Source organism: Mycobacterium sp. (assembly GCF_008709575.1).
Classification (GTDB): domain Bacteria; phylum Actinomycetota; class Actinomycetes; order Mycobacteriales; family Mycobacteriaceae; genus Mycobacterium.
Window position 1 is genome coordinate 1 of the sequence record NZ_VYIK01000025.1, and the last position, 47879, is coordinate 47879.

The 47879-nt window shown below is 69.3% G+C and carries 55 protein-coding genes and 2 pseudogenes; 18 read left to right on the plus strand and 39 right to left on the minus strand.

Annotated elements, in window-relative coordinates; genetic code table 11:
- Nucleotides 1-9: 9 nt before the first annotated feature.
- The 9 genes from F6Q13_RS07600 to eccCa all read right to left on the minus strand — a co-directional run bounded on the left by F6Q13_RS07600 (nt 10) and on the right by eccCa (nt 9941).
- The gene (locus tag F6Q13_RS07600; RefSeq protein ID WP_293054688.1) at nt 10-291 is read right to left on the minus strand and encodes an ESX-1 secretion-associated protein; all 282 of its coding nucleotides are present in this window, start codon (nt 289-291) and stop codon (nt 10-12) included.
- Between the two features lie 42 nt (nt 292-333).
- Entirely contained in the window at nt 334-1671 is a 1338-nt protein-coding gene (glmM, locus tag F6Q13_RS07605) for a phosphoglucosamine mutase (RefSeq protein WP_293054689.1), read from the minus strand.
- 104 nt (nt 1672-1775) lie between these two features.
- Nucleotides 1776-2252, minus strand: a complete 477-nt coding sequence (rpsI, locus tag F6Q13_RS07610) for a 30S ribosomal protein S9 (RefSeq protein WP_293054691.1) — start codon at nt 2250-2252, stop codon at nt 1776-1778.
- Nucleotides 2249-2692, minus strand: a complete 444-nt coding sequence (gene rplM / locus F6Q13_RS07615) for a 50S ribosomal protein L13 (RefSeq protein ID WP_293054692.1) — start codon at nt 2690-2692, stop codon at nt 2249-2251. The genes rpsI and rplM overlap by 4 nt, the downstream gene beginning before the upstream one ends.
- 194 nt (nt 2693-2886) lie before the next feature.
- Complete coding sequence (locus tag F6Q13_RS07620) at nt 2887-3996, minus strand: sulfotransferase (RefSeq protein ID WP_293054693.1); 1110 nt, start codon at nt 3994-3996, stop codon at nt 2887-2889.
- Nucleotides 3997-4183: 187 nt separating this feature from the next.
- Nucleotides 4184-4480 (minus strand): WXG100 family type VII secretion target, encoded by a 297-nt coding sequence (locus F6Q13_RS07625; RefSeq protein WP_293054694.1) that lies wholly within the window; start codon nt 4478-4480, stop codon nt 4184-4186.
- Nucleotides 4481-4496: 16 nt separating this feature from the next.
- Nucleotides 4497-4808: a WXG100 family type VII secretion target gene (locus F6Q13_RS07630; RefSeq protein ID WP_293054696.1), complete on the minus strand. Its 312-nt coding sequence runs from the start codon at nt 4806-4808 to the stop codon at nt 4497-4499.
- Nucleotides 4809-4851: 43 nt separating this feature from the next.
- Nucleotides 4852-6072, minus strand: a complete 1221-nt coding sequence (locus F6Q13_RS07635; protein ID WP_293054698.1) for a type VII secretion-associated protein — start codon at nt 6070-6072, stop codon at nt 4852-4854.
- The gene (gene eccCa, locus F6Q13_RS07640; RefSeq protein WP_293054700.1) at nt 6069-9941 is read right to left on the minus strand and encodes a type VII secretion protein EccCa; all 3873 of its coding nucleotides are present in this window, start codon (nt 9939-9941) and stop codon (nt 6069-6071) included. Before eccCa ends, F6Q13_RS07635 begins: the two co-directional genes overlap by 4 nt.
- A 128-nt stretch (nt 9942-10069) precedes the next feature.
- Here eccCa and eccD point away from each other — a divergent pair, with 128 nt between their 5' ends.
- Both eccD and mycP read left to right on the plus strand, forming a co-directional pair.
- Entirely contained in the window at nt 10070-11440 is a 1371-nt protein-coding gene (gene eccD / locus F6Q13_RS07645; RefSeq protein ID WP_293054702.1) for a type VII secretion integral membrane protein EccD, read from the plus strand.
- Nucleotides 11441-11469: 29 nt separating this feature from the next.
- Nucleotides 11470-12801, plus strand: a complete 1332-nt coding sequence (gene mycP, locus F6Q13_RS07650) for a type VII secretion-associated serine protease mycosin (protein ID WP_293054858.1) — start codon at nt 11470-11472, stop codon at nt 12799-12801.
- Here the strand turns inward: mycP and eccB are convergent.
- Nucleotides 12745-14184: a type VII secretion protein EccB gene (gene eccB / locus F6Q13_RS07655; protein ID WP_293054704.1), complete on the minus strand. Its 1440-nt coding sequence runs from the start codon at nt 14182-14184 to the stop codon at nt 12745-12747. The genes mycP and eccB overlap by 57 nt on opposite strands.
- A 166-nt stretch (nt 14185-14350) precedes the next feature.
- Between eccB and F6Q13_RS07660 the strand changes: the two are divergent.
- Nucleotides 14351-14971, plus strand: a pseudogene (locus F6Q13_RS07660) (cutinase family protein); the annotation flags it as partial.
- Nucleotides 14972-15118: 147 nt separating this feature from the next.
- A complete protein-coding gene (locus F6Q13_RS07665) occupies nt 15119-15721 on the plus strand; it encodes a cutinase family protein (RefSeq protein ID WP_293054859.1) in 603 nt (200 codons plus the stop codon).
- Nucleotides 15722-15735: 14 nt separating this feature from the next.
- On the opposite strand, the gene truA is transcribed toward F6Q13_RS07665, so the two are convergent.
- The 8 genes from truA to infA form a co-directional block, all read right to left on the minus strand.
- Nucleotides 15736-16593 (minus strand): tRNA pseudouridine(38-40) synthase TruA, encoded by an 858-nt coding sequence (truA, locus tag F6Q13_RS07670; RefSeq protein WP_293054860.1) that lies wholly within the window; start codon nt 16591-16593, stop codon nt 15736-15738.
- 10 nt (nt 16594-16603) lie between these two features.
- Nucleotides 16604-17146, minus strand: coding sequence for a 50S ribosomal protein L17 (rplQ, locus tag F6Q13_RS07675; protein WP_293054708.1), 543 nt, complete (start codon nt 17144-17146; stop codon nt 16604-16606).
- Nucleotides 17147-17177: 31 nt separating this feature from the next.
- Nucleotides 17178-18221 (minus strand): DNA-directed RNA polymerase subunit alpha, encoded by a 1044-nt coding sequence (locus tag F6Q13_RS07680; protein WP_293054710.1) that lies wholly within the window; start codon nt 18219-18221, stop codon nt 17178-17180.
- 82 nt (nt 18222-18303) lie between these two features.
- Entirely contained in the window at nt 18304-18909 is a 606-nt protein-coding gene (gene rpsD / locus F6Q13_RS07685; RefSeq protein WP_293054712.1) for a 30S ribosomal protein S4, read from the minus strand.
- A 46-nt stretch (nt 18910-18955) separates the two neighbouring features.
- A complete protein-coding gene (gene rpsK, locus F6Q13_RS07690) occupies nt 18956-19369 on the minus strand; it encodes a 30S ribosomal protein S11 (protein ID WP_293054714.1) in 414 nt (137 codons plus the stop codon).
- A 3-nt stretch (nt 19370-19372) separates the two neighbouring features.
- Nucleotides 19373-19747, minus strand: a complete 375-nt coding sequence (gene rpsM, locus F6Q13_RS07695; protein WP_293054716.1) for a 30S ribosomal protein S13 — start codon at nt 19745-19747, stop codon at nt 19373-19375.
- A gap of 157 nt (nt 19748-19904) precedes the next feature.
- Entirely contained in the window at nt 19905-20018 is a 114-nt protein-coding gene (gene rpmJ / locus F6Q13_RS07700) for a 50S ribosomal protein L36 (protein ID WP_003879483.1), read from the minus strand.
- A gap of 47 nt (nt 20019-20065) precedes the next feature.
- The gene (gene infA, locus F6Q13_RS07705; protein WP_005140011.1) at nt 20066-20287 is read right to left on the minus strand and encodes a translation initiation factor IF-1; all 222 of its coding nucleotides are present in this window, start codon (nt 20285-20287) and stop codon (nt 20066-20068) included.
- Nucleotides 20288-20729: 442 nt separating this feature from the next.
- Between infA and rfbB the strand changes: the two genes are divergently transcribed.
- From rfbB to mmsB, 5 genes are all read left to right on the plus strand, one after another.
- The gene (gene rfbB, locus F6Q13_RS07710; protein WP_293054814.1) at nt 20730-21725 is read left to right on the plus strand and encodes a dTDP-glucose 4,6-dehydratase; all 996 of its coding nucleotides are present in this window, start codon (nt 20730-20732) and stop codon (nt 21723-21725) included.
- Between the two features lies 1 nt (nt 21726).
- On the plus strand, nt 21727-22338 hold the full coding sequence (gene rfbC, locus F6Q13_RS07715) for a dTDP-4-dehydrorhamnose 3,5-epimerase (RefSeq protein ID WP_293054815.1): 612 nt from the start codon (nt 21727-21729) through the stop codon (nt 22336-22338).
- 115 nt (nt 22339-22453) lie between these two features.
- Nucleotides 22454-23974 (plus strand): CoA-acylating methylmalonate-semialdehyde dehydrogenase, encoded by a 1521-nt coding sequence (locus tag F6Q13_RS07720; RefSeq protein WP_293054816.1) that lies wholly within the window; start codon nt 22454-22456, stop codon nt 23972-23974.
- A gap of 5 nt (nt 23975-23979) precedes the next feature.
- On the plus strand, nt 23980-25176 hold the full coding sequence (locus F6Q13_RS07725; protein WP_293054817.1) for an acyl-CoA dehydrogenase family protein: 1197 nt from the start codon (nt 23980-23982) through the stop codon (nt 25174-25176).
- Nucleotides 25177-25188: 12 nt separating this feature from the next.
- The gene (mmsB, locus tag F6Q13_RS07730) at nt 25189-26064 is read left to right on the plus strand and encodes a 3-hydroxyisobutyrate dehydrogenase (protein ID WP_293054818.1); all 876 of its coding nucleotides are present in this window, start codon (nt 25189-25191) and stop codon (nt 26062-26064) included.
- Here mmsB and F6Q13_RS07735 read toward each other — a convergent pair.
- Entirely contained in the window at nt 26061-26609 is a 549-nt protein-coding gene (locus F6Q13_RS07735) for a haloacid dehalogenase (protein ID WP_293054819.1), read from the minus strand. The genes mmsB and F6Q13_RS07735 overlap by 4 nt on opposite strands.
- An 83-nt stretch (nt 26610-26692) precedes the next feature.
- On the opposite strand from F6Q13_RS07735, the gene F6Q13_RS07740 reads away from it, so the two are divergent.
- Nucleotides 26693-27346 (plus strand): response regulator transcription factor, encoded by a 654-nt coding sequence (locus tag F6Q13_RS07740; RefSeq protein WP_293054820.1) that lies wholly within the window; start codon nt 26693-26695, stop codon nt 27344-27346.
- Nucleotides 27343-28551, plus strand: a complete 1209-nt coding sequence (locus F6Q13_RS07745; RefSeq protein ID WP_293054821.1) for a GAF domain-containing sensor histidine kinase — start codon at nt 27343-27345, stop codon at nt 28549-28551. The genes F6Q13_RS07740 and F6Q13_RS07745 overlap by 4 nt, the downstream gene beginning before the upstream one ends.
- A 16-nt stretch (nt 28552-28567) precedes the next feature.
- Here F6Q13_RS07745 and F6Q13_RS07750 read toward each other — a convergent pair whose 3' ends face one another.
- The 4 genes from F6Q13_RS07750 to secY are packed head-to-tail and all read right to left on the minus strand — an operon-like array spanning nt 28568 to nt 31794.
- Entirely contained in the window at nt 28568-29074 is a 507-nt protein-coding gene (locus tag F6Q13_RS07750) for a MarR family transcriptional regulator (protein ID WP_293054822.1), read from the minus strand.
- A 50-nt stretch (nt 29075-29124) separates the two neighbouring features.
- Nucleotides 29125-29925: a type I methionyl aminopeptidase gene (gene map / locus F6Q13_RS07755; RefSeq protein ID WP_293054823.1), complete on the minus strand. Its 801-nt coding sequence runs from the start codon at nt 29923-29925 to the stop codon at nt 29125-29127.
- A gap of 1 nt (nt 29926) precedes the next feature.
- Nucleotides 29927-30472 carry an adenylate kinase gene (locus F6Q13_RS07760; RefSeq protein ID WP_293054824.1) on the minus strand — a complete coding sequence of 182 codons (546 nt, stop codon included), beginning with the start codon at nt 30470-30472 and terminating at the stop codon, nt 29927-29929.
- Nucleotides 30469-31794 carry a preprotein translocase subunit SecY gene (gene secY, locus F6Q13_RS07765; RefSeq protein ID WP_293054862.1) on the minus strand — a complete coding sequence of 442 codons (1326 nt, stop codon included), beginning with the start codon at nt 31792-31794 and terminating at the stop codon, nt 30469-30471. Before secY ends, F6Q13_RS07760 begins: the two co-directional genes overlap by 4 nt.
- 332 nt (nt 31795-32126) lie before the next feature.
- On the opposite strand from secY, the pseudogene F6Q13_RS07770 reads away from it, so the two are divergent.
- Nucleotides 32127-32198, plus strand: a pseudogene (locus tag F6Q13_RS07770) (class I SAM-dependent methyltransferase); the annotation flags it as partial.
- The gene (locus F6Q13_RS07775; RefSeq protein WP_293054825.1) at nt 32178-32324 is read left to right on the plus strand and encodes a hypothetical protein; all 147 of its coding nucleotides are present in this window, start codon (nt 32178-32180) and stop codon (nt 32322-32324) included. The pseudogene F6Q13_RS07770 and the gene F6Q13_RS07775, both read left to right, overlap by 21 nt.
- Here the strand turns inward: F6Q13_RS07775 and F6Q13_RS07780 are convergent.
- A complete protein-coding gene (locus F6Q13_RS07780) occupies nt 32318-33673 on the minus strand; it encodes an FGGY-family carbohydrate kinase (protein WP_293054826.1) in 1356 nt (451 codons plus the stop codon). The two genes, F6Q13_RS07775 and F6Q13_RS07780, sit on opposite strands and share 7 nt — an antisense overlap.
- Nucleotides 33674-33703: 30 nt before the next feature.
- Between F6Q13_RS07780 and F6Q13_RS07785 the strand changes: the two genes are divergently transcribed.
- A complete protein-coding gene (locus tag F6Q13_RS07785) occupies nt 33704-34675 on the plus strand; it encodes an NAD(P)-dependent oxidoreductase (protein WP_293054827.1) in 972 nt (323 codons plus the stop codon).
- Complete coding sequence (locus F6Q13_RS07790) at nt 34672-35328, plus strand: L-fuculose-phosphate aldolase (RefSeq protein ID WP_293054828.1); 657 nt, start codon at nt 34672-34674, stop codon at nt 35326-35328. The genes F6Q13_RS07785 and F6Q13_RS07790 overlap by 4 nt, the downstream gene beginning before the upstream one ends.
- A gap of 54 nt (nt 35329-35382) precedes the next feature.
- Here F6Q13_RS07790 and F6Q13_RS07795 read toward each other — a convergent pair whose 3' ends face one another.
- Both F6Q13_RS07795 and F6Q13_RS07800 read right to left on the minus strand, forming a co-directional pair.
- Nucleotides 35383-36615: a zinc-binding dehydrogenase gene (locus F6Q13_RS07795; protein WP_293054829.1), complete on the minus strand. Its 1233-nt coding sequence runs from the start codon at nt 36613-36615 to the stop codon at nt 35383-35385.
- On the minus strand, nt 36612-37376 hold the full coding sequence (locus F6Q13_RS07800) for an SDR family NAD(P)-dependent oxidoreductase (RefSeq protein ID WP_367141262.1): 765 nt from the start codon (nt 37374-37376) through the stop codon (nt 36612-36614). Before F6Q13_RS07800 ends, F6Q13_RS07795 begins: the two co-directional genes overlap by 4 nt.
- A 104-nt stretch (nt 37377-37480) precedes the next feature.
- On the opposite strand from F6Q13_RS07800, the gene F6Q13_RS07805 reads away from it, so the two are divergent.
- A complete protein-coding gene (locus F6Q13_RS07805) occupies nt 37481-38416 on the plus strand; it encodes a class I SAM-dependent methyltransferase (protein ID WP_293054831.1) in 936 nt (311 codons plus the stop codon).
- A 10-nt stretch (nt 38417-38426) separates the two neighbouring features.
- Nucleotides 38427-39329: a class I SAM-dependent methyltransferase gene (locus F6Q13_RS07810; RefSeq protein ID WP_293054832.1), complete on the plus strand. Its 903-nt coding sequence runs from the start codon at nt 38427-38429 to the stop codon at nt 39327-39329.
- A 17-nt stretch (nt 39330-39346) separates the two neighbouring features.
- Here F6Q13_RS07810 and sppA read toward each other — a convergent pair whose 3' ends face one another.
- The 13 genes from sppA to F6Q13_RS07875 all read right to left on the minus strand — a co-directional run bounded on the left by sppA (nt 39347) and on the right by F6Q13_RS07875 (nt 46947).
- Nucleotides 39347-41140, minus strand: a complete 1794-nt coding sequence (sppA, locus tag F6Q13_RS07815) for a signal peptide peptidase SppA (RefSeq protein WP_293054833.1) — start codon at nt 41138-41140, stop codon at nt 39347-39349.
- A 283-nt stretch (nt 41141-41423) separates the two neighbouring features.
- Nucleotides 41424-41864 carry a 50S ribosomal protein L15 gene (gene rplO, locus F6Q13_RS07820; RefSeq protein ID WP_293054834.1) on the minus strand — a complete coding sequence of 147 codons (441 nt, stop codon included), beginning with the start codon at nt 41862-41864 and terminating at the stop codon, nt 41424-41426.
- On the minus strand, nt 41861-42052 hold the full coding sequence (gene rpmD / locus F6Q13_RS07825) for a 50S ribosomal protein L30 (RefSeq protein WP_293054863.1): 192 nt from the start codon (nt 42050-42052) through the stop codon (nt 41861-41863). The genes rplO and rpmD overlap by 4 nt, the downstream gene beginning before the upstream one ends.
- Before the next feature lie 2 nt (nt 42053-42054).
- The gene (gene rpsE, locus F6Q13_RS07830; protein WP_293054835.1) at nt 42055-42729 is read right to left on the minus strand and encodes a 30S ribosomal protein S5; all 675 of its coding nucleotides are present in this window, start codon (nt 42727-42729) and stop codon (nt 42055-42057) included.
- A 37-nt stretch (nt 42730-42766) separates the two neighbouring features.
- Nucleotides 42767-43174 carry a 50S ribosomal protein L18 gene (gene rplR / locus F6Q13_RS07835; RefSeq protein WP_293054836.1) on the minus strand — a complete coding sequence of 136 codons (408 nt, stop codon included), beginning with the start codon at nt 43172-43174 and terminating at the stop codon, nt 42767-42769.
- A gap of 2 nt (nt 43175-43176) precedes the next feature.
- On the minus strand, nt 43177-43716 hold the full coding sequence (rplF, locus tag F6Q13_RS07840) for a 50S ribosomal protein L6 (RefSeq protein WP_293054838.1): 540 nt from the start codon (nt 43714-43716) through the stop codon (nt 43177-43179).
- A gap of 11 nt (nt 43717-43727) precedes the next feature.
- Complete coding sequence (gene rpsH, locus F6Q13_RS07845; RefSeq protein ID WP_293054839.1) at nt 43728-44126, minus strand: 30S ribosomal protein S8; 399 nt, start codon at nt 44124-44126, stop codon at nt 43728-43730.
- Between the two features lie 21 nt (nt 44127-44147).
- Nucleotides 44148-44333 carry a type Z 30S ribosomal protein S14 gene (locus F6Q13_RS07850; RefSeq protein ID WP_293054841.1) on the minus strand — a complete coding sequence of 62 codons (186 nt, stop codon included), beginning with the start codon at nt 44331-44333 and terminating at the stop codon, nt 44148-44150.
- Between the two features lie 2 nt (nt 44334-44335).
- Nucleotides 44336-44899, minus strand: coding sequence for a 50S ribosomal protein L5 (gene rplE, locus F6Q13_RS07855; protein WP_293054843.1), 564 nt, complete (start codon nt 44897-44899; stop codon nt 44336-44338).
- Nucleotides 44899-45216: a 50S ribosomal protein L24 gene (rplX, locus tag F6Q13_RS07860; RefSeq protein ID WP_293054845.1), complete on the minus strand. Its 318-nt coding sequence runs from the start codon at nt 45214-45216 to the stop codon at nt 44899-44901. Before rplX ends, rplE begins: the two co-directional genes overlap by 1 nt.
- On the minus strand, nt 45217-45585 hold the full coding sequence (gene rplN, locus F6Q13_RS07865; RefSeq protein ID WP_023370951.1) for a 50S ribosomal protein L14: 369 nt from the start codon (nt 45583-45585) through the stop codon (nt 45217-45219).
- Between the two features lie 155 nt (nt 45586-45740).
- Nucleotides 45741-46541 (minus strand): phosphatase PAP2 family protein, encoded by an 801-nt coding sequence (locus tag F6Q13_RS07870; protein WP_293054853.1) that lies wholly within the window; start codon nt 46539-46541, stop codon nt 45741-45743.
- A 31-nt stretch (nt 46542-46572) separates the two neighbouring features.
- The gene (locus F6Q13_RS07875) at nt 46573-46947 is read right to left on the minus strand and encodes a helix-turn-helix transcriptional regulator (protein WP_293054854.1); all 375 of its coding nucleotides are present in this window, start codon (nt 46945-46947) and stop codon (nt 46573-46575) included.
- 84 nt (nt 46948-47031) lie between these two features.
- Between F6Q13_RS07875 and arsM the strand changes: the two genes are divergently transcribed.
- A complete protein-coding gene (gene arsM, locus F6Q13_RS07880) occupies nt 47032-47817 on the plus strand; it encodes an arsenite methyltransferase (RefSeq protein ID WP_293054856.1) in 786 nt (261 codons plus the stop codon).
- Nucleotides 47818-47879 lie beyond the last annotated feature (62 nt).

Here is a 47879-nt window from a genome sequence, read left to right on the forward strand (position 1 = left end):
CGCCGCGGCTTACCTCTGGGCCCCCCCCCGCTGGGGGGTCGCTATAGCCGCGGCCGCGCGCCCCCACTCGGTCATTTCGCCGGCCAGCCGGCCCAACCCGGCGCGCAACGCGGCCCCGCGCGCCAGGTGTGCCCGCCCGGCGGCGGTCCCGCCGAATGCCAGCCCGCCCAGCCGGATGCGCGCCACCTCGCTCAGGGCCTGCGCGGCGGCGTCGAATCGGTTCGCGACCGTGCGCACCGCCGCGATGTCGACCGCCGCACCGGTGAACCGGGTGGTGTCTGCCTGTCCCATACCGGTTTGGACGGTTCACGCCGGTGTCCGGTTCCGAGTCGGTCAGTGCGCGGTGCGCACCTGCTCCGCGACGGTGGCGGCGAGCCGACGGGCGACGGCTTCGTCCAATGCTTCCACCATGATCCGGATAAGCTGTTCGGTCCCCGAGGGGCGCACCAGGATTCGCCCGGAGTCGCCGAGCTCGGCCTGGGCCTCCCGCACCGCCGCCTGCACTGCCGGTGCCGCGGCGGCGGCGGCCTTGTCGGCGACCTCGATGTTGATGAGGACCTGCGGCACCGTGCGCATCGCCGAGGCCAGCTCCGCCAGCGACGAGCCGGTCTGCGCCATCCGCGACATCAGCCGCAACCCGGTGAGGATGCCGTCGCCGGTGGTGGCCAGCGCGGGCAGCACGATATGCCCGGACTGCTCGCCGCCGAGGCTGTACCGCCCGGTCCGCAGCTCTTCGCTGACGTAGCGGTCGCCGACTCCGGTGGTGCGGACGGTCACTCCGGCCGCGCGCATGGCCAGATGCAGCCCCAGGTTGCTCATCACGGTGGTGACCAGGGTGTTGGCGGCCAGTTCGCCGGCCTCCTGCATCGCCAGCGCCAGCACCGCCATGATGTGGTCGCCGTCGACGATCCGGCCGGCGGCGTCGACCGCCAGGCACCGGTCTGCATCGCCGTCGTGCGCCAGACCCAGGTCGGCGCCATGGACCACCACCGCCGCGCACAGCGCCTCCAGTTGCGTCGACCCGCAGCCGTCGTTGATGTTGAGCCCGTCGGGTTCGGCGTTGATCGCGATCACGCGGGCGCCCGCCGCGCGGTAAGCGCGCGGTGCCGCCTCCGACGCCGCCCCGTGCGCACAGTCGACGACCACCGTCAGCCCGTCCAGCCGGACCGCCGCGGCCCTGCTGAGCTGGCGCAGGTAACGGTCCAGCGCATCCGGGGCGTCGACGACCCGCCCGACTGCCGCACCGACCGGACGCAGCCCCGGACCGGCCGCGACCAGCTCCTCGATCCGGTCCTCGGCCGCGTCGTCGAGTTTGCGCCCGCCCGGCCCGAAGATCTTGATGCCGTTGTCCGGCATCGGGTTGTGCGACGCTGAGATCATCACGCCGAAGTCGGCCTCGTAGGCGCCGGTCAGATGGGCCACCGCCGGGGTCGGCAGCACCCCGACGCGCAGTGCGTCGACACCCTCGCTGGTCAACCCGGCGATCACGGCGGCCTCCAGCATCTCGCCGCTGGCCCGCGGATCGCGGCCGACCACCGCGACATGGCGGCGCCCGCCCCGCGGGCCGGTCAGCTGCCGGGCCGCCGCGGCGCCCAGAGCCAGCGCGAGCTCGGCGGTCAGCTCCCGGTTGGCCACGCCGCGGACACCGTCGGTGCCGAACAGTCGACCCATCTGCACCTCTCTTTTTTGCCGCGAGTGTGTGTGTCTGTCCGCCGACACGCCGCACAACGCGGACACCGATGCGCGCTCGCCGCCAGAAAGTGACTGACGCCCGGTCAGCGCTTGCTGTACTGCGGTGCTTTGCGGGCCTTCTTCAGGCCGTACTTCTTACGCTCGGTGGAGCGCGGATCGCGGGTGAGGAAACCGGCCTTCTTCAGCACGGGCCGGTCCTCAGGCGAGACCAGGATCAAGGCCCGGGCCAGCGCCAACCGCAGGGCACCGGCCTGACCGGACGGTCCGCCCCCGTCGAGGTGGGCGTAGATGTCGAAGCTTTCCAGCCGGTCGACGGTGACCAGCGGGGCCTTGATCAGCTGCTGGTGCACCTTGTTGGGGAAGTAGTCCTCGAGGCTGCGGCCGTCGAGGTCGAACTTGCCGGTGCCGGGTACCAGCCGTACCCGCACGACGGCCTCCTTGCGGCGGCCGACGGTCTGGATCGGTCGCTCGAGCACGAACGAGTCCGCCCGCTCGCCGGGCGCCGCCGCCGTCTGGGTGGTCGTCGCCTCGGTGGCCGCGCTCGCTGCGGTTTCTGTCATTGCGTCACCTGCTTGATCTCGTAGCCGATCGGCTGCTGGGCCGCGTGCGGATGCTCGGGTCCCGCGTAGACGCGCAACTTGCGCCTGAGCGCACGACCGAGTCTGTTCTTGGGGAGCATGCCGACGATCGCCTTCTCGACGACCCGCTCGGGGTGGCGTTGCAGGAGGTCGCCGATCGTCTGCTGACGCAGACCGCCGGGATACCCCGAGTGGCGGTAGACCAGTTTGTTCTGCAGCTTGCCGCCGCCGATGGCGACCTTGTCGGCGTTGACGACGATGACGAAATCACCGACGTCGGTGTTGGGCGTGAACGTCGGCTTGTGCTTGCCGCGCAGCAGCGTGGCTGCCGTGACGGCCAGGCGGCCAAGCACCACGTCTGTGGCGTCGATGACATACCACGCACGCGTGATGTCACCCGCCTTGGGCGTGTATGTGGGCACAGCGCGTACCTCGTTTCCTCTCGGAGTGGATCCCGGGCGGGCCGGGGGCCGGTCAGGCGTCGACGGGGGAGATGTTCCCGGCGACCGACATTGACCCGGGCTCCGGCGTACCGCACGCGCCAAGCGACCACCTTACCGGCGGGCATCCACGCAGGTCAAAACGCCCGTGACCCAAATGCCGGGCGGGAAGACAATCAGTCACGGGAGACTCCGAACGTGTCGTAGACGAACGCGAGGTCGCTTCGGATGCGTCCGGGGTCGAGCCCGAACTGCTCGGGGGAGTGCTCGTGGCGGCTGGTGTACCCGCGTTGTCGCTCCGCCTGCGCCCGCACCTCCTGGCGGAAGGCCTCGGTGGGCTCGACCTCGATGAAATCGAGGATCCGCGCGATGGTCGGCTCGAGGTCGGCGAGCAGATCCTCGTAGCGCACCACGCAGAGGTTGCGCTCGGGGATGCCGCCGGCTGTGTACGCCGCGTGGAACGAGCGGAGCATGTCGCACGAGGCCGCATAGAGGTTGTCGCGCCAGCGCCGCTGGTCCTGCTCGCGGGTCCGGTGCCAAATGTCGTAGGCGTTCTCGAGCACGCTGGCCAACAGCGACATTCCGGACGGGATGACCTCGACCGGATCGCGAATGACATACACCAGCTTGCAATCGGGATAACGCCGCAGCAGCGCGTCGAGACGAAACGTCAGCATGCTCGACTTCACCACGATGCGGCCGCAGTCTTTGTACGTCAGGTTTCGTCGCCAGCACGCTTCGTGATAACCGAAGAAACGCTCCTCGGCGCGCACGGTCACGCCGTCGATCCCGAATTCGCGCCGCGCCAGCTGGCTGCCCCAGCTGTCTTGCCAGGCCAGGAAGTACGCCCAGGCGAATGGGCCGTCGAGCGTGCGGAAGAACCACAGCACGTCGTCGGTTTCGATACCACGCAGGCTGGTGTCGTGAACATCCGACGGGTGGTAGCGCGCCGGTGAGAGCCGGTCGAAGCGGGGAACGACGTGACCGAGCAGCTTGCGCGCGGTGATAGCCGGGAAGAGCATCTCCCAGAGCTCGAAGGCGGCCATCCCGCCCGCTCCCAGCAGCAGCCGGTGCAAAAACGTGGTGCCGCTGCGCGGATTGCCGATGATGAAGATCGGCCGGTCGATCGCCTGCCCCCGGTGGCGGGGGTAGATCAGGTGATCGAGCCCCAGGGTCGTCGCCGAGATGGCCTGGCGCACCTGGAGCAGGGCGAACGCGCCCAGCGGTCGCAACCACAACCCGAACGTCTTGGTGATCACCCGGTACAGGCGCAGGTAACGTAGCAAGTCGACTCTCCCACCTCGCGGCGGCAACGACGACAGAGCCGGCCGCGCCCGGACAGAAGCATTGTGACCTATCGGTGTCCGGGGGTCGCCCCCGGTCTCGGCGCACAGACCGTCCGTCGGGCGCAGAGCTGCGCGGTCCCGACGTCTCTCCCCTCGCCGGGACCGCGCAGAGTTCGTGGTCGGGTCGCTACCGCCCCCAGGTCGCTGCGGCGCGGCGATCGGCGGCGGCGACCTCGGCGGCGCCGTCGGCTACGGCATTTCCCAGATTCACCAGGATCTCGTTGAGCGCCGCCGCTGCGTGCTGCCACCTCAGCTGCTCGACGCGGTAGGCGGCGGCGGCTTCGCGTGTCCACAGCTCCCCCAACGGCGCGATCTGCGACCGCAGCTCCTGCAGCGCGGCGTTGAATCGGGCCGATGTGGTGTGGATGTCCTGGCGGACGGCGGACTCGATTGCACCGAAGTTGTACGACAGCACGGGCTCCATCGGGGATCGCCGCCGCTCACAGGTGGCGACCGGCCGCGCTGATGTGGTGCGCGTGGTCGTCGGCCGCTTCCCGCAACGCGGCCTCGTTGAGGCGAATGGTCTGCGCAATGGAGTGCAGCGCCTGATGCAGTTTCACCGATTCGGCAGTCCAGCGATCCATCACTTCCCGGAAGCGGGTGGCCGCCGCACCGCCCCACACCGTGTGCGGCACGCTGCTCATGCGGCCGATGAAGCTCTGCAGCATCGCCCGGATCTCCGCGTTGCGGCTGTCGGTGGCCGCCGCCACCGAACGCATCAGGTCGAAGTCGGTGCTCAAGGTGTTGGTCATGTCATTACGACCGCGGTGATCGTCGTCTGGTTCCCGCCGACGCTCAGCCGAGAGCGTGGGCCGACCGCACCGCCCGTGCGCACGCGTCACGAACCGCGTCGCCGCCGCCGGGCGGGGCCTGACACCCGATGGCGATCCGCACCGCCCGGTCCACCACCACGGCCCAGCGGATGTCGTGACCGGCGCGCACCTCGCGGTAGGTGACCGCCGGCCGGCCGGCGCTGGAACCGGCCGGGTTGAAGTCGACGAACACCCCGGCCGGCTCGGCGTCGATCGCCTGCTTCAGCGACTCGGCGGCCCCGGCCAGAGTCTGATCGGTCACCGGCGACTGCGTCACGTGCAGCGCCACCTGCGGGTCCGACGGGGAGCTGACCTGCACTCGCGCCGACCCGGGCCCGGCGGTCACCCGCTGGACCAGCCACTGCGCCGGCACCTCCACGGCGACGCGGCCCTCCACCAGAAACGTCGTCGGCATCGGGTCCGGGACCGGGGCGCCGGGTCGGCCCACCGGACGCACGCCGATTGCGGCCGCGACCGGCAACGCCAGCAGGAATGCCGGCAAGAATGCCCGCAAAATACGTGCCCGGCGGCGCCGGGGGCCAGGGCTGTCGGGGGGTGGCGGCTCGTCGTCGGCGCCGGCGGTGGCGAGCCGGCGCAGCCGGGCGTCGTCGACCACCAGGACGCGCCGGTCTGCCCCGGCCCGCAACCGCCCGGCGATCATCCCGGCCAGCTCGCCCGCCCCGTCGAGCCCGAGCGGCACGTCGATCAGCACGGGCGCGCCCGGTTCCGGCGCCGTCGCCGCGATCGCCCGGATCACCGCGTCGGCGACGGCCCCCGGCGGTCCGTGGCGTACTTCGGCTGCCACCGCGGCACCGGTCGCCACCACGAGGCGATCGGCGATCTCGACGACCACCACCTGGTGCGGCGCCTCCGCAGCCCGGGCCAGTAGCCAGGACCGCGGTCGCAACACCACCTGGTCGGCTACCGCGTGCGCCGCGGCGGCCACCCGTTCGACCCGAGTCGTCGACCACCACGACGGGTGTATCAGCATCAGGCGGGTGCACCGCCGGCAGCCCAGTGATCGCAGCGCGGCGCACCACAACTCGTCGACGCCAACCGGGCGGGAATCCACCAAAGCCACCGGGTCGTCGATCCCGTCCAGGGCGGCGGTTGCCACTTCCGGGTCAACCAATGGCGTTTCACCGCAGGATAATTGGCGGATCGTTGTCGGGCCGGCTTCGATCACCGTCCGGGGCGCGGTCACCCCGGCGCGCTCCAGGCCACCTGCACCACCTGCCGGCTGCCGCCGGTCAGCAACACGCCGCGGCCGGCCGGCAGCGGCGCCGCCGGCACGCCGCCGAACAGGGGCCCGTCCTCCGGGTTGGCGCTCATCAGCAGCCCCAGGCAGCCGAAGTCGCGCAGCCCGGCCAGCAACGGCTCGAACATCGCGTGCGCGGCGCCGCCGCTACGCCGCGCCACCACCAGGTGCAGACCCAGGTCGCCGGCCTGCGGCAAGAATTCGGCGATGGCCGCCAACGGATTACCGCCGGCGGTGCCGACCAGGTCGTAGTCGTCGACGACGAGATAGACGTCCGGCCCCGTCCACCACGACCGGTCCCGCAGTTGCTGCTGGGTGATCCGCGCCGGCGGCAGGCGTTTGCGCACCAGCTCTACCAGATCCGGCAGCAGCGCCTGCAGCGCGGCCGGCGAGGCGGCATAGCCGCCGAGGTGCCGGGACTCGACGACCCCGAGCAAGGTGCGCCGAAAGTCGACGACGAACACTTGCGCCCGGCCGGGGCGCACCGTCCGCACGATCTCGCGGCACACGGTGCGCAGAGTGTTGGTCTTGCCGCATTGGTTGGCACCCAGGACAAGCAGGTGCGGGTGCCGCCGCACGTCGATCGCCACCACGTGTAGTTCGGATTCCTCGAGTCCGAGCAGCAGGCCGGCGTCGTCGGCGGCCCGCTCGAGCAGGGCGTGATAGTCGACGCGGGCGGGCAACAGCGGTATCGCGGGTGCACCGGATCCCGGGTAGCGCCGACGCAGCAGCTCGCCTATCTGCCCACCGGCTTCGGCCAGTCCGTGACAGGAGGAGACGCCGTCCAGCCGGGGCAGCGCGACCAGCATGTGCAGCCCGTCGCGCGAGAGTCCCCGACCCGGCTGCCCCTCGGGCACCAGGAGCGCACGCCGCCGGTCCAGTTCGGAGTCCGCCGGATCGCCGAGCCGCAATTCGATGCGGGTCCCGAGCTGGTCCTTCAACGCCGGTCGCAGCTCGGCCCACCGCGTCGCCGACACCGCGACGTGGATGCCGAACGACAGTCCGTGGGCTGCCAGGTCGGTGATCGCTGCCTCGAGCGCATCGCACTCCCGACACGACGCGGCCCACCCGTCGACGACCACAAAGACGTCCCCGTAGCGGTCGCAGACCGGGTCCTGCTGCGCCTTGAGCCGCCGGTAGTCCGCCATCGAGGCGATGCCGTGAGCACGAAAGGCGCTCTCCCGCGACGAGCGCAGCGATTGCAATGCGGCGAGGATCCGGCGGGCCAGTTCGGGATCGGCTCGCGTGGCGACCGATCCGACATGCGGCCAGGAGGCCAGCGTGTTGAGGGCCCCGCCGCCGAAATCCAGGCAGTAGAACTGAACCCGGCTCGGGTGGTGGGTCGCGGCCAGCGCGGTGATCAGCGTGCGCAACGCCGTCGACTTGCCCGACACCGGAGCGCCGACCACCGCGACGTTGCCGGCCGATCCGGACAGGTCGACGACCAGCGGTGCGCGGCGCTGCTCGAACGGGCGGTCGACCAGGCCGATCGCAACAGTCAACTCCGGTCCTGCCGCACCGAGCACCTCGTCGAGTGCCGCCGCCGACCCGAGCGGCGGCAGCCAGATCGAATGCGCAGGCGGGCCGTACCCGCACACGCGCTGCACCACGGTGTGCAGGACGCTGGTCCCGGCGACGGTGTCGGCGTGACCGTCGTCGGCGACGACCCGGCCGGCGGGTTCCGCGGTGAACGCGCGAACCGAGGTCGCCGCGTCGCGCGGCGCGCCGCAGACCGGCCGTCCGGCGGGTGCCGGGCAGGGCGCCGAGACATAGGCGGTGTGGAAGCGGATCGCCTCGGCGGTCCCGGTCCGCAGGTAGCCGGCTCCGGGCACGTTGGGCAGTTCGTAGGCGTCGGGTGTGCCCAGCACGATCCGTGATTCCCCGGCCGACAGCGTTTTCAGGCACACCCGATAGGACAGGTGCGACTCCAGACCACGCAACCTGCCCTCGTCGAGTCGCTGACTTGCCAGCAGCAGATGAATTCCCAGCGACCGCCCCAGTCGGCCGATCGCCACGAAGACGTCCGCGAAATCCGGTTGCTGACTGAGCAATTCGGAGAATTCGTCGACGATGATGAACAGCGTCGGCAGCGCCGGCCACGGCGCGCCGGCTTGCCGCGCCCGCCGGTAGGCGTTGACGCCGTCGATGTTGCCCGCAGCCCGCAGCACACCTTGGCGACGGGTCATCTCGCCGAGAAGAGCATCACGCATCCGGGCGACCAGCACCGCCTCGTCGGCGAGGTTGGTGATGACCGCGGCGACGTGCGGAGCCGGCTCCAGGTCGAGGAAGGTCGCACCGCCCTTGAAATCCACCAAAACCAGGTTGAGCGTTTCCGGTGAGTGCCGGGCGATCATGCCCAGCGCAACGGTGCGCAAGAATTCCGACTTACCCGACCCGGTCGCGCCGACGCACAGCCCGTGCGGACCCATCCCGCCCTCGGCGGCCTCCTTGATGTCGAGTTCCACCGGTACGCCGAGGGCCGTGGTGCCGATCGGCACCCGGAGCCGTTCCCGCCGGCCGAGGGCGTCCCACACCGCTGTCGGCTCGAACGCGGCGGGATCGCCGACACCCGACAGCTCCGGCCAGCCTCGTCCGCCGGTGGACGTCGCCGCCGCGGCGTCACGCCGGTCGGCGTGGTAGGCGGCCAGCCGCCGCGCGCAGACCGTCGCGGCGGTCATGCTCATCCGGTCGGGGTGGGCGAACGCCTCGTCTGCCACCGCCAGGTGCTCGGCGCTGACCCGCAGGCGCACGCCGGCACCGGCGGCGAGATCGCCGGTGCCGGTCGCCAGGATGGTCACGCCGGCGATCCCGGGTCCGGCCAGCACCCGCTCGCTGCCGTCGACGACATCACCGTCGATGACGATCACCAGTCGGGGCAGCGTCGCAGCCGGCGGCCGATCCAGCAGCATGCTGCCCAGCGCGGTTTCGGCCGCGGCCAGTGTCGGGTAGACCATGCGGGCGGCCCCCAGCTCGTCGACGGCGCCGGGATGCCGGTTGTGCGGCAACCACTTCAACCAGTCCCACTGGGCGCGGCAGCCAGCACTGACCACACCGATGATCAACACCGCGGCCGGGCTGTGGAACACGGCCAGCTGGCACAGCATCGCCCGCAGCAGCGCGCGGGCGCGATCATCCGGCCCGGCGATCGTCACCACCGTCGTGTCGCGCAGCGCGACCGCGATGGGCACATCCGGGACCGTCGAATGGGTGTGCAGAAAACGGCGCAACGCCGTCGCGGTGACCGGGTCCAACCGGTCGACCGGGGGAAGCCGCGGGACCACCAGCCGGGTGGCCAGCCGCTGCGTTCCCAGACCGATCCGCAGCTGACAGAAATCGGAGTCGGTCGAGCGTCGTTCCCACATCCGGTGTCCGCCCACCAGCGTCCACAGCGCGTTCGGTTGCGGATGGCACCAGGTCAGCGACAGGGCCTGGGCAGCCGCGGTTTTGACGACGGCAGCTCGCAGCTCGCCCAGATAGCCGAGGTAGTCGGCACGGGCGGTGTTGATTTCGCTGCGTCGACGGTCCTGCCCGGTCACCGCGCTCGTCACCGCCGAGACCAGCATCAGCAGCGGGAAACCCGCGAACATCGGACTGCGCGCCATGCCCGATCCCGACATGAGGACCACGAGCGCCATGCCGACCGCCGCGGCGGCCATGACGACCGGCATCAGCCGGGCCATCAGATGGGGCCGTGCCGATTGGGACACCTCCGGGGGTGCGGCAACGGTGATATCCGCCGTCGCGAACCCCGGCGGCGGCAGCCGCGGCGCGGGCCGGAAACCGACCGTCGCCGCGGCACTGTCCTGCTCTCCCATGCCCGGGCCTCCCCCATCGCCGGTTCGCACCGTAGGCAGCGCCGGCACCGCACGCAACTCGGCTGTGGATCGGCGCGCACATCGACATCCGCAACTGGCTAACCTGCGGGCGGGGAAGGGAGATCGACGTGCCGGAATTCCGCCGGGTATCGGTCTATGCCCCGGAAAGCCACGCCGACTTGGCGCTGCCCTCCGGGGTGCCGGTCGGATCGCTGATACCGCAGATCGTCGACATCATGGCCGCACCACTGTCCGGCGTGCCGGCGCACTACCAGTTGTCGATCGCGGGTGCGGCTGCGCTGGATGAATCGAAATCATTGGCCCAACATGGGATCCGGGACGGCAGTCTGCTGGTGCTCAGCGCCTCGCCGGCCCCGCCACCGACGCCGCGGTTCGACGACCCCGCCGACGCGGTCGCGACGTTCCTTGCCGCCGCGGCACGACCATCCGCGTCGGCTGCGGCCCGGCGCACCGCCGCGCTGGCAGCGGGCTGGCTGACCGCTGTCGGGACGCTGGTGCTGATCCGCACTGCGTTCGAGACCAACGCCGCCGGGCAGGTCGGTGCCGCCGGCGTGCTCGCCGCGGCCGGCGGCATCGCGTTGTCGGCGGGGGCGATCGCGCACCGCGGTTTCGGGGACGGCCTGGCCGGACTGACTTTGGGCCTGCTGGCCGCGGGTTTTGCCACCGGCGCCGGCTTGCTGGCGGTTCCCGGCGGCCCGGGTGCCCCGAACGCGCTGCTGGCCGCGACGGCCGGCGCCGCCACGGCGCTGCTCGCTCTGCGGATAATCGGCTGCGGCAGGGCACTTTTCACCGCGGTGGGTGGTTTTGGGCTGCTGGCCGCGGCCGCTGCGCTGGCGGCTTCGGTCGGTGCGGCGCCGCCCCGCGTCCTCGGTGCGGCCTGCACGCTGCTCTCGCTGGCGCTGATCGAGACGTCGGCGCGGGTGTCGATCCGGCTGGCCGGGTTGTCCCCGCAGCCGGCGGTGATCGCCGCGGCCGAGCGGATGCCGGCCGGCGACGACCTGCCGGCCAGAGCCGCGCGGGCCGACTCCTGGCTGACCGGCCTGCTCGGGGCGTTCTCCGCCGCGGCGAGCCTGGGTGCGATCGGCACGCTGGTCGCGGTGTGCCACGCCGGCGGGTCACCCGTCGGCGGCATCGCCTTCGCGGCGACGACCGGGGCGACGCTGCTGGCGCGGTCCCGCCGGTATCCCGGCGTGGCCACCGCCGTGACGTTCACCGTGACCGGAACCCTCACGCTCAGTGCGGGTTTCGTGGTCGCGGCCACCGCCGGCGCCCCGCGGCTACCATGGGTCGCCGTGGGGATTGCCGTGCTGGCCGCCGGCACGCTGTGGTTGGGTTTCCTGGCCCCGGCGCTGACCTGGTCCCCGCTCGCGCGCCGCGGTGTCGAGCTCGCCGAATATCTGGTGTTGGCCGCGGTCGTCCCGCTGGCCTGCTGGATCTGCGGCCTCTACGGCGCCCTCGCCGCCCTGACGCTGTCGTGACCCGGCCGAAGGCGTGGGCTCGGGGGGCGATGCTGTTGCTCGTCGCGCTGGGCGCGACTGCCCCGCCGGCGCATGCCGTCGCGCCGCCGCCGATCGACGACAGCCTGCTGCCCCGCCCGGCCCCGCCCGCCCCGCCGCAGCGCACGGTCCAGCGCCAGACGTGCGCGGTGCCGTCGATGGATCCCGGCGCGCGCGGCCAGCTCGACGGGCTCGACCTGCCGCGGGTCTGGCAGCTCAGCCGCGGTTCGGGGCAGCGGGTCGCGGTGATCGACACCGGTGTGTCGCCGCACCCCCGGCTGCCCGCGACGGCGGCCGGGGGCGACTACGTGTTCAGCGGCGACGGTAGACAGGACTGCGACGGACACGGCACCGCGGTGGCCGGCATCATCGCCGCCGCACCGGGGGACGGGTTCAGCGGCGTCGCTCCCGACGTCTCGTTGATCAGCATCCGCCAGGCCAGCACCCGGTTCGGCGCCGCGGCTGACCCGTCCGGCAGCGGCGTCGGCGACGTCGACACCCTGGCGAAAGCCGTGCGCACTGCGGCCGACCTCGGCGCGTCGGTGATCAACATCTCCTCGGTGGCCTGCGTCCCGGCCGAATCCGGCCTCGACGACCGCGCCCTGGGCGCTGCGCTGGCCTACGCGGTCGACGTCAAAAACGCCGTCGTGGTCGCCGCCGCCGGCAACACCGGCGGCCCCGGACACTGTCCGGCGCAGCCGCCCGGAAAAGCCGGGAACACCGCAGCGCTCGCGGTGAGCCCGGCCTGGTACGACGACTACGTCTTGACGGTGGGATCGGTGGACGCCCGCGGTGCGCCGTCGACGTTCACCCTGCCCGGGCCGTGGGTCGACGTGGCTGCGCCCGGCGAGGCGGCAGTATCGCTGAGCCTGTCCGGCCGCGGACTGGTGAACGCCTTCGGCGCCGAAGGGCAATCGACACCGTTGTCGGGCACCAGCTACGCCGCGCCGGTGGTCAGCGGGCTGGCGGCGCTGATCCGATCACGGTTCCCGGCCCTGACCCCGCGCCAAGTCATGCGCCGCATCGAGGCCACGGCGCATCATCCGCCTGCCGGCTGGGATCCGTTCGTCGGTCACGGTGTTGTCGACGTCCTGGCCGCGGTCAGCAGCGAGGCACCGGAACGTCGCACTCCCGCGCGATCCGGCACCGCGGTGCCGATCGCGCCGGCGCCAACCGTATCCGCGCCGCCGGACCGCGGCGGCGCCCGGGTCACCGCGTTCGTCGGCGCGGCGGTCTGCCTGAGCGGTCTCGCGGTGGCGTTGCTCAGCGGCGTCGTGGCGGCCCGGCTACGGCGGATTCGCCGCCGGGCAATCCCCGACGCCGACGGTGTCGCGGGCGACTGAGGCGTTCGCCCTGCTGAGTTCCGGGCCCGACGGCAGGGTCGCCAACACCGGCCACGGCGCCGGCGCCGCCGCCGGCAGACCGAGGTCGTGGGCCGCGGCGTCGTCGTGGACCGCGAAGCGCACGCCGGTGTCGGTGATCACATATCGGGTTCCGGCGTGCGCCTGGACGTCGATCAGCCCGACCGAGCGGACGTAGGCGCTGCGGCCGGGTGGGACATAGGCGGCGTCGACGGCCGGGCCGGCGCCGTCGGCCTGCGCCAGCGCCACCGGTGTCTGGCCGGCGGGAACGGGCAGGCCATCGCCGGTCGTCACCGCGATGTCGGCACCACCGGACGGTACGGACGCCCACCAGGCGCACAGCGTGGTGCCATCGGCGATCACCGGCGCGACAATCCGGTCGGGAAACGTCGACACCGGCAGTTCGGTGACCGTGCGGCTGGCTGCGATGAGGTCGGGGGCCACCGCGATGATGGTGCGGGCACCATGGGACTCGGCCAGCCGCAGCAGATCCGCGGTGACCCGGCCGACACGCTGGACGCCGCCGCGCAACACGACGTAATACTCGTCGCCGTCGGCCCGGGTGGCGCGCAGCACGGCGCCGACCGGGAAGCCGGCCAGAGCACCCGGTCCGCGGCTGCCGGCGCCGCGGATTCGCGGCGCAGCGATCGGCGGCGACTCCGGGATGGCATGCAGCAGTGCCCGCGAAACACGGCGGGGCCGGCGGCCTTCGGTGCGCAGCGCGCCCGCAACCACGGGGTCATCGAGGTTCACCAGAGCCCGGCGGCCACCGTAGAGCAGGTATGTCGCCGCGCCCGAGTCCGCGGTGACCAGCACGGTCTGGTCCATGCTCAGACGATGCGACGTCGGCCCCTCGACCGCACCGACGACAACCGTCGTCGTCGCCGTGGTGCCCGCCGCACCGTCGCACACGGCCCATCGTGTCTGGTCGCCGGGCAGCGGCGCGGGCAGGGATTGGGGGGCGCCCGGAATGCCCAGCAGCGGTCCCCGTTTGGTGCGGCGCAACGCCGATTCGGCGACCGGTTGCGGATTGGCGTCGGTTGCCGCGATCAACCTGGCCGAGGCCAGGTTCAGCACCGGATGCCAGATGTCGCCCACCCTGACGTAGAGGGCTCCGGACGGCCGGCTCATCACAATCGGCGCATCGTCCAACGACCCTTGCGGGTGCAGCACCGCAAGCGCCGCGCACCCGACCGCGGCCAGGCTCGCCACGGCCGATCCGGCCGCCAGCGCCCGAATCGGTCCGCCTATGCGCGCGCATGCACCGGCGTCAGCGCCATCCCGGCCCAGTAGCGCGCATTCGACGCGGCGCAGCAGGAACCGGTACCCGCTGACGTGGAGCCACGTGGTCGGTGGGACTGCCATGGATCTCCCGGGATCGACTCGGTCCCACGGTAGGGCACTGCCGCGCACCGCGGCGCCGGCCATGCACAGCTCCGGATGGGATGCCGCCGCTGACCGGTAGGCTTTCGTCGTGCATACCCAACACCGGAGACTTCGGGCCCTGCTGCCGGCAGGTGCCGCTGCGGCGATGGGGGCCGCGGTCGTGCTGACCGCGCCGTGCATCGTGCCGGCCGCGCTGCCGGCGGCGGCCGCCGCCGACTGCCCCGAGGTCGAGGTGATCTTCGCCCGCGGCACCGGCGAGCCCCCCGGTCTGGGATCGGTCGGCGACGCCCTGGTCGACGCGCTGCGCCGGGACACCGGCCGCGACATCGACACCTACGGGGTCAAGTATCCCGCCGGCAAACTCCAGCTCGGCGGCGGCGACGGCGCCAACGACACCATTTCGCGGGTCAAGGACGTGGTGGCTCGGTGCCCGGACACCAAGATCGTGCTGGGCGGCTACTCCCAGGGGGCATCGGTGATGGACATCGTCGCCGGCATCCCGGTGGGCGGGATCACCTGGGGTAATGCGCTGCCGCCGCAGTACGTGCCCCACATCGCGGCCCTGGCCACCTTCGGCAACATCGCCGATCGGGAGGGCAGCCCGATTTCGCGCCAGAGCACCCTGTTGGGGTCGAAGGCGATCGACTTGTGCAACCCCGGCGACCCGATCTGCCACGCCGGCCCCGGCAACGAGTGGAAGGACCACCTCAACGGCTATGTCCCGGTCTACACCGACCAGGCGGCCCAGTTCATCGCCGGCAGGCTGACGGCGGGTCAGCCGCAGGCGCAGCCCAATGCGCGTATCAATTAGTGCGGCTAATATCGTGGTGTGCGCATACGCTGGCTGCGTGGGGGACCCGGTCTCCGGCTGGTTGCCGCGCGCGTCGCGGCAGCCGGAACGCTCGCAACCGCGGTGCTGGCGCCGGTCTCGATGCCCGCGGCTGCGGCGGCCACCTGCCCGGATGCCCAGGTCGTGTTCGCCCGGGGCCGGCTGGAGTCGCCCGGCGCCGGCCAGGTCGGCGATGCGTTCGTCGGTGCGCTGCGGTCCCGGGTGCCCGGCAAGAACATCGGGCTGTACGCGGTCAAATATGCCGCGGACACCGATGTCCAGCAGGGCGCCAACGACATGAGCGAGCATCTGCAATACATGGCCGACCATTGCCCCGACACCCGCCTCGTGCCCGGCGGCTACTCGCTGGGGGCGGCCGTCACCGACGTGGTGCTCGCCGTGCCCGTCGCCGGGCTCGGGTTCACCAACCCGCTGCCGGCGAGCGTCGACGACCACATCGCCGCGGTCGTCCTCTTCGGCAACGGGACCCAGTGGGTGGGACCCATCACCAACTTCAACCCGGTCTTTCGCGACCGGACGATCGAGCTGTGCCACGGCGCCGATCCGGTCTGCAACCCGGCCGACCCGCACACCTGGCAAGCCAACTGGCCCCAACACCTGGCCGACGGCTACATCCAGTCCGGCATGGTCAATGAGGCCGCCGACTTCGTCGCGGCCAGGCTCTAGATCCCAGGCTGCGATCACGGTGGTCGGCGCACCTCGCGGGTGCGTGCCGTCCGCGAGGCAAGCTGATCGTCGGGAGGGTAATCCACGCCGACCAACGTCAGGCCGCGAGCCGGGGCGGCGGCGAAGTCGCTGGACCGCTGCGTGGCGGTGAGCAGTGCGCGGCACCAGTCCGCGCTGCGGCGGTGCTCGCCGACAGCGAGCAGTGCGCCCACCAACGACCGCACCATCGACCAACAAAACGCGTCGGCCGTGACGCGCGCGGTGACCAGATCGCCGTCGCGGATCCAGTCCAGCCGCTGCAGGTCGCGAATCGTGGTGCCGCCGGCCCGATAACGGCAGAACGCGGCGAAGTCGTGCAGCCCCAGCAGGTCCTGCGACACCGTCGCCATCGCGTCGACATCCAGGGGCCGTGGCCAGTCCGTCATGTAGCGGGCCCGGTGCGGCTCCACGCCGTAGGGGGCGGTTGACAGCCGGTAGATGTAGTGGCGGCGCAGCGCGGCGAACCGGGCGTCGAAACCGTCCGGCGCGCGGGCGATCCGGCGTACCCGGACATCGGTGGGCAGCAGCCGGGCGAGGCGCCGCAGCAGCGGGAGGAATTCCGGGTCATCCGGGCGCGGTCTCCGGGGATAGACATGCGCCAGCGCACCGGCCGGAATGTCGGCATGGGCCACTTGCCCGCTGGCGTGCACACCGGCGTCGGTACGCGCGGCTGCGCGTAACCGAACCGGGGTGCGAAACGTCGTCGACAGTGCCTCCTCGAGAACGCCCGCAACGGTGCGCTGACCGGCCTGGATCGCCCAGCCAGCGAATTCGGTTCCGTCATAGGCGATATCGAACCGCAGCCGAACGAGCTCACCGGCAGGATCGAGGATGGGCGCGTCCTTAGGACTGGTCGGACTCGGCGGCCTCGCTGCCGGCCGTCGCACCGCTGGCGACCTCCTCGGGATCGGCTGCCACCTCCGGTTCGGCCACCGCGTGCGGCGCCGCCGGCGCGGCCTTGGCAGCGGCTCCGGCGGCGGCTTTCGACGTCGCGGCCCGCCGGGCCCGGTTGGCCTCCGACGTCACCGTCTTCTCCCGCACCAGTTCGATCACCGCCATCGGGGCGTTGTCCCCCTTGCGCGACTCGACTTTGATGATGCGGGTGTAGCCACCGTTGCGGTCGGCGAAGTGCGGGCCGATTTCGGCGAACAGGGCGTGCACCACGTCTTTGTCGCGGATCTTCTTGAGCACCTCGCGCCGATGGTGCAGGGTGCCCTTCTTGGCGTGGGTGATCAGTTTCTCGGCGTAGGGCCGCAACGCCCGCGCCTTGGGCTCGGTGGTCTTGATCCGGCCGTGCTCGAACAGCGCCGTCGCCAGGTTGGCCAGAATCGCCTTCTGATGCGACGACGACCCGCCGAGGCGAGGACCCTTGGTGGGCTTGGGCATTGCTGACGCTCCTGTTCTTCCTACCGACTCCCTAGAGCTGTTCGGTTTCGGCGTAGTCCTGCTCGTCGTAACCGCTGTCGTTCGACCAGCTGCCGCTGGTAACGTCGTAGCCGGCGACCTCCGACGGGTCGAAGCTGGCCGGGCTGTCTTTCAGCGACAGACCCAGCTGGTGCAGTTTGACCTTCACCTCGTCGATCGACTTCTGGCCGAAGTTGCGGATGTCGAGCAGGTCGGACTCGGTGCGCGACACCAGCTCCCCGACGGTGTGCACACCCTCGCGCTTGAGGCAGTTGTAGGAGCGCACGGTCAGGTCCAGGTCGTCGATCGGCAACGCGAACGACGCGATGTGGTCGGCCTCGGCCGGGGACGGCCCGATCTCGATGCCCTCGGCCTCGACGTTGAGTTCGCGGGCCAGCCCGAACAATTCGACCAACGTTTTACCCGCCGACGCCAGCGCGTCCCGCGGGCTGATCGAGCTTTTGGTCTCCACATCGAGGATCAGCTTGTCGAAGTCGGTGCGTTGTTCGACTCGGGTGGCGTCCACCTTGTAGGTGACCTTGAGCACCGGAGAGTAGATGGAATCGACAGGGATACGCCCGATTTCGGCCCCTGAGGCCTTGTTCTGCACGGCCGGGACGTAACCGCGGCCGCGCTCGACGACGAGCTCGACCTCGAGCTTGCCCTTGTCGTTGAGCGTCGCGATGTACATATCCGGGTTGTGCACGGTGACACCGGCCGGCGGCACGATGTCGCCGGCAGTCACCTCACCCGGGCCCTGTTTGCGGAGGTACATCGTCACCGGCTCGTCCTCCTCCGAGGACACCACCAGGCTCTTGAGGTTCAAGATGATGTCGGTGACGTCCTCTTTGACGCCGGGCACGGTGGTGAACTCGTGCAGCACGCCGTCGATGCGGATGCTGGTGACGGCCGCGCCCGGGATGGACGACAGCAGCGTACGGCGCAGCGAATTACCCAGCGTGTAACCGAAACCCGGCTCCAGCGGCTCGATGACGAACTGCGAACGATTGTCGTTGATGACCTCTTCGGACAGTGTCGGTCGCTGTGAGATCAGCATGGTGTTTCTCTTCCTTTCGACGTCCGCCATATGACGTCTGTGGGGGTACTCGGGGCCGGTTCTCCTTCGAGCCCCCGAGGGTCTACTTCGAGTAGAACTCGACGATCAGCTGCTCGGTCAGCGGGACGTCGATCTGCGCCCGATCCGGCAGTTGGTGGACCAGGATGCGCTGGCGTTCGCCGACCACCTGAAGCCAGCTCGGCACCGGGCGGTCACCGGCCGTCTCGCGGGCGATCTGGAAAGGCACATTGTTGAGGGACTTGTCCCGCACGTCGATGATGTCATATTGCGACACCCGGTAACTGGGGATGTTGACCTTGACGCCGTTGACGGTGAAGTGGCCGTGGCTGACCAGTTGGCGGGCCATCCGGCGGGTCCGCGCCAGACCGGCCCGGTACACCACGTTGTCCAACCGGCTTTCCAGGATGCGCAGCAACTCCTCCCCGGTTTTCCCGGGGCGCCGAACCGCCTCATCGTAGTAGCGGCGGAACTGTTTTTCCATCACGCCGTAGGTGAAGCGGGCCTTCTGCTTCTCCTGCAGCTGCAGCAGGTACTCGCTCTCCTTGATCCGCGCCCGACCATGCTGACCGGGCGGATAGGGACGCTTCTCGAAAGCTTGCGACCCGCCGACGAGGTCGGTGCGCAGCCGGCGCGATTTGCGAGTAACGGCTCCGGTGTAACGAGCCATGGATGATTCTTCCTCCTAAAGACCCTGGATGAGACCCTGGACGACCCTAGACTCTGCGCCGCTTGGGCGGCCGGCAGCCGTTGTGCGGCTGCGGCGTGACGTCGGCGATCGCCCCGACCTCCAGGCCGGCGGCCTGCAACGACCGGATGGCGGTCTCCCGGCCTGAACCAGGGCCCTTCACGAACACGTCGACCTTGCGGACCCCGTGCTCCTGGGCCTTGCGTGCTGCGCTCTCGGCGGCCAGCTGCGCGGCGAACGGGGTCGACTTGCGGGATCCTTTGAAGCCGACGTGTCCCGAGGACGCCCAGGCGATGACATTGCCCTGCAGATCGGTGATGGTCACGATGGTGTTGTTGAAGGTGCTTTTGATGTGCGCGGCGCCGTGCGGGATGTTTTTCTTTTCCCGCCGACGGGTCTTCTGGCCCTTCTTGGGTGCGGTGGTCGCCTTCTTCGGTGGCATGGTTTACCTGGCCTTCTTCTTGCCGGCAATGGTGCGCTTGGGGCCCTTGCGGGTGCGCGCGTTGGTCTTGGTTCGCTGGCCGCGCACCGGCAGGCCACGGCGATGCCGCAGCCCCTGGTAGCAGCCGATCTCGATTTTGCGGCGGATGTCGGCCTGCACCTCGCGGCGCAGGTCACCCTCCACCTTCAGGTTGGCTTCGATGTAGTCGCGCAGCTGGGTCACCTGATCGTCGGTGAGGTCCTTGGTGCGCAGGTCCTTGTCGATCCCGGTGGCAGCCAGGATCTCGTTCGACCGGGTACGGCCGATGCCGTAGATGTAGGTCAGCGCGACCTCCATGCGCTTGTCGCGCGGCAGGTCCACGCCCACGAGTCGGGCCATGATGGCGTTCCTTAACTTTTCGCGGAGGTCTGGCCCCAGTCCGTTCCCGGCCGAGTGCTCCGGGGTCCGGCCTCCGGTCCGGACGTCGATGAGCGGCTGCTCACTGGTACTGGGGTTGGTGCATTCAGTTGTGCGTGCGATCGGGACCGACAGGGCGCTAGCCCTGGCGCTGCTTGTGGCGCGGATCGGAACAGATCACCATAACCCGCCCGTGCCGGCGGATCACCCGGCACTTGTCGCAGATCGGTTTGACGCTCGGGTTCACCTTCACGGCTGGGTCGATCCTGTTCTGTCTCGGGGAGGATTGCGGGTGCTCGGTTACTTGTAGCGGTAGACGATGCGCCCCCGGGTCAGGTCGTAGGGAGACAACTCCACCACCACCCGGTCCTCGGGCAAGATGCGGATGTAGTGCTGCCGCATCTTGCCGCTGATGTGGGCGAGAACCTTGTGCCCGTTTTCGAGCTCAATGCGAAACATCGCATTGGGCAGCGGCTCCACCACCCGGCCTTCGACCTCGATGGCACCGTCCTTTTTGGCCATAAGTTTGCCGCGATCCTCCGTTTGCCTGCTTGTCGTCGTTGGGTATGTCGCTGGTTATTGTGTGGTTCGGTCGGCCCAGCACTGCCGGCTACCACAACGTGAGCCGATGCTGGGAAGTTCCGTGAATATCCAGAACTGGGCACGCACAGAGCCGGCGCCGGGAAAGCCGCACCGATGTCCCAGGATACCTGCATCCTCGCCGGGTGCCAAAACGCCGGACCGCCCGCTGCGGTGGAGCACATGGCAGAGTCGGCAACGCGGGCACGATCGCCGCACCCCGGTGCGAATGCCCCGACGACGGCGCCGACCACGTCGTTAGGCCAGCAGCTGAGCCGGCCCGAGATGCCGGTCGGGGACATCCTGCTGCCGCTGCTCACCCGACTTGCCCGAGCACCGGGGCTAAGCCCGCCCGCCTGAACCGCCGCTCGGTTAGGGTCTGAGCATGCGACTGCTCGTCACCGGTGGCGCCGGATTCATCGGCGCGAATTTCGTGCACCGCGCCGTGCGGGAACACCCCGAGGACGCCGTGACGGTGCTCGACGCGCTCACCTACGCCGGCAGCCGCGAGTCGCTGGCTCCCGTCGACAACGACATCCGGTTGGTGCAGGGCGACATCACCGACGCCGACCTGGTTTCCCGGCTGGTCGCCGAGTCGGATGCGGTCGTGCACTTCGCCGCGGAAACGCATGTCGACAATGCGCTGGCCGATCCGGAGCCGTTCCTGCACAGCAACGTGATCGGGACGTACACGATTCTGGAGGCGGTTCGGCGTCACCGCGTGCGGCTGCACCACGTGTCCACCGACGAAGTCTACGGCGACCTCGCGCTAGGCGACTCGGCGCGGTTCACCGAGTCCACCCCCTACAACCCGTCCAGCCCGTACTCGTCGACCAAAGCCGCCGCCGACCTGCTGGTGCGCGCGTGGGTGCGGTCCTATGGTGTGCACGCGACGGTCTCGAACTGTTCCAACAATTACGGGCCCTATCAGCACGTCGAGAAGTTCATCCCCCGCCAGATCACCAATGTGCTCACCGGCCGGCGGCCCAAGTTGTACGGCAGTGGGGCCAACGTCCGGGACTGGATCCATGTCGATGATCACAACGCCGCGGTGCGGCGAATCCTGGAAGCGGGCCGCCCCGGCCGCACCTATCTGATCGGCGCCGACGGCGAGCGCGACAACCTCTCGGTGCTGCAGACGATCCTGCGCTTGATGGGCCGCGACCCCGACGACTTCGACCGCGTCACCGACCGCGCCGGTCACGACCTGCGCTACGCGATCGACCCCACTGCGCTGCAGCGTGAGCTGGGTTGGGCACCAAAGCACACCGATTTCGAAGAGGGACTGCGCGCCACCATCGAATGGTACCGGGCCAACGAATCATGGTGGGGCCCTTTCAAAGACGAGGTCGAGATGCGATACGAACGGCGGGGTCACTGACGTGAAGACCCGCGAACTCGACATCCCCGGCGCCTGGGAGATCACCCCGCAGCTGCACTCCGACTCCCGGGGGGCGTTCTTCGAGTGGCTTACCGACCACGAGTTCACCGCATTCGCCGGTCACCGATTCGAGCTGCGCCAGGCCAACTGCTCGGTGTCGAAGGCCGGCGTGCTGCGCGGCCTGCACTTCGCCCAGCTGCCGCCGAGCCAGGCGAAATACGTGACCTGCGTGTCCGGCTCGGTGTTCGACGTCGTCGTCGATATCCGTTTGGGCTCGCCGACATTCGGCCGCTGGGCGTCGGTGCTGCTCGACGACAGAGAGCGCAGATCCGTCTACATTTCCGAAGGCCTTGCGCACGGATTCTTTGCCCTGCAGGACGACTCCACGGTGATGTATCTGTGCTCGGCGGAATACGATCCGCAGCGCGAGCACACCATCTGCGCCACCGACCCGGCGCTGGGGATCGACTGGCCGGGCGGGCGCGACGTCGTGCTGTCCGAGCGCGATGCCGCCGCGCCGACCCTGGCGGAGGTGCGTTCCGCCGGGTTGCTGCCCACCTGGGCCGAGACCCGGGCGTTCGTCGCGGGATTGTCGAACCCGGCATCGGCCTGACTCCGCCTTTCGGCCGGGTTTGGCCGGACGGCCTCCCCACAATCTTGCCAACCCTGTGGGTAATTTAGTAGGATATCCTAGTAACAGCTGTTCTGTCACGTACCCGAGGGCACTCATGACCACCCAGATTCCGCATTTCCTCGACGGCCGACGCGTCGGCGGACAGTCCCCTCGAACCGCTGAGGTGTTCGATCCCAACACGGGCCGGGTGCAGGCGCTGGTCCCGATGGCGGGCAAGGCCGAGGTCGACGCCGCGGTCGCGTCGGCGGCCGAAGCCCAGAAGGACTGGGCGGCATGGAACCCGCAGCGCCGCGCGCGGGTGCTGATGCGCTTCGTCGAGCTGGTCAACGAGCACATGGACGAACTGGCCGAGCTGCTCTCGCGCGAACACGGCAAGACGCTGCCCGACGCGCGCGGGGACATCCAGCGCGGAATCGAGGTCATCGAGTTCTGCATCGGCATCCCGCACCTGCTCAAGGGCGAATACAGCGAAGGAGCCGGCCCGGGCATCGACGTGTATTCGATCCGCCAACCGCTGGGCGTGGTGGCCGGCATCACCCCGTTCAACTTCCCGGCGATGATCCCGCTGTGGAAGGCCGGGCCGGCGCTGGCGTGCGGCAACGCGTTCATTCTCAAGCCTTCCGAGCGTGACCCGTCGGTGCCGGTGCGGCTGGCCGAGTTGTTCGTCGAGGCGGGCCTGCCGCCGGGCGTGTTCCAGGTGGTGCACGGCGACAAGGAAGCCGTCGACGCCATCTTGGGCCATCCCGGCATCGCCGCCGTCGGGTTCGTCGGCAGCTCCGACATCGCGCAGTACATCTATGCCACCGCCGCGGCCAGCGGCAAGCGCGCGCAGTGTTTCGGCGGGGCGAAAAACCACATGATCGTGATGCCCGACGCCGACCTCGACCAGGCCGTCGACGCGCTGGTCGGCGCCGGCTACGGCAGCGCCGGTGAACGGTGCATGGCGATCTCGGTGGCAGTCCCGGTCGGCGAGCAGACCGCGCAACGGCTGCGCGGCCGGCTGGTCGAGCGGATCAACAACCTGCGGGTCGGCCACAGCCTGGACCCCAAGGCCGACTACGGGCCGTTGGTCACCGGCGCCGCACTGGCCCGGGTCCGTGACTACATCGGCGCCGGCGTGGCCGCCGGCGCCGAGCTGGTGATCGACGGGCGCGAGCGCGCCAGCGACGACCTCGCGTTCGGCGATGCCGGCCTGCAGGACGGCTTCTTCATCGGGCCAAGCCTGTTCGACCACGTGCGCACCGACATGTCGATCTATACCGACGAGATCTTCGGGCCGGTGCTGTGCATGGTCCGCGCCCGCGACTACGAGGAAGCGCTGCGGCTGCCGTCGGAACACGAGTACGGCAACGGGGTGGCGATCTTCACCCGCGACGGCGACACCGCCCGCGACTTCACTTCCCGGGTGCAGGTCGGCATGGTCGGGATCAACGTGCCCATCCCGGTACCGGTGGCCTACCACACCTTCGGCGGTTGGAAACGCTCCGGCTTCGGCGACCTCAACCAGCACGGGCCGGCGTCGATCCAGTTCTACACCAAGGTCAAAACCGTCACGTCCCGCTGGCCGTCCGGCATCAAAGACGGCGCCGAATTCAGCATCCCGACGATGGGATAGCCCCGATGCAGTTCTTCGACCTCGACGAGGAGGAGCGCGAGATCACCGAGGCCGCGGCGGCGTTCGCCGACAAGCGCCTCGCCCCGTATGCCCTGCAATGGGATGCCGAACAACACTTCCCCGTCGATGTGCTGCGTGAGGCGGCGCAGCTGGGGATGGCGGCGATCTACTGCCGCGACGACGTCGGCGGTGCCGGCCTGCGCCGGCTGGACGGGGTGCGGATCTTCGAACAGCTGGCGATCGCCGACCCGACCGTCGCGGCGTTCCTGTCCATCCACAACATGTGTGCCTGGATGATCGACACCTACGGGACCGCCGAACAGCGCAAAGCCTGGGTGCCGCCACTGGCCACCATGGACGCTATCGCCAGTTACTGCCTGACCGAGCCGGGCGCGGGGTCGGACGCCGCCGCGTTGCGCACCCGCGCCGTCAAGAACGGCTCAGGAAAAAATGCCGACTACGTGATCGACGGCGTCAAGCAGTTCATTTCCGGGGCCGGCGCATCGGATGTCTATGTGGTGATGGCGCGTACCGGCGATGCGGGACCACGCGGGATATCGACCTTCATCGTCGAAAAGGGCAGTGCCGGGCTCAGTTTCGGTGCCCACGAACACAAGATGGGCTGGAACGCCCAGCCGACGGCGCAAGTGGTGCTCGACGGCGTGCGGGTACCCGCCGAGGCGATGCTGGGCGGGGCCGACGGCGAAGGCACCGGTTTTTCCATCGCGATGAACGGGCTCAACGGCGGGCGCATCAACATCGCGGCGTGCTCGCTGGGCGGCGCGCAGGCGGCGTTCGACAAAGCGGTGGCCTACCTGGCCCGGCGCGAAGCATTCGGCACCGTGCTGCTCGACGAGCCGACCATCCGATTCACCGTGGCCGATATGGCCACTGCGCTGCAGACATCGCGGCTGCTGCTGTGGCGGGCCGCTTCGGCGCTCGACCACGACCACGCGGACAAGGTCGAGCTGTGCGCGATGGCCAAGCGCTATGTCACCGACGCGTGCTTTGACGTCGCCGACCAGGCCTTGCAGCTGCACGGCGGCTACGGATACCTGCGCGACTACGGTCTGGAGAAGATCGTCCGCGACCTGCGGGTGCACCGCATCCTGGAGGGGACCAACGAAATCATGCGAGTGGTCATCGGCCGCGCCGAGGCCGCGCGGGTGCGCACCGGAAGCGCCGGAAGCGCCGGAAGCTAGGAGGACCAGACGTTGCCGACCATCGCGTTCCTCGGGCTGGGAAACATGGGCGGGCCGATGTCGGCCAACCTGGTTGCGGCCGGCCACCGCGTGCAGGGTTTCGACCCGCTGGCCGCCGCGGCCGGCGCCGCGGCGGCCAGGGGCGTCACGATCGCCGACAGCGCAGCCGCCGCCGTCACCGGTGCCGAATTCGTCCTGACCATGCTGCCGCACGGCGAAGCGGTCAAACGCTGCTACGCCGACATCATGCCCGCCGCAGCAGCAGGCGCACTGTTCATCGACAGCTCCACGATCTCGGTCGACGACGCCCGCGAAGTGCACGCGTTGGCCGGCCGGCACGGCTTCGACCAGCTCGACGCCCCGGTCTCCGGAGGCGTGCCGGGCGCAGCCGCCGGCACGCTGGCTTTCATGGTCGGCGGGGACGCCGACGCCCTGCAGCGGGCCCGGCCGGTGCTGGAACCCATGGCGGGCAAGATCATCCACTGCGGAGCCGCCGGCGCCGGCCAGGCCGCCAAAGTGTGCAACAACATGGTGCTGGCCGTGCAGCAGATCGCCGTCGGTGAGGCGTTCGTGCTGGCCGAGAGGCTCGGCCTGTCAGCGCAGTCGCTGTTCGACGTGATCACCGGCTCGACCGGCAACTGCTGGGCCGTGCACACCAACTGCCCGGTGCCCGGTCCGGTGCCGACATCGCCGGCCAACCACGACTTCAAACCGGGCTTCGCGACCGCGCTGATGAACAAAGACCTGGGACTGGCCATGGCTGCGGTGGCCTCCACCGGCGCGTCGGCGCCGTTGGGCACTCACGCCGCCGAGATCTACGCCAGGTTCGCCGTGGACAACGGCGACCTGGACTTCAGCGCGGTCATCGAAATGCTGCGCGGGCGCTAAGCGACGTCGCCCCGGGTGCGCCGGACCCACCAGCGCCGGTGCAACTGCCGGCAGCCGGAGACCGACGCCTGGGCGCCGGTGTAGTCGTGGCGCGCGGTCACGGCCGGCAAACCGGCGGCGGCCGCCGCCCGCGATCCTCCCGCGGACCACGCGAACGCCAGCGCGCTGTCCGGCGTTATCCCCAGCTCCCACACCACCAGGCGGTACAGTTCGACCCACTGGTCGACACCGCGGCCGGGCTCGGCCAGATCGTCGACGGTCACCAGGGTTTCGACGAGTCCCTCGCCAACCAGTTGGCGGACCAGCGTTTCGGTGCGGGTCCGGTCGCGCGGGCTCACCACGGCGACCCAGATGCCGGCCACGAACAGGCTCATCACCAGATCGCTCAGCCCGGTCCTGGGCACCATGTCACCGTCGTCTCCGACGTGCGCCAACGCGTCCAGGTCGAAGATCACCGCACGCAGCGGGTGCGCGTCGGCGTCTGCCGGACGGGCGCGGTCCCACCAGAACGTGCGGGGCTCGCGCAGCTGACTCGGAGGACGCACCCCTTTACCGTGCCCGCCGTCCCGCGACCCCGGCCTCCCCCGTTGGGGGGATTGGCATGGCGATTTCACTTTACGCTGGTGTCATGGCCGCGGTGCGACTCGTTCTCGTCGACGACCACGAGATGGTCATTGAGGGTCTCAAGGCGATGCTGGCCGCGTTCCGCGACCGGGTGCAGGTAGTCGGGCAGGCGGTCGGCGCCGAGCGCGCGATCGGTGTGATCGAGGACTTACGACCCGACGTGGTGCTGTGCGACGTGCGCATGCAGGGCGCCAGCGGCCTGGATCTGTGCTTGGCGCTGCGCGAGCGAGACCCCGAGCGCAAGGTCGTGATGCTGTCGGTCTACGACGACGAGCAGTACCTGTTTCAGGCGTTGCGGGTCGGTGCCCGCGGGTACCTGTTGAAAAGCATCGGCAGCGACGAGCTGGTCCGCCAGCTGGAATTGGTCCACCGCGGCGAAACCGTGATCGATCCGGGGATGGCGGCCCGGGCCGCGGACACCGCCGCCCGGCTGCAGCGCGACGAGTTCTGGCCGGGTGCGCGTCAGGGCCTGACGCAACGCGAAAGCGAGATCTTGTCCTACATGGTCAGCGGGCTGTCCAACCGGGGCATCGCCAACAAGCTGGTCATCGGCGAGGAAACCGTGAAAAGCCACCTGCGGTCCATCTACCGCAAGCTCGGCGTGTGCGACCGAACCGGGGCGGTGGCCACCGCGCTGCGTGAAGGCATCTACCGATGACTCGTCGCGTGTCCAACGCGGTGCGCGATCTCGTCGACCCCGATCGCGAACTGGCGCTGCTGCGCGAGCTCATCCAGGCCGCGTCCAGCGGCCCCGGGGTCGAACCGCTGGCGGCGGCCGCCGCGCGGATGATCACCGCGGCCACCGGCGCCGACGTCTGCTTCGTGCACGTGCTCGACGACACCGACCAAGCGCTGACGCTGGCCGGCGCGACGCCGCCGTTCGACGGCCAGGTGGGAAAGATCCGGCTGCCGCTGGGATCGGGGATCTCCGGCTGGGTGGCCAGCCACCGCGAGCCGGTCGTGATCATCGACGACAAGGAGGCCGATCCCCGCTACCTGCCGATCGGGTCGCTGCGCGGGCGCGATTTCACCTCGATGGTCTCGGTGCCGATGGAAACCGACCCCGGCGGCCTGGTGGGGGTGCTCAACGTGCACACCGTCACCCGCCGCGAGTTCACCGCCGGCGACGTGGAGCTGTTGCGGGTCATCGGTGCCCTGATCGCCGGCGCGATGCACCAGGCCCGGCTGCATCGGCGGTTGGTGGCCCGCGAACGTGCTCACGAGCTGTTCGTCGAGCAGGTCATCGAGGCCCAGGAGATCGAACGCCGCCGGCTGGCCGGAGACATCCACGACGGCATCTCCCAGCGGCTGATCACCCTGTCCTACCGGCTCGACGCCGCGGCGCGGGCCATCGGCCAGAATCCGGTCGACGCCTCCCGGAACCTCGACGAGGCCCGTGAGCTGGCCGGTCTGACCTTGCAGGAGGCGCGCGCGGCGATCAGCGGGCTGCGTCCGCCGGTACTCGACGACCTCGGGTTATCCGGCGGGCTGGCCAGCCTGGCCCGGGCGATGCCGCCGATGCAGCTGGACCTTGATCTCGCCGATGTGCGGCTGCCCGAGCACATCGAGCTGGCGCTGTACCGCATCGCCCAGGAAGGCCTGCAGAACGTCGTCAAACATGCCGCCGCGTCGCGAGTGCGGCTGCGTTTCGCGGTCGACGGCGACACCGCGCGGTTGGAAATCGTCGACGACGGCGTCGGTTTCGACACGTTCGAACATCCGCTGGGCGGCGACGAGACGGGTGGTTACGGGGTGCTGTCGATGGCCGAACGCGCCGAGCTGGTGGGCGGGCGGTTGAACATCCGGTCGCGGCCCGGCGCCGGGACGACAGTGACCGCCACGATTCCGCTGCGGTCGAGGTAGCGTCCGGCGCGAGCCGTCAGAAATCCCCGGCGCCCCGGCGCAACGTCTCGATCGCATTCACCAGCGCCCGCGATTGCGCGTCGGACATCCCGATATCGGCGAACACCTGCTCGTTGAGGGTGACCGTGGCGTCCTCGACCGTCGAGCGGCCCAGGTCGGTGATCTGCACCAACGTAGTGCGGCCGTCGGTGGGGTGCGGGATGCGCCGCACCAGCCCGTCGGCTTCCAGCCGGCGGATCGCGTGGGTGACACTGGTGACGTGCACCTGCAGCCGGTCGGAGGCCTTGGTGATCGGCAGCGCCCCGGTGCGGCTGAACGCCAGCAGCCGCAACAGTTCGTAGCGGGCGAACGTCAAGCCGTAGGGACGCAGGGCGGCTTCGACCCGAGCCAGCAAAATCTGATGCGCCCGCATCACTGAGGTCACCGCGACCATGCCCTGCGCGACATCGCCCCACCCGGCACGCTCCCAGTTGGCCCGCGCCGCGGCGATGGGGTCGCGGTTGTCCGGTCTCGAGGCGGCCACGCCCTTTCTTACCGCAACGCAGCGCGCGGTGCAGCAGCGTGTCGGCCTGATCAGCCGGCGGTCAGAATGCGGGGCCCGTCCTCGGTCACCGCGACGGTGTGCTCCCAGTGCGCGGCCCGCGATCCGTCGGCGGTCGTCACCGTCCACTGGTCATCGAGCACCACCGTTTCGCCGGTACCCAGCGCGAGCATCGGTTCGATGGCCAGCACCGAACCCGGCACCAGCAGCGGACCGCGCCCCGGGGCTCCCTCGTTGGGCAGGAACGGATCCATGTGCATGCGTCGACCGATCCCGTGACCGCCGTAGCCCACGACGATGCCGAACGCGCGACCATATCGGACCTCGGCGGCGCGGGTGGCCGTTTCGATGGCGTGCGAGACGTCGGTGAGCCGGTTGCCGGCGGTCATCGCGGAAATTCCGGCCTCCAATGACTCCCTGGTCGCCCGCGAGAGCACGTCGTCGGCGGCGCTGAGCGGCCCGACGCCGAAGGTGACCGCCGCGTCGCCGTGCCATCCGTCCACGATTGCGCCGCAGTCGATGGAGACCAGGTCGCCGGGCGCCAAAATCTCGGTTGCCGAGGGGATGCCGTGCACCACCCGGTCGTTGACCGACGAACAGATCGATGCCGGGTAGCCGTGATAGCCCAAAAACGACGGCGTGGCGCCGGCGTCGCGAATCACGGATTCGGCGATTTCGTCGAGGGTGCGGGTCGACACACCGGCCGCGGCGGCCTGGCGCACCGCCCGCAGCGCAGTGGCGACCACCGCCCCCGCAGCGGCCATCGCGTCGAGTTCGCCGGCGCTGCGATGAGGCACGACCCGGTGACTGCGCAGCCCGCCCAGGACGATCATGCTACTTTCCCAGGGCACGCAGTGCGCGGGCGAAGACTTCGTCGACAGTGCCCACGGCGTCCACAGTTTTCAACTCGTCGCGGTAGTAGTCCAGCAGCGGCGCGGTCTCGTCGCGGTAGACCTCCATCCGGTTGAGGACGACGTCCTCGGTGTCGTCGGCCCGGCCCCGCCCCTTGAGCCGCTTCAGCAGCTCCTCCTGCGACACCCGGAACTCCAGCACCGCGTCGATCCGGGTCCCCCGGCGGCTCAGCATGTCGTGCAACGCCCGAGCCTGCTCCAACGAGCGCGGATAACCGTCCAGGATGAATCCGCCCGCGGTGTCGGGTTCGTCGAGCCGTTCTTCGACGAGCGCGTTGGTCAGCTCGGAGGGCACCAGGTCGCCGGAGTCCAGGTAGCGCTTGGCCTGCAGACCGAGCCTGGTGCCCTCGGTGATGTTGCTGCGGAACAGGTCGCCGGTGGAGATCGCCGGGACCCCGAGTTTATCGGCCAGCTTCTGAGCCTGCGTACCCTTGCCTGCGCCCGGCGGCCCGAGCAAAACCACTCTCACTTGAGGAACCCTTCGTAGTTGCGCTGCATGAGCTGGCTCTCGATCTGCTTGACGGTATCCAAGCCGACGCCGATCATGATCAACACCGCGGTGCCGCCGAACGGCAGATTCTGCACCTGCCCGGTGTTGCCGATCTGCAGGAACAGGTTGGGCAACACCGCGATGACGCCGAGGTAGATGGAACCCGGCAAGGTGATCCGGTTCAACACGTACCGCAGGTGGTCCGCCGTCGGCTTGCCGGGCCGGATGCCGGGTATGAAGCCGCCGAACTTCTTCATCTCGTCGGCACGCTCGTCGGGGTTGAACGTGACCGATACGTAGAAGTAGGTGAAGAAGATGATCAGGCCGAAGTAGATGGCGATGTACACCGGGTTGGACGGGTCGGCCAGGTAACTGCCGACGAATTTGTCCCACCAGCTGGTGCCGATACCGGCTTTGCTGCTGCGGACCAGCTGAGTGATCAGGTTCGGGATGTAGATCAACGACGACGCGAAGATGACCGGGATGACGCCGGCCTGGTTGACCTTGAGCGGCAGGTAGGTCGAGGTGCCGCCGTACATGCGGCGACCCACCATGCGCTTGGCGTACTGCACCGGGATGCGGCGCTGACCCTGTTCGACGAACACCACGCCGACGATGATGATCAGCGCGGCCACGCAGACCGCGACGAAGAGCACCCCGCCCCGGCTGTCCAGGATGGATTTACCCTCCCCCGGGATGCGCGCGGCGATACCGGCGAAAATCAGCAAGGACATCCCGTTGCCGATGCCGCGCTCGGTGATGATCTCGCCCATCCACATCACCAGGGCCGCGCCGCCTGTCATCACCACCACGATGACGACCAGGGTGAAGATGCTCTGGTTGGCGATGATGTCCAGGCTGCAGCCCTGCAAGAGTCCGCCGTTGGCCGCCAGCGCCACGATGCTGGTGGCCTGCAAAGTCGCCAACGCGATCGCCAGGTAGCGGGTGTACTGGGTCATCTTGGCCTGGCCGGATTGGCCCTCCTTACGCAGTTCCTCGAAGCGCGGGATGACCACGGTGAGCAGCTGCACGATGATGCTCGCGGTGATGTAGGGCATCACCCCCACCGCGAACACGGCCAGATGCAGCAGCGCACCGCCGGAAAACAAGCTGATCAGCGAATAGATCTGCGCCGCTTCCCCGCCGCTGACCTGCGCGATGCATTTCTGGACGTTGGGGTAGTTCACGCCGGGCGACGGCAAGGTGGCGCCGACCCGGTAAAGAATGACGATGCCCAGCGTCAACAGGATCTTCCGTCTCAGGTCGACTGTCCGCAGCGATGAGATGAAAGCGGAAAGCAACTCGTCCTCCTGCGCAGCCGGGCTCTGGTCGCGCCGCGATGGGCTGGCTCTGGCCAGCGTCGGGTATTCCTGCATCACGCGCCGAGCACCTGTAGGCGATGAGCTGGTATCCAGACGGTGTCCAGGCGCGTCAAACCGTCTACGAGAGTAACAGCGCAGGCGGGCGTCCCCCGCGGCCAGGAGTACAGTTTCGGTTAGATCGTTACGTTAGCTAACTATAGTCCGGGCCGTGGGGCGGGCAGAACGTGGACCGGGTGCAGACCAATACCGACGAATACCGAGGAGACAGATGCCGATGACCCGCAGCGACAACGACAGTTGGGACCTGTGGCAGCGGATTCGACGACACGAAGCCGACCGCGTGGAGCGCCGAGGGCCTGCTGATGTACCTGCCGCCGGAAGCCCGCGGCTGGCAGGTGACCACCCGACGCAGGCAGGACTTGTTCGCCGACTGCGGCCTGACGTTCCCGGACGACGACGAGATGGCCGCGTTCCGCAACATCGTCGCGGTGACCGCGATCCGTCAATAACGGCGGTCGGCAAGCTGCAAAAACCGGTGGTAGCGGTCGTCGACCGCGTCGACCCAGCCCGGATCGGGCTCCACGACGCGCTCGGTCGACGCCCACCGCGAGGCGTCGGTCATCGACGTCTCCAGCCCCAGCGCCAGCCGGGCCAGGAACGCCGCACCCAGGGCGGCACCTTCGGCGACCGCCGAGACCTGCACCGGCCGCCCGGTCGCATCGGCAATCGCCTGCATCCAGGGCTCGACCCGCGTTCCCCCGCCCGTCGCCACGATCCGCCCCACCGGCGCCTCGCTGCGCTCGATGAGCTGCCGCACCACAAAACCCGACGCCTCGTAGGCGGCCCGCCGCACCGCGGCGGCATCGTGGGTCAGGTCGAGGCCGTCCAGCACGGCGCGCCGGTCCGGGTCGTGGTAGGGCGTGCGCTCGCCGCGCACATAGGGCGACCACACCGGCACCCGTCGCGGATCGGCCGTCGCCGGGTCCGCCGGTGCCAGCAAGCGGTCGACCCAGCCCAAAAACAGCCCTCCGGCGTTGCTGGCGCCGCCAATCTGGCTTTTGCCGGCCTGCTGGCCGGCCAGGGTGTGGGGAATGGTCCACAATCCCGGCGCCTGGCGCCACTGCGGGATCGTCGTCCACACGATCAGCGTCGTGCCGCACAGCACCAGCACGTCGCCGTCCCGGTCGGCGCCGGCCACCAGCTGCTCGCACAGCGCATCGATGGCACCGACCGCAAGCACGGGGCCGCCGGCGCCGACCCGTCCGACCGCCGCTCCCGAGGTGTCTACGCGCGGCATCGCCTCGACCGTCGCCCCCGACTCGGCCAGCGCCGACGCACTCCAGCCGGTGCCGTCAAACAGCGGAGCGGCGGTGAACGCGCTGGCGAAATCGATCACCGCCTCGCCGGCCAGCGCGTGGTTGGCCACGGCGGGAGCGGGCCAATAACCGGCCGCATCGGGGGCCTGGGCGGCCGTCCAGCGCACGAACTCGGCGGTCTCGCCCGTCGGGGGCAACGGTGCGATTGCGGCGTCCGCGGCCATCGGAATGCGGCCGCGAGCGTCACCGTAGAGCAACCCGGGTGTGACCGGCCGGCCGGCGGAGTCCACTGCGGTCATCGACGGCACCATCGCCGAGACGGCCACCGCTCGCGCGTCGGGACGGCCCAACCGCTCCAGTGCGGTCAGCGGGCCGCGTCGCCAGGCCTCGTCCGCGTCGTGCTCCAGTCGGTCCGGTGCCGGGACGCGCAGTCGGTGCGGAATGCGTACCCGGGCCGTCACCCGGCCGTCCTGGTCGGCGGCTACCGCTTTGACGGCAGTCGTGCCGATGTCGATGCCCACTGTGACCTCTGTGCGTGACACGGGCGTCACCGTACGCCAGCATTGGCAGTCATGACACGTGCTTTGGTGACGGCCCCGCTGCGGGGCGAGGGATTCGACAAGCTACGGCGATTGACCGAGGTGGTCTACGACCCGTGGATCGACCAACGGCCGCTGCGGATCTACACCGCCGAGCAGTTGGCCGACCGGATTTCTGCCGAGGGTGCCGACGTCGTCGTGGTGGAAAGCGACATGGTCGGCGGCCCGGTGTTCGAGCTGGGTCTGCGCGCGATCGCCGCCACCCGGGGCGATCCCAACAACGTCGACATCCCGGGCGCGACCGCGGCCGGGATTCCGGTGCTGTCCACCCCGGGCCGCAACGCTGATGCCGTCGCCGAGATGACCCTCGCACTGCTGTTCGCCGCCACCCGCCACGTGCTGAGCGCCGACGCCGACGTGCGAGCCGGGAACGTGTTCCGCGACGGCACGATTCCTTACCAGCGGTTCAGGGCGGCCGAAGTCGCCGGCCGCACCGCCGGGCTGGTCGGACTCGGTGCCGTCGGCCGGGCCGTGCAATGGCGGCTGCGCGGGCTGGGCGTGCGGGTGGTCGCCTACGACCCGTACAACGACGAGGCCACCCATGGCCTCGACGAGTTGCTCGCCGAGGCCGACATCGTGTCGCTGCACGCGCCGGTCACCGCCGAGACCGCCGGGCTGATCGGCGCCAAGCAGTTCGCCGCGATGCGCGACGGAGTGGTGTTCCTCAACACCGCGCGGGCCCAGCTGCATGACACCGACGCGCTCGTCGAGGCGCTGCGCAGCGGCAAGGTCGCCGCCGCGGGGCTCGATCATTTCGTCGGTGAGTGGCTGCCGGCCGACCATCCGCTGGTCGGCATGCCCAATGTCGTGCTCACCCCGCATATCGGGGGTGCGACGTGGAACACTGAGGCGCGGCAGGCGCAGATGGTCGCCGACGACCTGGAGGCGCTGCTGACCGGCGGCAGACCGACCCATATCGTCAATCCGGAGGTGTTGGCGTCATGAGATTCGTGCAGAACCCCGAAGCCGCGGTGCTGGCCGCGGCCAAGGACATGCTGCGGCGTGGCTTGGTCGAGGGGACGGCCGGCAACATTTCGGCGCGCCGCGAGGACGGCAACCTCGTCATCACCCCGTCGTCGGTCGACTACTCCGAGATGACTCTCGACGACCTGGTGCTGGTGGACCCCGACGGCGCGGTGCTGCAGGCCGCCGACGGCCGGTCCCCGTCCACGGAAATGAAACTGCACCTGGCCTGTTATCAGGCTTTCGACGACATCGGCAGCGTGATCCACAGCCACCCGGTGTGGGCCACCATGTTCGCGATTGCGCATCAGCCGATTCCGGCGTGCATCGACGAGTTTGCGGTGTACTGCGGCGGGGAGATCCGGTGTACCGAGTACGCCGCGTCCGGTACTGCCGACGTCGGCGCGAACGCCGTCAAGGCGCTGCAAGGCCGGGCGGCCGCGCTGATCGCCAACCACGGGATGGTGGCCGTGGGGCCGCGGCCCGACAAGGCGCTGCACGTCACCGCCCTCGTGGAGCGCACTGCTCAAATCGTCTGGGGGGCAAAAGCTTTAGGCGGTCCGGTGCCACTTCCCGACGATGTCAATGCCGGCTTCGCCGGAATCTATACATATCTGCGCGCCCACCCGATGTAGGGCTTACCCGGCTGCGACCTCGACCAACCGCAAGTCCCCCACCCGAGCCCCGGCCTACCGCTGGTCGAAGGCGACCTTGACGGCTCCGCTGTCACCCTGATTGGCGATCGCGAGGAAAGCCTCCCGCCACTGCTGCAAGGCGAAGGTGTGGGTCAGCATGGGCCGCAGGTCGATCCGGCCGTCGACCACCAGATCGAGATAGTGCGCGATCGCGTGCTTGCGCACCCCGTCGATCTCCTCGACGCCGAAGGCGTTGGAGCCCACCCAGTTGATCTCTTTGAAATACAGCGGGCTCCACTCCCACCGACCGGGCGCGTGCACACCGGCCTTCACCAAGGTGCCGCGCGCCCGGAGCACCCGCACCCCGACCTCGAAGGTTTCCGGTTTGCCGACGGTGTCGTAGACGACGTCGACCGCCCCGGGATAGGCCATCGGCAGCCCTTGTAACGGCTGGCGCAACCGGCCACCGCCCCAGGCGGTCAACTCTTCAACCACAGCCAATCGCGGCTCGTGGGGCACGACCAATGCCGCGCCGAACCGGCGGGCCAGCTCGGCCTGGGCATCGAAGCGCGCCACCACCGCCACCGCGACGTCCGGGTAGAGAGCTCGCAGGATCGCGACCGCGCACAGCCCCAACGAACCCGCGCCGTAGACCACCGCCCGCCCGGAAGGCGGCGGCGGATGCCGGGTGATCGCATGCAGCGACACCGAAAACGGGTCGGCGAACACGGCCAGTTCATCGGGCACCGACTCGGGCACCACAAACAGCATGCTGTCGTGCGCCGGCATCAACTCGGCGTAGCCGCCCGTCACGTCGGCCGACACGCCGGTGTGGATGCCGGGTTTGATGTCGCCGTCGGTGAAGCTCCAGCACAGACTGTAGTCACCGCTCTCACATGCCGGGCACGGCGGTTGGATGCCGCGCGGCCCGCAGGACAGCCACGGGTTGAGCACCACTCGCTGCCCGACCTGCAGTCCACGGGCTTTCGGCCCGACGGTGACCACGTCCGCGACCACCTCATGGCCCATGACTTGCGGGAACGAGCAGAACGCGGCCATCGCGTTGTCGGTGTCACCCTCGCCGAAGTCGAGCAGGATCTGTTTGGAATCCGACCCGCAGATCCCGCTCAGACGCGGCCGGGTGATCACCCAGTCCTCATGCAGCAGAACCGGGTCGGGAACGTCACGCAGCGCCGTCGGGGTGTGCGCGAGGTTCTGCGCCAGCGTCGTGGCGGGCTCGGGCACCTCGAACGGCTCGGGCGGCACCCCGTACACCAGCGCCTTCATCGCCGGGCCATCGCTGCCGCACCGGCGATGTAGCCGTCGAGGTCGGCGTTCTTGACGTCGACGACAGCCTTCATGTCCGGCAGGTAGTGTTCGAAACGATCACTGCCCAGCGCCGCGACGATGCCATCGGCTACCTCGTCGGCCGGCACCTTCGGCCCGTCATAGAGCGGGTCGTCGTTATCGGGCTGCTCCCAGATCTCGGTGTCGACCGGCCCCGGCTCGATCAGCTTCACCGACACACCGGTGCCGTGCAGGTCGACCGCCATCGACTCACTCCACCCGCATAGCGCGAACTTGCTGGCACAGTAGGCGGCTTCGTGAATGATGCCCAGCCGCCCACCCATACTGGACACATTGACGATCACGCCGTCGCCGCGGGCCAGCATGTGCGGCAACACGGCCAGCGTGAGCCGCATCGGCGCGAAGAAGTTGACCCGCATGACCGCCTCCACGTCGTCGGGATCCAACCGGGTGACCATGCGGCGTTTGGGGATCGCCGCGTTGTTCACCAGGACGTCGATGCCGCCGAGCTGGTCGCAGGCGTGCAGCGCCAGGCGCTCGATGGCACCGGTATCGGCCAGGTCGGCAACCCACATCTGCGAGGCCGGTGAGTTGCGCCGACAGTCGTCCAGTACTGCCTCGAGTCGATCCCGGCGGCGCGCGATCAGTCCGACCACCGCGTTGCCCGCGGCCAGTCGCCGGGCCAGCGCAGCACCCACCCCCGACGATGCCCCGGTGATCAATACCCGCTTGCCCGCGATCGAGTAAGTCACGGCCACAGCATGCCTCAAGTGGCCCGCGACGGCATCTTAAGTTATACTGGCTAAATAAAAGCGAGCGAGGGTTGGCGAGTGTTGGAGAGTGATTGACGATGACAAGGACCGATAACGACACCTGGGACCTGGCTTCGAGCGTCGGCGCGACGGCCACGATGGTGGCCGCGGCGCGGGCGATGGCAACCGCCGCCGAACGCCCCCTGATCAACGACCCGTTCGCCGCGCCGCTGGTCGCCGCGGTCGGTGTGGACGTGTTCCGCCGGATGGCCAGCGGCGCACTGACACCCGCCGATCTGCAGGACGACGACGACCGGGCCGGCCTGGACCGCATGAGCGACACCATGGCGGCGCGAACCAAGTTCTTCGACGACTTCTTCACCGACGCGACGAACTCAGGCATCCGCCAGGTCGTCATCCTGGCCTCCGGACTGGACGCCCGCGCCTACCGGCTGCCCTGGCCGGCCGGGACGGTGGTATTCGAGGTCGACCAGCCTGCGGTCATCGAGTTCAAAACCCGCACGCTCGCCAAGCTGGGTGCCCACCCCAGCGCCGACCGGCGCGCCGTAGCGATCGATCTGCGCGAGGACTGGCCGGCTGCGCTGCGGGCGGCCGGGTTCGATCCGGGCCGGCCGACCGCGTGGAGCGCCGAAGGCCTGCTGGGCTACCTGCCGCCGGAGGCGCAGGACCGGCTGCTGGACAACATCACCGCGCTCAGCGCACCCAACAGCCGCTTTGCCACCGAAAGCGCTCCCAACGCCGATCCGGCCGACGAGGACCGGATCAAGGAGCGGATGCGGCGCGCCTCTGAGCGCTTCCGCAAGCACGGTCTGGACCTCGACATGACTCAACTGGTCTACTTCGGCGACCGCAACGAGGCCGCGGCCTACCTGTCCGGACACGGTTGGCAGATGACCGGCAGCAGCGTGCGGGATCTGTTCGCCGCCTACAACCTTCCGCCGATCGACGAGGACCTTCCCTTCGCCGAGATGCGCTACGTCAGCGGAACCCTCAATCCCGACGCCTAGGAGGCACCTGATGGCACGCACCGACAACGACAGCTGGGACCTGGCCACCAGCGTGGGCGCCACGGCGACCATGGTCGCCGCATCGCGCGCGCTGGCCTCCCAGGGACCCGACGCCCTGCTCGATGACCCCTTCGCCGACCCGCTGGTCCGCGCGGTCGGCCTCGATCCCTTTGTCCGCATCATCGACGGGGAGATCAGCTTCGAGGACGATCCGCTGTTGAATCGCAAGACCAGGACCCAGCAGATCACCGTGCGAACAAGGTTTTTCGACGACTTCTTCACCTCTGCCACCGGTGCCGGAGTGCGTCAGGCGGTCATTTTGGCCTCCGGTCTGGACACCCGGGCGTATCGGCTGCGCTGGCCGGACGGCACCGTGGTCTACGAGATCGACCAGCCCCGGGTCGTCGAGTTCAAAACCACCACGCTGGCCGATCTGGGCGCCACTCCGAGCGCCGAACGCCGCCCGGTCGGCATCGACTTGCGCGACGACTGGCCAACCGCGCTGCGGGCGAGCGGTTTTGATGTCACTCAGCCGACCGCATGGAGCGCCGAAGGGTTGTTGCCCTATCTTCCGCCGGAGGCCCAGGACCGATTGTTCGACAACATCACCGCCCTCAGCGCACCGGGCAGCCGGCTGGCCACCGAGCATCTCCCCGATCCGCATGCGTTCACCAACGAGCGCGTGCAGCGCATCAACGAACGCTGGCAGCGCTTCGGTTTCGACTTCGATGCTGCCGAGCTGTTCTATCTGGGTCAGCGCAGCGTCGTCGTGGATTATCTCACCGATCACGGCTGGCAGGTCACCGCGTATCCGGCCAAGCAGCTGTGGGAACGCCACGGATTCGCGTACCCCGAGGAGGAGATGACAGCCAGCTTCGGCGAAATGAGCTACGTCTCGGCAACCCTGAGCTAGCGCGGGTCAGCTCCGGGCTAAAGCAGCGCGTTTCCCAGCCACAGCGCGGCGGCACCGGTGAACATCTGTTCGGCCTGCTCCACCAGGTTCGCAGCGGCCTGGCCGATCAGCGCACCGAGCACCTCCGTTAACGGCGCAGCAGGCAACGATGCCGGATGTGGCCGCAGGAAGTCCCACAGCGAGGATCCCGGGTAGCCGACGACGCGCACCGCGGCGTCCGCGTCGAGACCGGCCAGCACCTTGGCCCGGCGCAGCGCGGTGCGCAGGCCGCCTAATTCGTCGACCAGGCCGCGTTCGAGCGCGTCGGCACCGGTCCACACCCGACCGCGGGCCACCATGTCGACCGCCCGCGTGCTCAGGTGACGACTCTCGGCGACCCGCTGCACGAAATCGCGGTAACACAGCTCCGCTTCGGCCTCGACCTGGGCCTGCTGTTGCGGAGTAAATGGCGCGTCGCTCGACCAGGCATCGGCATTAGCGTTGGTGCGCACCGTGTCTGAGCCAATACCCAGCCGCTCTTTGAGTTCACGGGCTATCAGCTTGCCGGCGATCACGCCGATCGAACCGGTGATCGTGCCCGGGTTGGCCACGATCGCGTCGGCGCCCATCGACACGTAGTAACCGCCGGAAGCGGCCACGGCACCCAGTGACGCCACCACCGGCTTGCCGCGGGATCGCGCCCTGGTCACGGCGCGCCAGATGGTTTCCGACGCGGTGACGGTCCCGCCGGGGCTGTCGACGCGCAACACGATCGCCGACACCGTGTCGTCGGCGGCGGCCGAACGCAGCGCCGCGGCGATGGTGTCCCCGCCCGCGCTGGACCGGCCCAGTGGCAGCCCCCGCGGGCCGCCCCGCCCGCTGACGATCGGACCGGCCACGGTGATGACAGCGATGGTCGGCTTGGGACGGCGGCCCGGAATCGGCGGCAACGGCGGTGCCGGTTGCGACCCGGTTGCGCGGGCATAGCGCGCCAGCGAGAGCCGCGGCGGGCCGGAGTCGCTGTCGGCGTTCCCGGCCTCCGACGACGTAGCTCCGTTGCCGACAAGTTCGGCGATCCGGTCGTAGGCCTGGTCCCCGAAACCGATACGGTCGACGAGCCCGGCATGCACGGCGTCATCGCGCAGCAGCGGCGCACGGTCCGCCAGCGCGTCGAGGGTGTCGTAATCGAGCCTGCGCGCGTCGGCGACCGCCTGCCATACCTGGGTGCGCAGGCTCTCCAGCAGCCGGGTGTCGGCCTCCCGGTGCGCGTCGGTGTAACGATCCTGGGTGAAAAGGTTCGCCGCCGATTTGTATTCGCCGCGAGCAACGAATTGCGCTTCGATACCGAGCTTGTCAAGGGCCTCACGCAGGAACAGGGCGTGGGTGGCGAAGCCGATCAACCCGACGGTCCCCGACGGTTGCATCCACACCTCGCGAAACGCCGTTGCCAGGTAGTAGGACAGGGTGCCCGGATAGGTCTCGGCCCAGGCCAGCGACGGCTTGACGGCGGTAAACGCGGCGATCGCCTCGCGTAATTCCTGAATCGGCCCGGGCGCCGCGCCCGCGAACTGTATCCGCGCGATCAGCCCGGCTACCCGCGGGTCGTCGGCGGCCCGGTGGATCGCGGCCACCGCGTCGCGCAGCACCAGCGGCCGCCCACCGCCGGCGATGATCGCCAGCGGGTCGAAGCTGCCGGACTCCGGCGGAGCTGCCCGCAGCTCCAGATCGAGCACGCACCCCTTGGGGACGCCGCGGTGGCGGGCGGTGTCGACCCGGCGAGCGAGAGCACGCACCTCGTCGATGCCTGGCGGGGCGGGCACGAGGGCAAACATACTCCCCAGCCTACCGACGACCGGTGGCGTCGCAGGGGCACAGCCGGCACGGCGAAGTGAGTCACACCAACCACAGCAGTAACCCACCAAGTCGAGTGCCTTTTTGCCCGCCTTCGAGCGACTCCGGCGTCTGGCGAGTCGTGCTCGATGCCGCTAGTCGCTCAGAGGCGGGCACATCGGGCGGAGGGCGGCACAGCGACTCACGTGGCGGAGGTGACTGCGAGGGCGTGCCGCAGTTTAACCACCCGATGGTGCTCGAAGTCGCCGCGCCCCGGCCGCAGACCTAGAGCTCGATTGCCGTGCCGCCCGCGGCGACGATCTTCTCCCGCGCGGTGCCGCTGAACTTGTGCGCGCTCACCTCGACCTTGACCGACAATTTGCCGTCACCGAGCACCTTGACCAGTGAATTCTTGCGCACCGCCCCCGCGGCGACCAGCTCCTCCACGCCGATCGAACCGCCCTGCGGGAATAGCCGATTGATGTCACCGACGTTGACGATCTCGTATTCGGTGCGGAACCGATTGCGAAAGCCCTTGAGCTTGGGCAGCCGCATGTGAATCGGCATCTGGCCACCCTCGAAGGCCACCGGAACGGTCTTGCGGGCTTTGGTGCCCTTCGTGCCGCGGCCGGCGGTCTTACCCTTGGAGCCCTCCCCGCGACCGACACGCGTGCGCTTGGTCTTCGAGCCGGGCGCGGGTCGCAGGTCATGCAGTTTGATCGTCATTTGGTTGCCTCCGCCGGCTCGACTTCCACCAGGTGGCGTACCACGGCGATCAAGCCGCGCGTCGCGGCATCGTCCTCGCGGATCACCGATTGGCGAATCTTGCGGAGCCCTAGGGTGCGCAGGCTCTCCCGCTGCTTCCAACGGGCACCGATCGCGCTGCGCACCTGGGTGATTTTCAGTTCCGCCATCGTCATGCCGTTCCTTCACGCGCTGCAACTGCGGCCAGCGTCGCGCTTTCCCGGCGCGCCTTGAGCATGCCGGCCGGCGCGACGTCCTCGAGGGGCAGCCCACGCCGGGCGGCCACCTCCTCGGGCCGCTGCAGCAGCTTGAGCGCGGCCACCGTGGCGTGCACCACGTTGATTGCGTTGTCGCTGCCCAGCGACTTAGCCAAAATGTCGTGCACACCGGCGCATTCGAGCACCGCCCGCGCAGCGCCACCGGCGATCACCCCGGTACCGGGGCTGGCCGGGCGCAGCAGCACCACACCGGCGGCTGCCTCGCCCTGCACCGGATGGGTGATCGTGCCCCCGATCAACGGCACCCGGAAGAAGTTCTTGCGGGCTTCCTCGACGCCTTTGGCGATCGCCGCCGGAACCTCTTTGGCCTTGCCGTAGCCGACGCCGACCATCCCGTTCCCGTCACCGACGATCACCAACGCGGTGAAGCTGAATCGACGTCCACCTTTGACCACCTTCGAAACCCGGTTGATCGCGACAACCCGCTCGAGGTAGTTGCTGCCATCGCGCTCGCGCTCCCGGCTGCGGCCGCCGCGATCGTCGCGCCGTCCCCGGCTCTCACGCCCTTCGCTGCGGGTCAGGCTGGCGGTATCCGCCGCGACGGCCCCTGAAGTCGGCTGCTCCGTCATCACGCGGTCCTTCCCGTCACGTTTGCCAAGTCGATCATCAGAACTTCAACCCGCTGGCGCGGGCCGCATCGGCAAGCGCGGCGATGCGTCCGCCGTAGGTGTAGCCGCCGCGGTCGAATACTACGGTGTCGATCCCGGCGGCCTTGGCCCGCTCGGCGATCAACTGCCCGACCCGCACGCTGTGGGCTTTCTTGTCACCGTCCACCGCGCGCACGTCGGCCTCGATCGACGAGGCCGCGGCCAGCGTGGTGCCATTGAGGTCGTTGACCAGTTGCACGTGAATGTGTCGGGACGAGCGGTGCACTACGAGCCGCGGACGCTCGGCGGTGCCCGAGATCTTCTTGCGCAGCCGGGCGTGTCTGCGCAGGCGGGCGGTCCGGCGGACAGCGGAGATGCTCTGTCCCGTCGTTGTGCGGGCCAGAGCTCCAGGTTGTGATTGCGCCATAGCTACTTACCTGTCTTTCCGACCTTGCGGCGGATCTGCTCACCCTCGTAGCGCACACCCTTGCCCTTGTAGGGGTCCGATTTGCGCAACCGGCGGATGTTAGCCGCTACTTGGCCGACCTTTTGCTTGTCGATCCCGGAGATCGAGAACTTCGTCGGCGTTTCCACCGAAAAAGTGATGCCCTCGGGCGCCTTGACCACCACGGGATGGCTGTATCCGAGCGCGAACTCCAGGTCGGCACCTTTGAGCTGCACGCGGTAGCCCACACCGAAAATCTCCATCTTGGTGGTGTAGCCCTGCGAGACCCCGGTGATCAGGTTCGCCACCAGGGTGCGGTTCAGGCCGTGCAGCGCCCGGTTGCGACGCTCGTCGTCGGGGCGGGTAACCACGATCGCGCCGTCGTCATCGCGCGCGATGCGGAGCGGCTCGGACACCTTGAGCTCCAGGGCGCCCTTGGGGCCCTTCACCGCAACCTTCTGTCCGTCGATCGTCACGTCGACTCCGGAGGGCACCGGAATCGGCCGTTTGCCAATGCGTGACATCTAGGTCTCCCTCACCACACGTACGCGACGACTTCGCCGCCGACGCCCTGTCTGGCCGCCTGACGGTCGGTGAGCAGGCCCGAGGAGGTCGAGATGATTGCCACCCCGAGGCCGCCGAGCACTCGCGGCAAGTTGGTCGCTTTCGCATATACCCGCAGACCCGGTTTGGACACCCTGCGCAGACCGGCGATGCTGCGTTCCCGGCTGGGGCCGTACTTGAGCTGGATCACCAGCGCCTTGCCGACCCGTGCGTCCTCGGTGCGGTAGTCGCTGATATAGCCCTCGTTCTTGAGGATCTCGGCGATGTTGGCCTTCAGCTTGGAATGCGGCAACCGCACCTCGTCGTGGTAGGCCGCATTGGCGTTGCGCAGACGTGTCAAAAAGTCTGCGATCGGATCCGTCATCGTCATAGTCGCTGCTCCACCTCTGCCTCACCAGCTGCTCTTCTGCACACCGGGCAGCTCGCCGGCGTGCGCCATCTCGCGCAGACAGATCCGGCACAACCCGAACTTGCGATACACCGCATGCGGGCGACCGCACTTGCTGCAGCGGGTGTAGGCGCGGACTTTGAACTTCGGTGTGCGCGCGGCCTTGTTGACCAGAGCCTTTTTCGCCATCTTCAGTTCTCCTTGAACGGGAAGCCGAGGGCGCGCAACAGTGCTCGTCCTTCGTCGTCTGTTGTCGCCGAGGTGACGACGCTGATGTCCATTCCGCGAGTCCGGTCGATCTTGTCCACGTCGATCTCGTGGAACACCGACTGCTCGGACAATCCGAACGTGTAATTGCCGGCCCCGTCGAACTGCTTGGGTGAGAGCCCGCGGAAGTCCCGGATACGTGGCAGCGCAATGGAAGTGAGCCGGTCGAGGAACTCCCACATCCGGTCGCCCCGCAGGGTGACCCGGGCCCCGACCGGCATACCCTCGCGCAGCTTGAACTGCGCGATCGACTTGCGAGCCCGCCTGATTTCCGGTCGCTGCCCGGTGATCAGCGCCAAGTCGTTGACCGCCCCATTGATCAGCTTGGCATCCCGGGCGGCTTCGCCCACACCCATATTGACGACGACCTTGACCACGGTCGGGATCTGCATCACGTTGCGGTAGTTGAACTGCTTTTGGAGCGAATCCCGGATTTCATCGCGGTAGCGCACCTTGAGCCGCGGGGCAACTTTTTCTGCCGTCGTCATCAGATGTCCTTGCCGTTGCGCTTGGAGATACGGACCTTTTTGCCGGTCTCCTCGTCGAATCGGTAGCCGATGCGGGTGGGCTTGCCGTCGGAGTCCACGACCATCACGTTGGAAACGTGGATCGGTGCTTCCTGGGTGATGATGCCGCCAGAACGCACGCCGCGCTGGTTGGTCGAGATCGCGGTGTGCTTCTTGATCCGGTTGACGCCCTCCACGAGCACCTTGTTGCGAGCGGGATAAGCCTGCAGCACCTTGCCTTTGGCGCCTTTGTCTTTGCCGGAGATGACCAGCACGGTGTCGCCCTTGCGGACCTTCATCTACAACACCTCCGGGGCCAGCGAGATGATCTTCATGAACCGCTTCTCCCGCAGTTCGCGGCCGACCGGGCCGAAGATGCGGGTTCCGCGCGGGTCATTGTCGGGTTTGATGATCACCGCAGCGTTCTCGTCGAACTTGATGTAGCTGCCGTCGGGGCGGCGCCGCTCCTTGGCGGTGCGCACCACCACGGCCTTCACCACGTCACCCCGCTTGACGTTGCCACCGGGGATGGCGTCTTTGACTGTCGCCACGATCACGTCGCCGATCCCGGCGTAGCGCCGCGACGAGCCGCCGAGCACCCGGATGCACAAGATCTCCTTGGCGCCGGTGTTGTCGGCTACCTTCAGCCGCGATTCCTGCTGAATCACCAGATCTCTCCTACACCTTCCGGGCCCGGTTGACGCGCGTGCACGGCAGAGGGCGCCGTCGTGGCCTGACGTATGTGCTCTTCATCGCCGAAAGGCACGCGGGGCCGGCTGAAGATCGAAGGAACACGCCGGCCGAGGTCTGCCCACGGCAACCCCTAGAGTCTAGGTGACGGCGCACCGGGCGCCAAATCCGCCTCGGCGGCAGCCAGGAAGCGGACCCGCAACAGCGATAGCCCGGTCACGGCCAGGGTCAGCAGCAAGCCGCCCAGCGCCCAGCCGCCGAGCACATCGGACGGCCAGTGCACGCCCAGATAAGCGCGCGTCGCGCCGACCACCACGGCCACGGCCGACACGACGACCACCGCCGCTGCTCGGCCGCGGCCGGTCAACCACGGCCAGGTCACCGCGAGCACCAGTCCCCACGCCAGGACCGCGGTGGTCGTGTGCCCGGAGGGAAAGGCGTAGCCCTGCGCGCTCGCCAGCCAGTCCGGCCGGGGTGGGCGTGGCCGGTGAATGAACACCGCCAGCGCCCACCGCAGGAGTTGTCCGAGGAACAGCAGCGGTATCGCCGTGATCGCCGGCCAGTAGCGGCCACGCCGGAGTGCCCATATCACCGCCGCCACGACCACCAGGTCAGCGACGACGTTGCTGCCTAGGTAGGTCAGCACACGAGCGGCGTAGATGCTGCCGGCCGAGCGGTGGTCGATGAGAAAACTGTGCCACCGTGGGTCATACCGCGCCACCCCGTCGTGCTCGACGACGTCTCGGGCGACGCCGGCGAATATCCAGGCGGACCCGCCCGCGGCCACGATCACCAGGGTCAGCGGCCGGCCCGTCCAGCGCTCGGTGGACAGTCGCGCCTCGATGAGTGGGGCTACCCGCGGGTGCCGCCGGAGGCGAGCCAGCAGGTACCCGCCGATCAGCGCGGCGAACAGGCCCAGTCCGATGATGCTCATCCGCTAGTCACCCGGTAAGTTCACGGCGCCGTCACGCGCGGGCGAACACCCCGGCCAGCGCATCGAGAGCGGCGGGCACCACCCGGTAGTACGCCCATTTGCCGCGCTGGGTGCGTTCCAGCAGACCGGCCTCGACCAGGACCTTGAGATGATGGGACACCGTCGGCTGAGACAACCCGACCGGCGCGGTCAGCTCGCATACGCACGCCTCGGCCCCGTCGTGATCGGCGATCAGCGACATCAGCCGCAGCCGAGTGGGCTCGGCCAGCGCTTTGAGCACCCCGGCCAACCGCTCGGCAGCCACCGTGTCGAACACGCCGCCGGTGATCGGGCTGCAGCAGGCCGTGAGGTCGGCCACGAGCGGCGAACTGTCGGGTTCGGTGGCGGACGCGACCGAGGTGGGCATGATCACAGCATGACACAGGCATTGACAGGAGTCGATGTCTACACTCGGTCCCATAGATATCTGTCGATGAAAGGAGCGGGCCAGATGACCACCGACAACCACGAGCTGCGCGAGCAGGTTCGCGAGCGCTACGCCGCGGCTGCCGCCGCGCTGGCCAACGGCGCCACCAACAGCGACGTGCTCACCGCGGCGAGCTGTTGTGGATCGAGCGAGGCGGTCGACGTCGGCAACATCTTCGGCGCCGGGCTCTATGGCGCCGATGAGCACACCGAGTTGCCTGCCGAGGCCCTCGCGGCCAGCCTGGGCTGCGGCAATCCGACCGCGGTCGCCGACTTGCACCCGGGTGAACGCGTGCTGGACCTGGGTTCCGGCGGCGGCATCGATGTGCTGCTGTCGGCGCGCCGGGTCGGGCCGAGCGGGTTTGCCTACGGGATCGACATGACCGACGAGATGCTGGCCCTGGCCGAGGCGAATAAGGCCAGGGCCGGGGTCACCAACGTCGAGTTCCGCAAGGGCACCATCGAGGACATCCCGCTGTCCGACGCCTCGGTCGATGTGGTCATCTCCAACTGCGTGATCAACCTGTCGGCCGACAAGCCCGCCGTGCTCGCCGAGATGTTTCGCGTCTTGGTCCCCGGGGGCAGGATCGGTATCGACGACGTGGTCGCCGAGGACCATCTGAGCCCGGCCGAGCGCGCCGAACGCGGCTCCTACGTCGGCTGCATCGCCGGCGCGTTGTCCAGGCAGGAGTATCTCGATGGGCTGGCCGCAGCCGGATTCATCGAGGCGTCAGTCACGTTCACCCACCAGGTGGCTGACGGGATGCACGGCGCGATCGTCCGCGCCACCAAACCCGCCGCAGCGGTCTAGCACCCGCCGAGGTGCCTCAGCTAAAAGTGAGCGCGAAGCGGTGGTTGGTGCCTCACGCATGG

Excerpts from the sequence above, each read along its gene's own strand:
- F6Q13_RS07600 (WP_293054688.1), bottom strand. The coding sequence starts at position 291 with ATGGGACAGGCAGACACCACCCGGTTCACCGGTGCGGCGGTCGACATC.
- glmM (WP_293054689.1), bottom strand. The coding sequence starts at position 1,671 with ATGGGTCGACTGTTCGGCACCGACGGTGTCCGCGGCGTGGCCAACCGG.
- rpsI (WP_293054691.1), bottom strand. The coding sequence starts at position 2,252 with ATGACAGAAACCGCAGCGAGCGCGGCCACCGAGGCGACGACCACCCAG.
- F6Q13_RS07625 (WP_293054694.1), bottom strand. The coding sequence starts at position 4,480 with ATGGAGCCCGTGCTGTCGTACAACTTCGGTGCAATCGAGTCCGCCGTC.
- F6Q13_RS07630 (WP_293054696.1), bottom strand. The coding sequence starts at position 4,808 with ATGACCAACACCTTGAGCACCGACTTCGACCTGATGCGTTCGGTGGCG.
- eccCa (WP_293054700.1), bottom strand. The coding sequence starts at position 9,941 with ATGGGAGAGCAGGACAGTGCCGCGGCGACGGTCGGTTTCCGGCCCGCG.
- mycP (WP_293054858.1), top strand. The coding sequence starts at position 11,470 with ATGCTGTTGCTCGTCGCGCTGGGCGCGACTGCCCCGCCGGCGCATGCC.
- eccB (WP_293054704.1), bottom strand. The coding sequence starts at position 14,184 with ATGGCAGTCCCACCGACCACGTGGCTCCACGTCAGCGGGTACCGGTTC.
- rplQ (WP_293054708.1), bottom strand. The coding sequence starts at position 17,146 with ATGCCCAAGCCCACCAAGGGTCCTCGCCTCGGCGGGTCGTCGTCGCAT.
- F6Q13_RS07680 (WP_293054710.1), bottom strand. The coding sequence starts at position 18,221 with ATGCTGATCTCACAGCGACCGACACTGTCCGAAGAGGTCATCAACGAC.
- rpsD (WP_293054712.1), bottom strand. The coding sequence starts at position 18,909 with ATGGCTCGTTACACCGGAGCCGTTACTCGCAAATCGCGCCGGCTGCGC.
- rpsK (WP_293054714.1), bottom strand. The coding sequence starts at position 19,369 with ATGCCACCGAAGAAGGCGACCACCGCACCCAAGAAGGGCCAGAAGACC.
- rpsM (WP_293054716.1), bottom strand. The coding sequence starts at position 19,747 with ATGGCCCGACTCGTGGGCGTGGACCTGCCGCGCGACAAGCGCATGGAG.
- infA (WP_005140011.1), bottom strand. The coding sequence starts at position 20,287 with ATGGCCAAAAAGGACGGTGCCATCGAGGTCGAAGGCCGGGTGGTGGAG.
- rfbB (WP_293054814.1), top strand. The coding sequence starts at position 20,730 with ATGCGACTGCTCGTCACCGGTGGCGCCGGATTCATCGGCGCGAATTTC.
- F6Q13_RS07720 (WP_293054816.1), top strand. The coding sequence starts at position 22,454 with ATGACCACCCAGATTCCGCATTTCCTCGACGGCCGACGCGTCGGCGGA.
- F6Q13_RS07725 (WP_293054817.1), top strand. The coding sequence starts at position 23,980 with ATGCAGTTCTTCGACCTCGACGAGGAGGAGCGCGAGATCACCGAGGCC.
- F6Q13_RS07740 (WP_293054820.1), top strand. The coding sequence starts at position 26,693 with ATGGCCGCGGTGCGACTCGTTCTCGTCGACGACCACGAGATGGTCATT.
- F6Q13_RS07745 (WP_293054821.1), top strand. The coding sequence starts at position 27,343 with ATGACTCGTCGCGTGTCCAACGCGGTGCGCGATCTCGTCGACCCCGAT.
- map (WP_293054823.1), bottom strand. The coding sequence starts at position 29,925 with ATGATCGTCCTGGGCGGGCTGCGCAGTCACCGGGTCGTGCCTCATCGC.
- F6Q13_RS07775 (WP_293054825.1), top strand. The coding sequence starts at position 32,178 with ATGTACCTGCCGCCGGAAGCCCGCGGCTGGCAGGTGACCACCCGACGC.
- F6Q13_RS07785 (WP_293054827.1), top strand. The coding sequence starts at position 33,704 with ATGACACGTGCTTTGGTGACGGCCCCGCTGCGGGGCGAGGGATTCGAC.
- F6Q13_RS07790 (WP_293054828.1), top strand. The coding sequence starts at position 34,672 with ATGAGATTCGTGCAGAACCCCGAAGCCGCGGTGCTGGCCGCGGCCAAG.
- F6Q13_RS07795 (WP_293054829.1), bottom strand. The coding sequence starts at position 36,615 with ATGAAGGCGCTGGTGTACGGGGTGCCGCCCGAGCCGTTCGAGGTGCCC.
- F6Q13_RS07810 (WP_293054832.1), top strand. The coding sequence starts at position 38,427 with ATGGCACGCACCGACAACGACAGCTGGGACCTGGCCACCAGCGTGGGC.
- sppA (WP_293054833.1), bottom strand. The coding sequence starts at position 41,140 with ATGTTTGCCCTCGTGCCCGCCCCGCCAGGCATCGACGAGGTGCGTGCT.
- rplO (WP_293054834.1), bottom strand. The coding sequence starts at position 41,864 with ATGACGATCAAACTGCATGACCTGCGACCCGCGCCCGGCTCGAAGACC.
- rpmD (WP_293054863.1), bottom strand. The coding sequence starts at position 42,052 with ATGGCGGAACTGAAAATCACCCAGGTGCGCAGCGCGATCGGTGCCCGT.
- rpsE (WP_293054835.1), bottom strand. The coding sequence starts at position 42,729 with ATGACGGAGCAGCCGACTTCAGGGGCCGTCGCGGCGGATACCGCCAGC.
- rplR (WP_293054836.1), bottom strand. The coding sequence starts at position 43,174 with ATGGCGCAATCACAACCTGGAGCTCTGGCCCGCACAACGACGGGACAG.
- rplF (WP_293054838.1), bottom strand. The coding sequence starts at position 43,716 with ATGTCACGCATTGGCAAACGGCCGATTCCGGTGCCCTCCGGAGTCGAC.
- rpsH (WP_293054839.1), bottom strand. The coding sequence starts at position 44,126 with ATGACGATGACGGATCCGATCGCAGACTTTTTGACACGTCTGCGCAAC.
- F6Q13_RS07850 (WP_293054841.1), bottom strand. The coding sequence starts at position 44,333 with ATGGCGAAAAAGGCTCTGGTCAACAAGGCCGCGCGCACACCGAAGTTC.
- rplE (WP_293054843.1), bottom strand. The coding sequence starts at position 44,899 with ATGACGACGGCAGAAAAAGTTGCCCCGCGGCTCAAGGTGCGCTACCGC.
- rplX (WP_293054845.1), bottom strand. The coding sequence starts at position 45,216 with ATGAAGGTCCGCAAGGGCGACACCGTGCTGGTCATCTCCGGCAAAGAC.
- F6Q13_RS07870 (WP_293054853.1), bottom strand. The coding sequence starts at position 46,541 with ATGAGCATCATCGGACTGGGCCTGTTCGCCGCGCTGATCGGCGGGTAC.
- F6Q13_RS07875 (WP_293054854.1), bottom strand. The coding sequence starts at position 46,947 with ATGCCCACCTCGGTCGCGTCCGCCACCGAACCCGACAGTTCGCCGCTC.
- arsM (WP_293054856.1), top strand. The coding sequence starts at position 47,032 with ATGACCACCGACAACCACGAGCTGCGCGAGCAGGTTCGCGAGCGCTAC.